This is a genomic window from Bacillus benzoevorans (assembly GCF_014207535.1).
Classification (GTDB): Bacteria; Bacillota; Bacilli; order Bacillales; family Cytobacillaceae; genus Bacillus_BD; species Bacillus_BD benzoevorans.
This window is the reverse complement of sequence record NZ_JACHGK010000002.1, coordinates 230,686-288,356: the sequence shown is the minus strand read 5'-3', so window position 1 is coordinate 288,356 and position 57,671 is coordinate 230,686. Positions and strand designations below refer to the sequence as shown.

At 39.8% G+C, this 57,671-nt stretch carries 60 protein-coding genes (2 of these 60 only partly in view); 38 read left to right on the top strand and 22 right to left on the bottom strand.

Going from position 1 to position 57,671, the window contains the following annotated elements; all coding sequences use genetic code 11:
* Nucleotides 1–160, top strand: the end of a protein-coding gene (locus HNR53_RS04700; RefSeq protein ID WP_184523342.1) for an NAD(P)H-dependent flavin oxidoreductase. It extends 803 nt beyond the left edge of the window; 160 of the gene's 963 nt are visible here — the last part of the coding sequence; the start codon falls outside the window, past its left edge; it ends in the stop codon at nt 158–160.
* A 128-nt stretch (nt 161–288) separates the two neighbouring features.
* Here HNR53_RS04700 and HNR53_RS04695 read toward each other — a convergent pair whose 3' ends face one another.
* The gene (locus HNR53_RS04695; RefSeq protein ID WP_184523340.1) at nt 289–450 is read right to left on the bottom strand and encodes a hypothetical protein; all 162 of its coding nucleotides are present in this window, start codon (nt 448–450) and stop codon (nt 289–291) included.
* 199 nt (nt 451–649) lie between these two features.
* Here HNR53_RS04695 and HNR53_RS04690 point away from each other — a divergent pair, with 199 nt between their 5' ends.
* The gene (locus tag HNR53_RS04690; protein ID WP_184523338.1) at nt 650–1,537 is read left to right on the top strand and encodes a fructose bisphosphate aldolase; all 888 of its coding nucleotides are present in this window, start codon (nt 650–652) and stop codon (nt 1,535–1,537) included.
* A gap of 57 nt (nt 1,538–1,594) precedes the next feature.
* Here the strand turns inward: HNR53_RS04690 and HNR53_RS04685 are convergent, their stop codons facing one another.
* Complete coding sequence (locus HNR53_RS04685) at nt 1,595–2,932, bottom strand: S-layer homology domain-containing protein (protein ID WP_184523336.1); 1,338 nt, start codon at nt 2,930–2,932, stop codon at nt 1,595–1,597.
* A 261-nt stretch (nt 2,933–3,193) separates the two neighbouring features.
* On the opposite strand from HNR53_RS04685, the gene HNR53_RS04680 reads away from it, so the two are divergent.
* The 9 genes from HNR53_RS04680 to HNR53_RS04640 all read left to right on the top strand — a co-directional run bounded on the left by HNR53_RS04680 (nt 3,194) and on the right by HNR53_RS04640 (nt 13,090).
* Complete coding sequence (locus HNR53_RS04680) at nt 3,194–3,598, top strand: thiol-disulfide oxidoreductase DCC family protein (RefSeq protein WP_184523334.1); 405 nt, start codon at nt 3,194–3,196, stop codon at nt 3,596–3,598.
* Nucleotides 3,599–4,060: 462 nt separating this feature from the next.
* Nucleotides 4,061–4,777: a HoxN/HupN/NixA family nickel/cobalt transporter gene (locus HNR53_RS04675; RefSeq protein WP_184523332.1), complete on the top strand. Its 717-nt coding sequence runs from the start codon at nt 4,061–4,063 to the stop codon at nt 4,775–4,777.
* Nucleotides 4,778–5,099: 322 nt separating this feature from the next.
* Entirely contained in the window at nt 5,100–5,447 is a 348-nt protein-coding gene (locus HNR53_RS04670) for a VOC family protein (protein ID WP_184523330.1), read from the top strand.
* A 366-nt stretch (nt 5,448–5,813) separates the two neighbouring features.
* Entirely contained in the window at nt 5,814–6,254 is a 441-nt protein-coding gene (locus HNR53_RS04665) for a DMT family transporter (protein WP_343065270.1), read from the top strand.
* Between the two features lie 48 nt (nt 6,255–6,302).
* On the top strand, nt 6,303–6,932 hold the full coding sequence (locus tag HNR53_RS04660; protein ID WP_184523326.1) for a YczE/YyaS/YitT family protein: 630 nt from the start codon (nt 6,303–6,305) through the stop codon (nt 6,930–6,932).
* A 212-nt stretch (nt 6,933–7,144) separates the two neighbouring features.
* The gene (locus HNR53_RS04655; protein WP_184523713.1) at nt 7,145–8,386 is read left to right on the top strand and encodes a CynX/NimT family MFS transporter; all 1,242 of its coding nucleotides are present in this window, start codon (nt 7,145–7,147) and stop codon (nt 8,384–8,386) included.
* A gap of 500 nt (nt 8,387–8,886) precedes the next feature.
* The gene (locus HNR53_RS04650; RefSeq protein WP_184523324.1) at nt 8,887–11,151 is read left to right on the top strand and encodes an ATP-dependent DNA helicase; all 2,265 of its coding nucleotides are present in this window, start codon (nt 8,887–8,889) and stop codon (nt 11,149–11,151) included.
* A 629-nt stretch (nt 11,152–11,780) separates the two neighbouring features.
* Nucleotides 11,781–12,065, top strand: coding sequence for a hypothetical protein (locus HNR53_RS04645; protein ID WP_184523322.1), 285 nt, complete (start codon nt 11,781–11,783; stop codon nt 12,063–12,065).
* Nucleotides 12,066–12,295: 230 nt separating this feature from the next.
* Entirely contained in the window at nt 12,296–13,090 is a 795-nt protein-coding gene (locus tag HNR53_RS04640; RefSeq protein ID WP_184523320.1) for a DUF2935 domain-containing protein, read from the top strand.
* Between the two features lie 75 nt (nt 13,091–13,165).
* Here the strand turns inward: HNR53_RS04640 and cobA are convergent, their stop codons facing one another.
* From cobA to nirB, 3 genes are all read right to left on the bottom strand, one after another.
* Entirely contained in the window at nt 13,166–14,617 is a 1,452-nt protein-coding gene (gene cobA, locus HNR53_RS04635; protein ID WP_184523318.1) for a uroporphyrinogen-III C-methyltransferase, read from the bottom strand.
* A gap of 104 nt (nt 14,618–14,721) precedes the next feature.
* Nucleotides 14,722–15,033 (bottom strand): nitrite reductase small subunit NirD, encoded by a 312-nt coding sequence (nirD, locus tag HNR53_RS04630; protein WP_184523316.1) that lies wholly within the window; start codon nt 15,031–15,033, stop codon nt 14,722–14,724.
* A gap of 72 nt (nt 15,034–15,105) precedes the next feature.
* Nucleotides 15,106–17,532 carry a nitrite reductase large subunit NirB gene (gene nirB / locus HNR53_RS04625; RefSeq protein ID WP_184523314.1) on the bottom strand — a complete coding sequence of 809 codons (2,427 nt, stop codon included), beginning with the start codon at nt 17,530–17,532 and terminating at the stop codon, nt 15,106–15,108.
* A 312-nt stretch (nt 17,533–17,844) separates the two neighbouring features.
* Here nirB and HNR53_RS04620 point away from each other — a divergent pair, with 312 nt between their 5' ends.
* Entirely contained in the window at nt 17,845–18,081 is a 237-nt protein-coding gene (locus tag HNR53_RS04620) for a DUF1450 domain-containing protein (RefSeq protein WP_184523312.1), read from the top strand.
* A gap of 83 nt (nt 18,082–18,164) precedes the next feature.
* On the opposite strand, the gene HNR53_RS04615 is transcribed toward HNR53_RS04620, so the two are convergent.
* A complete protein-coding gene (locus HNR53_RS04615; protein ID WP_184523310.1) occupies nt 18,165–20,054 on the bottom strand; it encodes a PTS fructose transporter subunit IIABC in 1,890 nt (629 codons plus the stop codon).
* 16 nt (nt 20,055–20,070) lie between these two features.
* Entirely contained in the window at nt 20,071–20,988 is a 918-nt protein-coding gene (pfkB, locus tag HNR53_RS04610; protein WP_184523308.1) for a 1-phosphofructokinase, read from the bottom strand.
* A 330-nt stretch (nt 20,989–21,318) separates the two neighbouring features.
* Between pfkB and HNR53_RS04605 the strand changes: the two genes are divergently transcribed.
* The 3 genes from HNR53_RS04605 (at nt 21,319) to HNR53_RS04595 (ending at nt 23,930) form a co-directional block, all read left to right on the top strand.
* A complete protein-coding gene (locus HNR53_RS04605) occupies nt 21,319–22,179 on the top strand; it encodes an SDR family oxidoreductase (protein WP_184523306.1) in 861 nt (286 codons plus the stop codon).
* Nucleotides 22,180–22,531: 352 nt separating this feature from the next.
* Entirely contained in the window at nt 22,532–23,164 is a 633-nt protein-coding gene (locus tag HNR53_RS04600) for an FMN-dependent NADH-azoreductase (protein WP_184523304.1), read from the top strand.
* Nucleotides 23,165–23,330: 166 nt separating this feature from the next.
* Entirely contained in the window at nt 23,331–23,930 is a 600-nt protein-coding gene (locus HNR53_RS04595) for a nitroreductase family protein (protein ID WP_184523711.1), read from the top strand.
* A gap of 158 nt (nt 23,931–24,088) precedes the next feature.
* On the opposite strand, the gene HNR53_RS04590 is transcribed toward HNR53_RS04595, so the two are convergent.
* Entirely contained in the window at nt 24,089–24,397 is a 309-nt protein-coding gene (locus tag HNR53_RS04590; RefSeq protein WP_184523302.1) for a hypothetical protein, read from the bottom strand.
* Nucleotides 24,398–24,834: 437 nt separating this feature from the next.
* On the opposite strand from HNR53_RS04590, the gene HNR53_RS04585 reads away from it, so the two are divergent.
* From HNR53_RS04585 to HNR53_RS04570, 4 genes are all read left to right on the top strand, one after another.
* Nucleotides 24,835–25,920: a type III polyketide synthase gene (locus HNR53_RS04585; protein WP_184523300.1), complete on the top strand. Its 1,086-nt coding sequence runs from the start codon at nt 24,835–24,837 to the stop codon at nt 25,918–25,920.
* Nucleotides 25,921–25,922: 2 nt separating this feature from the next.
* Nucleotides 25,923–26,462, top strand: coding sequence for an isoprenylcysteine carboxyl methyltransferase family protein (locus HNR53_RS04580; RefSeq protein WP_184523298.1), 540 nt, complete (start codon nt 25,923–25,925; stop codon nt 26,460–26,462).
* 211 nt (nt 26,463–26,673) lie between these two features.
* Nucleotides 26,674–26,994: a BC1872 family protein gene (locus HNR53_RS04575; RefSeq protein ID WP_184523295.1), complete on the top strand. Its 321-nt coding sequence runs from the start codon at nt 26,674–26,676 to the stop codon at nt 26,992–26,994.
* Nucleotides 26,995–27,206: 212 nt separating this feature from the next.
* Complete coding sequence (locus HNR53_RS04570; protein WP_184523293.1) at nt 27,207–27,833, top strand: DeoR family transcriptional regulator; 627 nt, start codon at nt 27,207–27,209, stop codon at nt 27,831–27,833.
* A 116-nt stretch (nt 27,834–27,949) separates the two neighbouring features.
* Here the strand turns inward: HNR53_RS04570 and HNR53_RS04565 are convergent, their stop codons facing one another.
* The 4 genes from HNR53_RS04565 to HNR53_RS04550 all read right to left on the bottom strand — a co-directional run bounded on the left by HNR53_RS04565 (nt 27,950) and on the right by HNR53_RS04550 (nt 32,014).
* Complete coding sequence (locus HNR53_RS04565; protein ID WP_184523291.1) at nt 27,950–28,564, bottom strand: superoxide dismutase; 615 nt, start codon at nt 28,562–28,564, stop codon at nt 27,950–27,952.
* Nucleotides 28,565–28,767: 203 nt separating this feature from the next.
* On the bottom strand, nt 28,768–29,379 hold the full coding sequence (locus tag HNR53_RS04560; RefSeq protein WP_184523289.1) for a superoxide dismutase: 612 nt from the start codon (nt 29,377–29,379) through the stop codon (nt 28,768–28,770).
* A gap of 205 nt (nt 29,380–29,584) precedes the next feature.
* Complete coding sequence (locus tag HNR53_RS04555) at nt 29,585–30,364, bottom strand: enoyl-CoA hydratase/isomerase family protein (protein ID WP_184523287.1); 780 nt, start codon at nt 30,362–30,364, stop codon at nt 29,585–29,587.
* Between the two features lie 291 nt (nt 30,365–30,655).
* Entirely contained in the window at nt 30,656–32,014 is a 1,359-nt protein-coding gene (locus tag HNR53_RS04550) for an MFS transporter (RefSeq protein ID WP_184523285.1), read from the bottom strand.
* Between the two features lie 449 nt (nt 32,015–32,463).
* On the opposite strand from HNR53_RS04550, the gene HNR53_RS04545 reads away from it, so the two are divergent.
* From HNR53_RS04545 to HNR53_RS04525, 5 genes are all read left to right on the top strand, one after another.
* On the top strand, nt 32,464–33,534 hold the full coding sequence (locus tag HNR53_RS04545; protein ID WP_184523283.1) for an LLM class flavin-dependent oxidoreductase: 1,071 nt from the start codon (nt 32,464–32,466) through the stop codon (nt 33,532–33,534).
* 71 nt (nt 33,535–33,605) lie between these two features.
* Nucleotides 33,606–33,896: a hypothetical protein gene (locus HNR53_RS04540; RefSeq protein WP_184523281.1), complete on the top strand. Its 291-nt coding sequence runs from the start codon at nt 33,606–33,608 to the stop codon at nt 33,894–33,896.
* A 220-nt stretch (nt 33,897–34,116) separates the two neighbouring features.
* A complete protein-coding gene (locus tag HNR53_RS04535; protein ID WP_184523279.1) occupies nt 34,117–34,887 on the top strand; it encodes an IclR family transcriptional regulator in 771 nt (256 codons plus the stop codon).
* A gap of 127 nt (nt 34,888–35,014) precedes the next feature.
* A complete protein-coding gene (locus HNR53_RS04530) occupies nt 35,015–35,578 on the top strand; it encodes an FAD-dependent oxidoreductase (RefSeq protein ID WP_184523277.1) in 564 nt (187 codons plus the stop codon).
* Nucleotides 35,579–35,711: 133 nt separating this feature from the next.
* The gene (locus HNR53_RS04525) at nt 35,712–36,272 is read left to right on the top strand and encodes a YkoP family protein (RefSeq protein WP_184523275.1); all 561 of its coding nucleotides are present in this window, start codon (nt 35,712–35,714) and stop codon (nt 36,270–36,272) included.
* Nucleotides 36,273–36,301: 29 nt separating this feature from the next.
* On the opposite strand, the gene HNR53_RS04520 is transcribed toward HNR53_RS04525, so the two are convergent.
* Nucleotides 36,302–37,153, bottom strand: coding sequence for a metallophosphoesterase (locus tag HNR53_RS04520; protein ID WP_184523273.1), 852 nt, complete (start codon nt 37,151–37,153; stop codon nt 36,302–36,304).
* Nucleotides 37,154–37,364: 211 nt separating this feature from the next.
* On the opposite strand from HNR53_RS04520, the gene HNR53_RS04515 reads away from it, so the two are divergent.
* The 3 genes from HNR53_RS04515 to HNR53_RS04505 all read left to right on the top strand — a co-directional run bounded on the left by HNR53_RS04515 (nt 37,365) and on the right by HNR53_RS04505 (nt 39,573).
* Nucleotides 37,365–38,369, top strand: a complete 1,005-nt coding sequence (locus tag HNR53_RS04515; protein ID WP_184523271.1) for a ketoacyl-ACP synthase III — start codon at nt 37,365–37,367, stop codon at nt 38,367–38,369.
* Between the two features lie 226 nt (nt 38,370–38,595).
* Nucleotides 38,596–38,889, top strand: coding sequence for a hypothetical protein (locus tag HNR53_RS04510; protein ID WP_184523269.1), 294 nt, complete (start codon nt 38,596–38,598; stop codon nt 38,887–38,889).
* Nucleotides 38,890–39,153: 264 nt separating this feature from the next.
* Complete coding sequence (locus HNR53_RS04505; RefSeq protein WP_184523268.1) at nt 39,154–39,573, top strand: hypothetical protein; 420 nt, start codon at nt 39,154–39,156, stop codon at nt 39,571–39,573.
* Between the two features lie 91 nt (nt 39,574–39,664).
* Here the strand turns inward: HNR53_RS04505 and HNR53_RS04500 are convergent, their stop codons facing one another.
* Nucleotides 39,665–40,042: a VOC family protein gene (locus tag HNR53_RS04500; RefSeq protein WP_184523266.1), complete on the bottom strand. Its 378-nt coding sequence runs from the start codon at nt 40,040–40,042 to the stop codon at nt 39,665–39,667.
* A 220-nt stretch (nt 40,043–40,262) separates the two neighbouring features.
* Here HNR53_RS04500 and HNR53_RS04495 point away from each other — a divergent pair, with 220 nt between their 5' ends.
* The 3 genes from HNR53_RS04495 (at nt 40,263) to HNR53_RS04485 (ending at nt 42,279) form a co-directional block, all read left to right on the top strand.
* Nucleotides 40,263–41,492, top strand: coding sequence for an MFS transporter (locus tag HNR53_RS04495; RefSeq protein ID WP_184523264.1), 1,230 nt, complete (start codon nt 40,263–40,265; stop codon nt 41,490–41,492).
* 98 nt (nt 41,493–41,590) lie between these two features.
* On the top strand, nt 41,591–41,953 hold the full coding sequence (locus HNR53_RS04490; RefSeq protein WP_184523262.1) for a hypothetical protein: 363 nt from the start codon (nt 41,591–41,593) through the stop codon (nt 41,951–41,953).
* A 119-nt stretch (nt 41,954–42,072) separates the two neighbouring features.
* Nucleotides 42,073–42,279 (top strand): hypothetical protein, encoded by a 207-nt coding sequence (locus HNR53_RS04485; protein ID WP_184523260.1) that lies wholly within the window; start codon nt 42,073–42,075, stop codon nt 42,277–42,279.
* Between the two features lie 123 nt (nt 42,280–42,402).
* Here the strand turns inward: HNR53_RS04485 and HNR53_RS04480 are convergent, their stop codons facing one another.
* Together HNR53_RS04480 and HNR53_RS04475 are read right to left on the bottom strand one after the other, a co-directional pair.
* Entirely contained in the window at nt 42,403–42,705 is a 303-nt protein-coding gene (locus tag HNR53_RS04480) for a DUF5634 family protein (protein WP_184523258.1), read from the bottom strand.
* Nucleotides 42,706–42,735: 30 nt separating this feature from the next.
* Nucleotides 42,736–42,876 carry a hypothetical protein gene (locus HNR53_RS04475; RefSeq protein ID WP_184523256.1) on the bottom strand — a complete coding sequence of 47 codons (141 nt, stop codon included), beginning with the start codon at nt 42,874–42,876 and terminating at the stop codon, nt 42,736–42,738.
* 239 nt (nt 42,877–43,115) lie between these two features.
* Between HNR53_RS04475 and HNR53_RS04470 the strand changes: the two genes are divergently transcribed.
* Both HNR53_RS04470 and HNR53_RS04465 read left to right on the top strand, forming a co-directional pair.
* The gene (locus tag HNR53_RS04470; protein WP_184523254.1) at nt 43,116–43,544 is read left to right on the top strand and encodes a universal stress protein; all 429 of its coding nucleotides are present in this window, start codon (nt 43,116–43,118) and stop codon (nt 43,542–43,544) included.
* Between the two features lie 118 nt (nt 43,545–43,662).
* Complete coding sequence (locus tag HNR53_RS04465; protein ID WP_184523252.1) at nt 43,663–44,586, top strand: AEC family transporter; 924 nt, start codon at nt 43,663–43,665, stop codon at nt 44,584–44,586.
* Between the two features lie 37 nt (nt 44,587–44,623).
* On the opposite strand, the gene HNR53_RS04460 is transcribed toward HNR53_RS04465, so the two are convergent.
* The gene (locus HNR53_RS04460) at nt 44,624–45,871 is read right to left on the bottom strand and encodes an ATP-binding protein (RefSeq protein WP_184523250.1); all 1,248 of its coding nucleotides are present in this window, start codon (nt 45,869–45,871) and stop codon (nt 44,624–44,626) included.
* Between the two features lie 207 nt (nt 45,872–46,078).
* Between HNR53_RS04460 and HNR53_RS04455 the strand changes: the two genes are divergently transcribed.
* Together HNR53_RS04455 and HNR53_RS04450 are read left to right on the top strand one after the other, a co-directional pair.
* Nucleotides 46,079–46,591, top strand: coding sequence for a DinB family protein (locus HNR53_RS04455; protein WP_184523248.1), 513 nt, complete (start codon nt 46,079–46,081; stop codon nt 46,589–46,591).
* 390 nt (nt 46,592–46,981) lie between these two features.
* A complete protein-coding gene (locus tag HNR53_RS04450; protein WP_184523246.1) occupies nt 46,982–48,487 on the top strand; it encodes an N-acetylmuramoyl-L-alanine amidase in 1,506 nt (501 codons plus the stop codon).
* A 167-nt stretch (nt 48,488–48,654) separates the two neighbouring features.
* Here the strand turns inward: HNR53_RS04450 and HNR53_RS04445 are convergent, their stop codons facing one another.
* The 5 genes from HNR53_RS04445 to HNR53_RS04425 form a co-directional block, all read right to left on the bottom strand.
* The gene (locus HNR53_RS04445) at nt 48,655–48,849 is read right to left on the bottom strand and encodes a YbxH family protein (RefSeq protein WP_184523244.1); all 195 of its coding nucleotides are present in this window, start codon (nt 48,847–48,849) and stop codon (nt 48,655–48,657) included.
* A 66-nt stretch (nt 48,850–48,915) separates the two neighbouring features.
* A complete protein-coding gene (locus tag HNR53_RS04440) occupies nt 48,916–50,016 on the bottom strand; it encodes a GerAB/ArcD/ProY family transporter (protein WP_184523242.1) in 1,101 nt (366 codons plus the stop codon).
* Between the two features lie 63 nt (nt 50,017–50,079).
* Nucleotides 50,080–50,298: a hypothetical protein gene (locus HNR53_RS04435; protein WP_184523240.1), complete on the bottom strand. Its 219-nt coding sequence runs from the start codon at nt 50,296–50,298 to the stop codon at nt 50,080–50,082.
* Nucleotides 50,295–51,509: a Ger(x)C family spore germination protein gene (locus tag HNR53_RS04430; RefSeq protein WP_184523238.1), complete on the bottom strand. Its 1,215-nt coding sequence runs from the start codon at nt 51,507–51,509 to the stop codon at nt 50,295–50,297. The genes HNR53_RS04435 and HNR53_RS04430 overlap by 4 nt, the downstream gene beginning before the upstream one ends.
* A 30-nt stretch (nt 51,510–51,539) precedes the next feature.
* A complete protein-coding gene (locus HNR53_RS04425) occupies nt 51,540–53,108 on the bottom strand; it encodes a spore germination protein (RefSeq protein ID WP_221452216.1) in 1,569 nt (522 codons plus the stop codon).
* Between the two features lie 129 nt (nt 53,109–53,237).
* Here HNR53_RS04425 and HNR53_RS04420 point away from each other — a divergent pair, with 129 nt between their 5' ends.
* The 4 genes from HNR53_RS04420 to HNR53_RS04405 form a co-directional block, all read left to right on the top strand.
* On the top strand, nt 53,238–54,680 hold the full coding sequence (locus tag HNR53_RS04420; protein WP_184523235.1) for an FMN-binding glutamate synthase family protein: 1,443 nt from the start codon (nt 53,238–53,240) through the stop codon (nt 54,678–54,680).
* Nucleotides 54,681–54,889: 209 nt separating this feature from the next.
* Nucleotides 54,890–56,074 (top strand): phosphopentomutase, encoded by a 1,185-nt coding sequence (deoB, locus tag HNR53_RS04415; RefSeq protein ID WP_184523233.1) that lies wholly within the window; start codon nt 54,890–54,892, stop codon nt 56,072–56,074.
* 57 nt (nt 56,075–56,131) lie between these two features.
* Nucleotides 56,132–57,433 (top strand): pyrimidine-nucleoside phosphorylase, encoded by a 1,302-nt coding sequence (locus HNR53_RS04410; RefSeq protein ID WP_184523231.1) that lies wholly within the window; start codon nt 56,132–56,134, stop codon nt 57,431–57,433.
* Between the two features lie 24 nt (nt 57,434–57,457).
* Nucleotides 57,458–57,671, top strand: the 5' portion of a protein-coding gene (locus tag HNR53_RS04405; protein WP_184523229.1) for a cytidine deaminase. It continues 182 nt past the right edge of the window; the window shows 214 of its 396 coding nt (coding positions 1–214); the start codon lies at nt 57,458–57,460; the stop codon falls past the right edge of the window.

The following is a 57,671-nucleotide window of genomic DNA, read 5'->3' as shown; positions in this document are numbered from 1 at the left end:
TTGCCGCTATATTTATGATGGCAATGAAGCAGAAGGCTTTGGCTGGGCTGGGCAGGTAATCGGATTGATCAACGATATTCCTACTGTTCAGGAACTGTTTGATGAAATGATTTCCACGGCACAAAAAGAACAGAGCCGTATCGGAAATATGTTGCATTAAGAAACGGTTCGTATCCTTCTATAACGTATTGCTAAGGCTGTGCGTAGAAAAAAGCTTGAAGTAAACGGACCATGTTTTCTTCAAGCCTTTTTCGAAGAGACAGCTTCTTAGAAATATCAGTTTATCACCTAGTTCCCCTTTGTTGAAACAGGTTGAATGACATAATAGAAACCTAAAACACTTTCAATATCCTCTATATCTAAACGTTCACCTGATGAATCATTCAGCACAATTTGTGCATCTTGAATATCTAATTTCTGTAATTTTCTAATAAGTTCAGCTACGGTCATGATTTAATTTCCTCCAAATTATATTTCTAAAATAATAATACCTTTAATTTTATATATAATAAATTCCTCAAAAAAGCAAAATTTTTGCACTTTCATCGACACTGGAGCCTTATTACCCAAAACATTCGTGCATGTGCTTCAGGTAGAAGTGATATAATAAAGCAGGTACATAATTCCATTGGGCAAAAGGAGGATTTTCATGAATGACAAGCAATTTGAACGTATCCAAACAGGGAAAGGCTTTATCGCAGCTTTAGACCAAAGCGGCGGCAGTACTCCCAAGGCATTGAAATTGTATGGCATTAGCGAGGACCGTTACTCCAATGATCAAGAAATGTTTACATTAGTTCACGAAATGAGAAAGCGTATTATCAAAAGTCCCGCTTTTGATTCCCGATATGTGCTGGGTGCGATCTTGTTTGAAAATACAATGGATCGAATCATTGATGGGCAATATACAGCTGATTATCTCTGGGAGAAGAAAGGCATTGTGCCATTTTTGAAAGTCGACAAAGGACTGGCGCCCCTTTCAGAAGGTGTTCAAGTGATGAAGCCGATGAATGATTTAGATTCACTGCTGAAAAGAGCAACTGAACGGAACATCTTTGGCACAAAAATGCGCTCTGTAATTAAGGAAGCTAAACCGTACGGGATCAAGAAAGTGGTGCAGCAGCAGTTTGACATCGCAAAGCAAATTGCAGCGGCAGGGCTGATTCCAATTATTGAACCGGAAGTCGATATTCATAGTGCCGATAAGGCTGTATCAGAAAGAATGTTAAAGGATGAGCTATTGCTTCAACTCGCTGTTCTTGACCAAAATGTAAAAGTCATGTTTAAGCTCTCTTTACCTACAGAAAATAATTTCTATCGTGAATTATTGGCTGATCCGCATGTTGTACGGGTTGTGGCGCTATCAGGCGGCTACAGTCGGACCGAAGCCAATGAAAAGCTGGCACGTAATCATGGCGTAATCGCTAGTTTCTCACGCGCTTTAACAGAAGGGTTAACGGCTGAGCAAACAGATGCAGAATTTAATACAAAGCTGTCTGAAGCCATTAAGGGAATTTATGAAGCGTCGATTAAATAATTGATAATACCAGAACAACTCCAAGCTAATGAAGCTTGGGGTTGTTCCCATTCAATATTATTTCTCCTTGCTTAATTTGAACTTTGTTTGATGTGTTTCATTTTGCAGTCTGACAATTAAATTAATATCGCCGTTGACAGGCTGCGCTGGAAAATATAACAGTTTCTTATCTTCCAAAGTTGCACCAGGTTTAAAGGTGAACTCGAAAACATCTGCCGGACATTGTACTGCAGCCTTCCACTGACTGCCTATTTTAGTTAGTCCTGTTTCAGTTTCAGCTGCTAGATATGCCGAAATTCCTGAACGTTCACATCCACCACCATATACCGTAATGGCTTTATTGCTTGTATTGGAGACTTTGAGCTTTGTATATACTCTTTTCTCTGTTTGATCTAGTATAATTTCATATTTTAAACCATCCTGCTCGCTTGTCATTGTGGTAAACTCAGGTTTCCTTGTATGAAATTTAATTTTAAAAGACTCTGTTAAAGGATTTCCTATCTTTGAGTTGACATCCTTATCGATCACTAAATAATAAGTCTCATCAAAATCAAATAAACCATATAAACGAACTTTAACTGTTTTAAAATCATTATTATCGACAGTTGGCCAGGCTTCTATTTTCTTATTATCACTTTCACGTACAATATAAATATTTTCCAAGTTTTTATAATGAAAGTCCACTTCATCATTAAATTTGATGTCCCAAGTATGGTCAATATCAACCTCCGCTGCCGAAGTTTCGGGATTCCATCCTGAGATCGATTCAATGGCAAAGGCTGGATTGCCTCTGAATGAAGGTTCTACGGAACGGGCTAAAAATGCGGAAAATTGCCCGCGGGTAACGATAACCTCCGGGCGATATGTACCATCTGAAAATCCAGTAGCAATTCCGGAAGCATAAGCATTTAAGATAGATTGATAGGATGCCATATTTGCTGAAATATCGATAAATGGGTTGGCCAGAGTGGTAGCCTCTAATCTAAATGCTTTGTTTAACAAAATCGCCATTTCGGCACGTGAAACACGATCATGAGGCCGATAGGTACCGTCAGAGTATCCGCTAATAATCCCTTTTTCAACAGCCGCAGCAATATACCCGGAACCTGTTACTTGTGCGGTTACATCACGAAACTTCGTATTCTTGGCTTCACCGTTTAACTCGAGAGCACGACCAATCATAATCGCTGCTTCGGCACGTGTAACGGGATCATACGGCTTGAACATTCCTTTTTCATATCCTGAAATAATCTGTTTGGAGGCGAGAAATTCAATTTCTTCATAGAATGTGTAACCCATAGATACATCGCCGAATTTTCCTGCTGCCAGACCTGTTATTGGTACAGCCAGGCAAAAGAGCAAAGAAAAAATAACTATTTTAAAAATTGCTCGCAAAACTTCCCCTCCTAAAATCTGGTATAGTTAAATTTTATTATATCATTACGTTATTGATAAGAGTTCAATATTAATAGAATAATCGCAGTTTATTTGCAGAAATCCTGTTATCTATAGAAAGATGTGTATGCAATATATATAACCAACTATGAGCAGGCGGAGATGGGGATGCATAATATTTTGCTCAGATAATTGTAGAGAGAATCATATGAATACAAAATAGGTATTTAAATGTGGTCGTAAAGAAAGGCGGTGTCGTGGATGAACCCTATTGTATTATTTGACGGAGACTGTCATTTTTGTCATTCAAGCGTACAGTTCATTATCAAAAGAGATTCCCAGGAATTATTTTATTTTGCTTCTCAGCAAAGTGAAGCAGGCCAGGAATTACTCAAGCAGTATGGTGTGCCGGAAGATATAGACAGCCTAGTGCTAATTGAAAACGGGAAGGCCTATATTAAATCTACTGCTGCATTAAGAATTTGCCGTCATTTGTGTAGTGGATGGAACTTCCTTTACTTCTTTCGCTGTATCCCAAATCCAATCCGAGATGCAGTATATGATTTTGCAGCTAAGAACCGATACAGATGGTTTAGCAAAAAGGACAGTTGTCCTATACCGCCTGATAGTATACGAACCCGCTTTTTAGAGGTGAACAGTATCTGATTATTGTTCGCCTATTAATATTCCCCAAACCATTCTTTTTTGGCGGAATTCACCATATACTTCGATATCAGATAAGAAATAGGAGTGAACACTTTTGATTAATAAGGAAAAAGAATCAAAAAATGGAAATGACAATAAGAATAAGGTAAATATATATAACAACTTTCGCCTATCCATTCATTTCGGCGATTCGCTAAACTTACTAGCTCTCATTACCGGATTATTTCTTATAAAAAATATGGCAAAACGGTGCAAAACAAAACAGTCCAAGCAATCAATAGACCGTAATTAAATGCAGTGCAATAGAATTATAGTTAGAAAAGAGTGTCAGTTTTAAATGAACTATTTCTTTAGAAAAAACCAGGAGATAAGACTGATAAAACGTGTTAAAATGTGGTAGAGAAAAATACACTTCAAAGTATAGTCATAAATGTATTTTAGGTTACTATGGGAGGTATTTTAATGGAAATAAGTTTTTTATCTGTTTTAGCTTTAGGATTTATACTTGGAATCAAACATGCAATTGAGCCAGACCATGTAATTGCTGTATCTACTATTGCCAGCCAAAGCAAAAAGTTATTACGTTCCTCGTTAGCTGGAGTGTTTTGGGGTATTGGTCATACTGCAACATTATTTATTGTCGGTATTATTCTTATATTTATGAAAGGTGAAATACCAGAGATATGGGCTATGTCCTTAGAATTTTTAGTGGGAATAATGCTTGTTTATCTTGGTATTACAACGATCCTTTCTCTCAAAAATATCCATTTACATCAGCATGAACATGATGGGGAAGAACATAAGCATGTTCATTCTCATGAACATGAAGGAAAACACAATCATCATCACCAACATAAAAACGTTTCATATTTAAAATCCATGTTGATTGGCTTCGTTCACGGCCTGGCAGGAAGTGGAGCTATGGTTCTATTAACTATGAGTACAGTAAATAGCGCTTGGGAAGGAGCTGTTTATATCCTTATATTTGGTGCGGGGACGGTCATTGGTATGCTTTTCTTTACTACAATTATTGGGATTCCATTTGTTTTTAGTGCTAAAAATCTCGGTTTGAATAAAACGCTTACACAAATTACTGGAGTAATTAGTACAGTGTTTGGAATTTATTATATGTACAACTTAGGAGTCACAGAGGGTTTATTTAAAATTTGGATACAGTAGTATTTATATAAAAGCGCCTGATTTTTCAGGCGTTTTTAAATGGAATTATTTTTATGTAAACACTTCCCGGCCTTTTTACATCGAACATTAGAAAAGGTGAATTAATGAACAACGACCATGTAAAAGCATGATCGTTGTTGTATCTTCTCGCCGAGGCAGTTAGTTGAACAAAGTGATTCATTATGAGAGGGGGATGACTATGCATAGAAGAAAAGAAATATATTATCCACTTTGGAGTTTAAATTAATAGAGGGGTAGAAATCATTATTGATGGGGCAAGATCGAAAAACAAAAAATTCATGAAAGACAGGTGTTAGTTACGATGATAAAAGGTTTCGGCGGGATATTTTGGAGAACGAAGAATCTTGATGTTATAAAAAAATGGTACGGTAAAGTGTTGAAGATTGAAATAGAAAATTGGAATGGGACTGTGATTAAACCCCAATCAGGAAATGAGACTATCTTTTCTTTCTTTACCGAGGATGATAGTTATTTTCCATTAGAACAACAAGTGATGTTAAATTTTCAAGTACATAATCTAGACGAGACTATTAGGCATCTTGAACAAATTGGCGTACCTCTTGTTAAGGAAAAAGAGGTTTGCGAATTTGGAAAGTTTATATGGATTGAAGATCCTGATGGCAGATTGGTTGAGCTTTGGGAGAAATAGTGAGTTGTGATGTCCATATTTTAGGACTTGAACCTCCTTTAAAATAGTCAATGTACTATTTTCTCTTGCCCATGTAAAAACGAGGAACACCATAAATTTCACCCCAATCATGACTCCTTATACAGTAGTTCGGTGTTAAAGAGAAGTGGTTTATTCAAAAATGCATAAATGTTTAATCTTGTGATGGCCATGATACTATCATCCAATTATTCTATCTGTGAATGTGGATGATATAAGGACAATCCAATTGGATGATTACAAGGCAGTTTTTTTGGTTTACGATAATAATTGGAAATTGACATATTGTGAAAGATAGAAAGTGCTAAGTGTCAAATTTTTAGATAGTAGGTAATGGAGGAAAATCAGGTGGTTCTTAAGTTTATTTTGCCATTATTAGCGCTGATCGGCGGGATGGGATTGGCAGCGCAAGGTCAAATCAATGGCGGTCTAGGGAGAAAGATTGGGGTTATTGAAAGTGCGTTTATGAATTTCGCTGTGGGAACATTGGTATTATTATTGATTTTAATATTTTTCGGTAATGGAAATATTTCAGCCGTTACAACTGTGCCAAAGTGGCAGATTATTGGCGGATTGCTCGGGTCATTTTTTGTCTTGATTCAGGTGCTTGTTGTTCCAAAAATCGGGGTCTCAACTACTTTTATTGCTGTGATCGTTGGACAAATTATCCTGTCAGTGATCATCGATCATTTCGGTCTATTTGGCGGCAATCGTTTTCCCATTGATAAGCAGAAAATGATCGCCATCCTTTTAATGTTAGCAGCACTGTTTTTGTATATAAAAAAGTAAACCGAGGCAGACCTCAACGAAATTAAGAGAAGTGAGGAAGGAGCAGCAATGGGGAAAAGAATTGGAATTTATCTTGTTGGACTGGCGTTAAACGCTTTAGGGATTGCACTCATTATTTTTTCAGCAGTGGGGGCCGGTGCCTGGGATACGGTCGCGATCGGACTGAATTATACTTTGGGGCTGACGATTGGCATCTGTACCGTTATGATCCAAGTGCTAGTCGTCTTGGTTACTGCCGTGATTGAGAGAAAAAGACCTCAATACGAGTCGATCATCGCGATTGTTATTCGCAGTATCTTTCTAGATGCCTGGATTTTTCTCGTATTTGATCAGATGACGCAGCCAACGGCTTGGGAAATACAATGGTTGTACTTTATCGCTGGAATTATTTCTATGGGTATTGGGATTGGCATCTATGTCGAAGCTCATTTTCCCAAGTCTCCCATCGACGGTCTCATGCTCGCGATTCATAACCGATTTAACTGGACGTTAAATACTTCGAGAATCATAGTGGAATTAAGCGGAGCCGTTATCGGATATTTGCTCGCAGGACCAGTCGGCTTAGGCACATTAATTATTGCTTTATTTGTAGGAAAAATTATCCAGGCGACGAATAGCAGGGTTAAAAAGGTAATAAATATTGAATGTGTGTCTGTAAGTCCTTCTTCAGTAAAATAAGAAACCTGTTTATCCACCCCTTTAGATTTAAAGGGGTATTTTTTTATGTATAAACATTGAATTCCACAGGGCAGGTTGTAAAAATTGGATTAACTCAGAGCATTCAATTGGATGAGTACAAATGCACTTTTCAATATTATTATAATAGTTATAATTTTATGATTTTAACCAACAAAAGCTTGTATTTCTCTTCAAAAAAAAGGGGGCACATGATGGATTCATTTAACCAAGTTGAAAAAGAGCAGCTAATAGAGCCCCATGCAAAAGTTCGCACACAGTCAGCGTCTTGGGTTATTCTATTCGGGATTATTTTTATTGCCGTGAATTTACGGGCTCCTTTTACTTCAGTGGGTCCTTTAGTAGAACTGATAAGGGATGATCTGCATATATCTAACACACTAGCTGGTATGATCACAACACTTCCTTTGCTGGCATTCGCCCTGTTCTCTCCTTTTGCCCCAAAGTTGGCAAAAAGGTATGGGGTTGAACGGATTCTTTTTATGTCGATCATCCTTCTAAGCTTCGGAATTATCTTACGCTCCATCTCTGGAATTGCTAACCTTTATCTAGGTACTGTAGTCCTTGGCATTGCTATTGCAGTTGGAAATGTGCTTCTGCCTAGTCTCATTAAACAAGAGTATCCTGAACGGATTGGTCTTATGACAGGTGTTTATTCCATTTCTATGAATCTATTCAGTGCCATAGCTTCCGGGATCAGTATTCCTGTTGCAGTTGGAATGGGGTACGGATGGCAGGGGGCATTAGGTATTTGGGGGATTTTGAGTCTCCTCTCCATTTTGGTCTGGTTTCCTCAAGTGAGACGCCGTTCTGTGAAGAAAACTGCGCTTCTTCATCAGACAGGAAATACTAAAGTAAATTTATGGCGCTCAAAGCTAGCATGGAAGGTTACCTTGTTTATGGGATTACAGTCTATGCTGTATTATGTTCTTGTCGCATGGCTTCCTAATATCATAATGGACAAAGGAGTCAGCATAGAGGAATCAGGCTGGTTTGTTTCCATTATGCAGCTAACCTGTCTGCCGGTTACCTTTCTCGCCCCGATTCTCGCTGGCCGCATGGCGAATCAACGTCTATTAGTTACAGTCACAGCTGTATGCTTTATGGTCGGAAATGTTGGTTTACTTTATGGCAATTTGCGTTTTATGGTTGTATGGGTCGTCCTGCTGGGGCTTGGGGCAGGATTGGCCTTTGGTTTGGCGATGATCTTTTTTTCCTTGCGTACAGCTAATGCCAAGCAAGCAGCAGAGTTATCCGGCATGGCCCAATCAGTCGGATATTTGCTAGCAGCTATGGGTCCCACGCTTTTCGGATATCTGAATGATCTGACCAATAGCTGGATGATTCCGCTTCTAATCTTGGTGGGTGCATCAGTTCTTCTATTCCTATTTGGTCTAGGTGCAGGAAGAAATCGGTATGTAAGTTCATCCAAATAATAAAAAAATGACTGTAGAAAAAGGTGGCGATTGCTGTACATTGGCAATCGTTTTTGTTTGTCAGTTAAGTATAAGAAGGAATAATCGCTGTTCATATCCAATTAAGTATAGTAAATAATTTCCATAGTGGATGAGAAGAAAGGAAAGATTATCGTGAAATCTTGTATATATTGTGGGAGTGAAAATCTGGAAAAGGGAATTAGAGCAAGTTCAGATGATTCTTACAAGCTTGGGCTCAGATATCGGAAAATGTTTATTTCAGTAGGTTTCGAGGAAATATATGCTGATTTATGTAAGGATTGCGGCAGCATATCCCGTTTTTATGTTCGTGATACAAACAGGGAATGGGAAAGGGAAAAAAGTAAAGAAGATTAAACGCTGTGTTTTTCTGAGCTTCTATATGATCAGATGAGGACTTCGATTGAAGTCCTTTTTATTTGTTTCTGTTATAATAAATATCGAATGTATATTCTTATCAATGAAGGTGAGTGGGTGAGTTAATGTCTAATGAAGTTCAAATATCCGTCCGGACCCTCGTCGAATATGTCCTGCGGGAAGGAAGCATCGATTCACGTTTTCTCTCCCAATCGACTCTATTAGATGGGACAAGGATTCATCAAAAGATACAAAAAAATTATCAAGATATGGACCAGAAAGAGGTTTTTCTGCAGACTAGAATTCCCTTTCAAGATCTTATCTTTGTCATTGAAGGCCGGTGTGATGGGCTTTTGTCTCGTAATGGCAAGGTCATTGTGGACGAAATCAAATCATTTAGACAGCCTCTCGATCAGCTTTCGGATGAGGGATACCCTGTTCACTGGGCACAAGCCAAAATGTATGCTTATATTTATTGCAAAGATCACGGGTTAGCGGAGATGACAGTCCAGTTGACCTATGTTCATGTTGAAACAGAGGAAAAAATATATTATCAAAAGAACTTCAGTTTTGCAGAATTAAAGAGCTTTGCCTTTGAAATGGCTGCAGGATATGCACCATTTGCGCTTCTTCGGGAAGTAAATATTAAATCTCGAAATGAAAGCAGCAAGGCGTTACCATTCCCTTTTGAAACATACCGCGCCGGACAGCGGAAATTGGCGGGGGCCGTGTATAAGACAGTCCTGGATAAGAAAAGTCTATTTGCCATGGCGCCTACAGGAATCGGAAAGACCATTTCCACCCTCTTTCCAGCCATTAAAGCAATAGGGGAGGGGCATTTAAATCGTATTTTTTATCTGACTGCGAAAACCATCACTCGGAAAACGGCAGAGGAAGCATTTATCAGGATGCGTTCAGAAGGTCTTTGTTTCAAAACCGTTACCATCACAGCGAAGGATAAAGTTTGTTTCAAGGATGAAACGAAATGTCAAAAGGATTATTGTGAGTATGCCCATGGCTATTATGACCGGATCAATGAAGCGGTAATAGATATTCTTAAAAATGAGAGCGGGATCACCCGTGAAGTGCTGGAAAGATACGCACGCAAGCATACTGTCTGTCCGTTTGAATATTCCATTGACCTTGCGTATGAGGTCGACGCGGTCATATGTGACTATAATTATATTTTTGATCCGAGCGTATCATTAAAGCGGCTGATCGAAGAGCAAAAGAAATCGGCTGTTTTACTGGTCGATGAAGCCCATAATCTTGTTGACCGCAGCAGGGAGATGTTTTCCGCTTCTTTACATAAGAACTCTTTTCTGCAAGTAAAAAAGGACTATAAGGGCACGGGTAAAGGCATTTATGAATGTGCTGATAAAGTGAATGCCTGGTTCATCGCTTTGAAAAAAACGAAAGCTGAACAAAATGAGTTTGTTCTTGATGAACTGGATAGCAAGTTGCCGGAGCTGCTCCTGTCATTTTTGCAAACGGCTGAAGAGGTCCTGCGTACAGACAACGCGCAAAATCTCTTAGATGTTTACTTCGAAGTGAAAAATTTTTTAAAAATCGTCGAGCTTTTAGATGATTCCTATATTATCTATGGTGAGAAAGAGCGAAATGACTTGCAGATAAAACTGTTTTGCATCAATCCGGCCAAACCACTGCAGCAAATGGGGAAGGGCTATCGGGCAAAAGTCTTCTTTTCCGCTACGCTTTTCCCTCTCCCGTATTATCAAGATATTCTTGGCGGTATGGAGGATGATTATTTTCTTTCTCTCTCGTCCCCATTTTCAAAAGAGCAGACAGAGGTCATCATCGAGCCTTTGTCTACCCGATATCGGGATCGGGAGCAGACAAAAGAAGGGATCGTTTTATTGATCCAATCCTTGCTTAAAAGCCGTCCTGGTAAGTATTTAATCTTTTTCCCGTCTTATCAGTACTTAAGTCATGTATATGAACTGTTTAAACAGAGGGATGCAGAGACAAAAACTTTAATTCAAGCGATAGGGATGACCGAAGAAGAAAGAGAAGCTTTTCTTGCTGAATTTCAGCCCGATCAAAGTGAAACTGTGCTGGGCTTTGCCATCCTCGGCGGTATTTTTTCAGAAGGAATCGATTTAATCGGTGATCGTCTCAATGGTGTTGTCGTTGTTGGTGTAGGCTTGCCACAGCTTTGTTTTGAGCGGAACTTGATCAAGGATTATTATAACAAACAGAGGAAAAATGGTTATAACTATGCCTATGTCTATCCAGGGATGAACAAGGTTCTACAGGCGGGCGGCCGCTTAATCCGCTCGGAAACAGACCGGGGGACGATCATCCTGATTGATGATCGTTTTTTACAAAAGCAATATAGGCAGCTTTTGCCGCTGGAATGGCGGCGGTAAAGAAAAAGAGGGGAGGGAGAGTATTGAACTACAAGCTCTCCCTCCTCTTTTTAATTGAGTTTTGTTAGGGTTCGTTAAGAAGTGTTGAGCGTATTATTGGAACTTTAGGAAGTTATGAACTATACTAAAATAGTAAATGATTTCAGCTTACATAATCAAGAAGTTCACAGAAATAATGAAAAACAGGTTTATTCCATTGTAAATGAACCTGTTTTTGTTTATTGTGAACTATATCTTCTTATTTGTTTGGCACTTCAAAAAAAACGAACAGTAGAGGAAAGCAAATGATTACGCGTTTGTTTTAACCGGTAAAACATATAAATGAGCATATTTTGATACACTATACATAGAAAAAATACTAGTATTTTACGTCTGTAGATACTTATGCTTAAAAATTCATAGAGAAAAAGGGAAAAAGGAAATAATCTTTCTCTTGCATTTCGTACTTCCATTTCAAACAAGAAATCAGAATAGGTTTATTCTTTTCTAATCAGGCAATTATAATAAGGGATTATTTTATAAAAATGAAAGCTGCTTAATGACAGGAAATTCTTTTAAGGAGGATAAACTGCCGTTTTTTCCTTAATAAAAAGGAATACATAGATTAAGACAACAGGAGTGAAGGAATAATGAATACGAAAGAATTTGAAACGATAGTAGAAAAGGCCATTAATGTGGCGCCGGATTGGCTGAAGGATGATATTAATTCTATCGTTCAAAAAGAAAAGGATATCAGGATTAGCAATGTGATCAGCAAGCTGTACAATCAATACTCATTCAATTTGACACATATTTTTGCCTCTATGCATCGGGATGTCGAATGGTCCAATATTTCCAGAGAACGATTAACGTTTATTGACAATAACCTTGATTTGATTGATTACATGGTGAAGGCACTGAAAAAGTCCAGTTAAGCTAGTTAATCAAGACCATTGCGATAATCCTGCAAGTATGAGTTGTATTTTTACTAAGCAAAAAGAACGATATCGGGTGGGTGAAGCCTGTTGTCTCTTATGGGATAACAGGCTTTTTTATTTTATAAAGGAGAGAGTTTGCCAATCCTTTTCATATAAATCCACATAAGTACAACGATGCTCGAATACAATCAGATGTGCTTATGAAAAGTTTAGAATGGAGGGGAGTCATGAGGGACGAGTTCGAGAATATATCTCAGTTTGAACATCGCTTTTGGCTGCAAATTTTAGGGGATCATGCCCGCTTCATCCATGAGGCTTTAGCGCCAGTTGAACGGCAGAACATCGAAACTGCCGCTCAATTCATTCACATATTTGATCAGCTTCTTAGCGCAACCGATTCGGAACAGCCCGCCCAATTGGCAGTTCGGGCCGAAGAGGAGACATTAAAACTACGTGAATTTAAACTAAGCCTCTTACGAAAACATTTGTTAGGAAAAATTAAAATCCATCTCTCACCGACATTCTTCAATCATATGGTGAACGAATTAGAAGAATATTTACGCTTATTAAAGCATTTAAAAGCTGGGAAAATCCCGCCTATTTATCATGAGGTTCATTACCATACTGTTTGGCTGTTGGACGCAGCAGGGCACGCAGATGCGATAACATCCAATTTGGATCAGGTTGAAAAGCCTATAAAGAAGAAAAGCAAGAAATATTTGAAGCGTTTTGAAGCTTTTTACCTGAAAGCGGTGGAAATGGAAGGCTATTTGCGAACGAAATTAACTGAGTTCCCAGCATTAGCAAAGATGAATACAGATGTTACGATGGAAATAAAATTATTCCAGCATTTTCTCAAAGAACTGGAGGAACTTGAACTTAGTGCTCAGGCCCTTGGAACCTTTGCTCCTTTAATGGCTGATCATATGTTTCGTGAAGAATGCTATTATTTATCGAAGCTGGCACAAGCAGCTAATCTGAAGAGGCCTGACTGTGATCCGGCTAAACCACGTGTTGAATAGGGCATATAAGTTTATATTTTTAGTAGAATGAGAACAAGGGAATGCCAAAAAGCAAGGGGGAATTTCCCCTTGCCTTTAAGATCGCGAACACGACAGTATTGCTTCAATTAATGCGGATCCCGTTGGGGTTTGGGCGGCAGCATCCGATTTCACCCCGTAGAATTTCAAGGAGTCCGTCGTTTTTGCTCCCATACTCACGACATTTATGTCTTTTAAATTTTGATATGAGTACAGTTCAGACATTTGTGCTTCTTCGAAAAATATTCTTACAGAAGCGGCACTAGGAAAAATGATGGTGTCCGGGTTTGCCTCGCTAATCATGCGCTGCAAAATCGGTAAATGATCGGTATCAATCATGTTTTTATTTGTGATAAAAGTATGGCATAGTTCATATTGATGCTCGCCAATTCTGCTGTCACCGATCACAAGCAGCTCGTCCCGCGGTTCGCGGTAGGCTGTCATTTCCGCCTGCAATCCTCTTTCATGCAAAGCAGTGATTGTTTTTTTCGATAAGCCAAAGAGGTTGGCAGAGATTGTACGAATGTCTATTTCTGTCTCTCTTAATATCTGAAAAAAGACTGACACACTTTCTGCTGACGTAAACAGAATCTCTTCATAGCCCGAAAGATTCTCCAGTACCTTCATATCCACGGCCACTTTCTCTGACTTCCATTTTGGAAACTCAATCACATCAGCGCCTTGTTCCGTCAATAGTTTTGCAAGGTTCCCCGGCTGGGTTCCGGTTCGTGCCAGCAGAATCTGCCGCCCGAATAGCGGTTTTTTCTCAAACCAATTGATCTTCCTGCGCAAGGAAACAATGTTCCCCACGAGTGTAATGGCCGGGTTACTGAAATTCTTTTCCGCAGCCAATCCAGCTATGGTGGATAGGGTCCCTTCCAATGTATTCTGTCTGCTGAATGTTCCCCATTGAATTAAAATGACAGGAGTTTCAGGAGCTTTTCCAGACTGGATTAAATTTTCGCAGATATAAGGTAAATTGGCAATTCCCATGTAAAACGCAATCGTATCGATCCCATTAGCTAGAGCCTGCCAATTGAGAACCGGCTTGCCGTCCGATGATTTATTGTGTGCCGTCACGATGGCAAAGGTTTCACCAAATTCTCTGTGTGTTACAGGAATTCCTGCATATAAAGGTGCCGCGATTCCTGATGTAATACCGGGTATGATTTCAAATTCAATTTCTGCAAGTGCGAGTGCTTCCGCCTCTTCACCAACCCGGCCAAATACCCCGGGATCCCCGCCCTTAAGCCGGACCACTCTTTTTCCAGCCGCAGCTTTTTCTACTAACAGATCGTTGATTTTATCTTGTCTTAATGTATGGCGGTCAGGCAGTTTTCCGCAATATATCTGCTCACAATCTGCTGGTGCATAGTCCAGCAGTTTTGGATTCGCTAAACGGTCAAATAAAATCACTTCCGCCTGCTTAATGGCGTCGAGTCCTTTTATGGTTATCAGTCCAATGTCACCGGGACCAGCCCCGACTAAAAATACTTTGCCTTTTTGCATAAGAACATCCTTCCGTGGCCAAAGTTTCTGTAATATGTAATAAGGGGTTCTGCGGTCTATTCACTTTATACACAGTGAAATCTGCATGAGGAACCTTCGTTATATCATAACATGAAATATACATGATCTTCAGAAACTTCTATCGGAAATACTTTTACCTGACCTTGATCGGGGGCTTGGACTTTACCATCCACAAGGGAAATTTTCCAGTCATATACCGGACAGAATACATATTCACCGCTGACAAGTCCCTCAGCAAGGGTACCGCCCTTTGGATGGGGACTGTGGTTTTCAATAGCCCGCACCTCGCCGTTTGTTAAGCGGAAAAGCACAATTTCCTCATTTCCGGCTTTAAAAACCTGACCGGCCCGAACCGGGAGAGAATGATACTCTGCAATCATTATTTTATTTACCATAACTGCCACATCCTTTATTCAAATTAGTAAAGGGGAAGCGAAGACGTTCCCCCCACTGTTTCAAAAGCATTTTTATTTCAATATAGGTTCTGCTTCCCGCACCGTATAATATTTTCTGCGAATATCTTGATTATTAATCGCTTCCTGCCAAGGTTCACTATAGCGTGTAAGGGTTTTATCCATCCGTTCATTTAAGGTCCTTCTTGTTTCTTCATCGGCTAAAACCTCTTGAATATGCTCAAGGTCCATACGCTCAAGCCATTTAGAAGTCCGTTCAAGATAGAAAGCAGTTTCGCGGTAATATTGCAGATAAGCACCTGTCCATTCCAGCGCTTCTTCATCTGTTGTTACCTTACAAAGTAAATCTCCCAACCTTAAATCGGTACCGCCATTACCGCCGACATAGACTTCATATCCATCGTCCACTCCGGTGAAGCCGATATCCTTAATGCCAGCTTCTGCACAGTTCCGCGGGCAGCCGGAAACACCCATTTTCACTTTATGCGGTGTATCAAGGCGCTCAAATTTCTGTTCCAGCTTAATGCCAAGACCCATGGAATCCTGTGTGCCGTAGCGGCAGTATTGTGCGCCGACGCAGGTCTTGACCGTTCTTAATGTTTTGCCGTAGGCATATCCAGAAGGCATATCAAGCTCTTCCCAAACAGCCGGAAGGTATTCTTTTTGGATGCCGAATAGTCCAATCCGCTGACCTCCCGTTAGTTTGACGAGGGGGACCTGGTATTTTTCAGCAACTTCGGCAATTTTCTTCAAGTCCTTGGCATTCGTCACACCGCCATACATTCTTGGCAGAACCGTATAGGTGCCGTCTTTTTGTATGTTGGCGTGCATTTTTTCATTCACCAACCGGGAGTCGCGGTCATCCTTGTACTGATCCATATGAATCATACCTAAGTAATAATTGAGGGCAGGACGGCATTTGCTGCAGCCTTCTTCATTTTTCCAGCCCAGGACGTTCATGACTTCCATCACAGTCGTTAAGCTTTTTGCTTTTATTTCTGCTGCGACTTCATCACGGCTCAATTGGGTACAGCCGCATATGGTCTCTTTTTCCGCAGACTGGTCATATTCGTCACCGAGCGTATAGGCCAAAAGATCCGAAATCATGGATTTACAGCGGCCGCAGGAGCGTCCGGCATTTGTGCAATTTCCAACCTCATCGATAGTGGTCAGGTTGTTTTCTTTAATGGCCGCGACTATGGTTCCTTTTGAAACCCCGTTACAGCCGCAAACAAGGTCATCATCGGACATGGTTGCGACATCGCTTCCAGCGTTGTGATCACAGCCTGATGAAAGAATGGAAATACTTGTCAATCTGCTGACATCTTCCTCTTTTTTCATCATTCCGAATAATCTGCCGCTTTCCTTTGTATCACCATAAAGGACGATACCGGAAATTTGGTTATTACGGATTAATACCTTTTTATACACGCCGTTGAATTCGTTATGAACTTTGATAGCCATCGTTGTATCGTCATCGTTAATGTCACCTGCAGAGTACATGTCAACACCGGATACCTTTAGCTGCGTTCCGGTCACAGACCCTTGATAAGGTTCAGGCATTTTTCCTGCTAAAAATGCCGCAAGGACCTTTCCTTGTTCATATAATGGAGCCACTAATCCATAGACCATATCCCGGTGCTCAGCACATTCTCCGACAGCATAGACATTTTCGATATTCGTTTCTAAAAAGTCATTGACGATGATGCCGCGCTTAACAGCAATACCGCTGACTTTCGCAAGTCCGACATTCGGTTTGATGCCAACGGCCATGACGATAAGATCAGCAGCAGTTTCTGACCCATCCTTAAAACGAAGGCCGGTTACTCTGTCGTCACCCAGAATCTCCACTGATTCTTTTTCCATGAGAAAATTCATTCCTTGTGCACTCAGCTCTTTTTGCAGCATCTTGGAAGCAGTTGGATCCAATTGTCTTTCCATTAAATAGGGTAGTAAATGAACGACATCAACCTCCATGCCAAGATTCAACAATCCCCGGGCGGCTTCAAGCCCTAACAGTCCGCCACCGATGACAACGGCTTTTTTATAACTCTTTGCAGCCTTGATCATTTCTTCACAATCATGGATGTCACGAAACCCGGTGACACCTTTTTTGTCAGAACCCGGGAGCGGTAAGATAAAGGAGCGGGAACCTGTGGCAATGATACATTCATCATAATCAATTACCCGTCCGTTGTCAGAAATGACTTGTTTTTTTTCCGTATCAATTTTTTCAATCGATTCATTCGTGTATAGCTTAATGCCATTTGATTGGTACCAGTCCCAATCATTCATAATAATATCCTCAATTGTCGTATCGCCTTGAAGGACCGTTGATAATTGAATCCGGTTATAGTTTGGATAAGGCTCGCTTCCGAAAACGGTTATATGATACATATCAGGTGCTAGTTTTAACAATTCTTCTAATGTGCGAATCCCAGCCATTCCATTCCCGATCATCAGCAATTTTTTTCTTTCCATAATAATTCCTCCTGCCTCATATGTAGTATGATTTAAAACGTTTTCATTTCTTATGATTATGATTTTAGAATGAAACTCTGCGATTCTGTGTGAAGATCTTCACAGCTGATAATGAATTCACTTTTATGTCAAAATTTGTTCATATAGATGACGAAAACTGTTGGTGTAAAAAGACAACCCGTTAACATCATATAGAGCATGTTATTCAGGCAATTTGCTCAACAAAAATGGTGAAAAAGTGTTATAATTATCTGACTTTTATCAATGGAAGCTTATAAATAGCCCAGAAAAACAGCAAGGAGATTTATAGATATGGAGAAAGCAATTGTTGAATTTTGTATGCTTAATATAGGGAACGGTTCTAGAAAGGCGAAAGAACTTTTAGAAAGGGATCCAAATATCGAAATCAAAACATTTGGATGCTTACATAAATGCAGTACCTGCTTTAGAGGCTGTTATGCATTTGTAAATGATGAGATTGTAACAGGAGATACACCGGAACAATTAGTTGAAAACATCTACCTAAGTTTGACAGGGATAGTTCTATAATAATATACACAAGGGAAATTATAAAAAAACTCCCTTAAAGGAGCAGGTTTTATCTGCTGAACACTTTAAAGGAGTATGGTTGTTCATGTTTCTTGCTGGACCGGTTTTTTGCTGAATCCTATTAATAGCGCGGACACAATCGCTCCAACAGCAATTGCCAGCAGGTATAATAGGGGGTTCCCGTCAACAAGCGGAATGACAAAGATGCCGCCATGTGGAATACGAAGTCCGATGCCGAACAGCATCGATAATGCAGCGGCAATCGCTGAACCCGTCATGATGGCAGGGATCATGCGGGTCGGATCGGCCGCTGCAAAAGATGCGGCGCCTTCTGTCATGAAAGATAATCCCTTCATATAATTTGTTTTCCCAGCTTTCTGGTCTGCTGTTGAGAATTTCTTTTTAAAAAGGGTAGTGGCTAAAGCGGTGGCTAATGGCGGTACCATGCCCGCAGCCATAATAGCAGCCATTGGTTCAAAGACACCGTTTATTAATAAGCCAATGCCAAAGACATAGGCTGTTTTATTAATAGGACCGCCCATATCAAAGGACATCATAAGACCCAAAATCATTCCGAGTAAGACGGCAGTTCCTGTATGAAGACCTGAAAACCATTCGGTCATCGTTGAATTAATGAATTCAATCGGTTGATTAAGCACGAAGATCATCATCAAACCGGTTAAAGCCATTCCTAATACCGGATAAAGTAAAATTGTTTTCATTCCTTCAATCGAAGAAGGCAGCCCCGCTAAAGCTTTTTTCCATCCAACGACAACATAACCAGCAAGAAATCCCGCAGCAAGTCCGCCTAAGAAACCTGCTCCTGCGCTAGCGGCCAGAATCCCACCGGCCATCCCCGGGGCAAGTCCAGGACGATCGGCAATACTCATGGCGATAAATCCTGCTAATACCGGGATTATCAGCCCGAAAGCCGAACCGCCGCCTATGGTCATCAATATCCCTGCTATTGGATGATAGGATGGATCAGCGGGGTCTGCAGCATGATAGCCAAACATGAGACTGACCGCGATAAGAATTCCTCCACCGATTGCAAACGGGAGCATGTTCGAGACACCATTCAATAAGTGTTTATAAATGGCTGCGCTCATTCCTCTTCTTGTTCCTTTTTTTCTTCCTTTCGTTTCCTTTATCACTTTGCGGTTTTCTTGATAAATGGGTGCATCCTGCTGCAATGCTCTTTCTAGTAATTCTTGCGGTTTCCGAATTCCGTCCGCTACCGATGTTTCAAGGACATGCTTTCCGTTAAAACGGTCCATTTCAATCGTTATATCGGCTGCAATAATGACGGCAGCAGCATTTTCGATATCTTCCGCAGTTAATACGTTTTGCGCTCCACTTGCTCCTCTTGTTTCAACCTTAATATCAATTCCCATTTCCGCTGCTTTTGCCTTGAGGGAATCGGCAGCCATATATGTATGGGCAATGCCGGTCGGACAGGCCGTAACCGCGGCAATCAATTTCTCTTTGCCCGTCAAAGACTGATCTACTTCGTTATCTTCTGTATCATGAGTGTTAATAATGGCTAATACCTCATCTTCTGACGCTGCTTCTAGGAGCCGCTGCCGGACGTCTTTATTCAACAATAATGTTGATAACCGTGACAGTACTTCTAAATGAGTGTTGTTGGCTCCTTCCGGGGCGGCAATCATAAAGAACAGAAAGACCGGCTGCCCATCAAGGGATTCAAAGCTGACTCCGCGTTTGGATCTGGCAAAGGCAATAGCCGACTGCTTCGCTGCTTTTGTTTTAGCATGGGGAATGGCGATGCCCTCGCCAATTCCTGTGGTACATTGTTCTTCTCTTGCTAATATAGCCTGTTTAAATTCCGCTTTGTCTGTTAATCTGCCTGCACAGTCCAGCATATGGACAAGCTGTTCAATGGCCTCAGATTTTTGCGTGCCATTTAACGAAAGGGCGATGGTGTCCTTCGTTAGTAATTCTATTATTTTCATGTTTAATTCTTCTCTCCTATATAGCTTTCTTATCCAATGTTACCTGCTCCAGAATGCTTTCTATTTTTTCTTTTGTGCATAAACCAATTGAAAAGGCGGTGGCACTTCCTGCGGCGACACTATAGCGAAAGGCCTCTTCACAGCTCTTTCCTTTTTCCAAAGCAGCTAAAAATCCGGCTGCCATTGAATCTCCGGCACCAACGGAGCTTTTCACAATCCCTTTGGGAACAGATGCGATGATCACCATCTCTTTATTAATGAAGACAGCGCCTTTATCGGCAAGGGAGACAATCACATTTTCTGCTCCTCTGTTAACCAGTTCTTTTCCATACAGAATGACTTCATCACAAGTCGAAATTTGGGTATGGAATAACTGTCCAAGTTCATGGTGATTTGGCTTAATGAGAAATGGTTTATAGGGAAGAAGATTGCCTAATATTTCTCCTTCAGCATCGACAACCATTCTTGTTCCGTTTTTTCTGCCAATTTTCACCAAAGATTCGTATGTGTTTTGCGGCATGGAAGAGGGGATACTGCCAGCTAATACAAGGGTATCTTCGCCCGTAAGCCTCTTTACCCTTTGCCGTAATGATTCAAAGTTTTCTTTCGAAATACTTGGACCTTTAGCATTGATTTCAGTTTCCTGTCCTGATTTTAACTTGATGTTGATTCTTGTGTCTTCATTTACTTTTACAAAATCCGTTTTTATGTTTAAATCTGTTAAAAAGCTTTCAATATAATCTCCTGTAAATCCTCCGGCAAACCCAAGAGCCATGCTGTCCACGTCTAATCTTTTTAAAACCTGTGAAACATTAATGCCTTTTCCGCCGGGAAATTTCGCTTCCGTTTGAGTGCGGTTTAAAGAACCTAAAATGACTTCTTCTAGTTCGACGATGTAATCAAGTGAGGGGTTTAACGTTAATGTATAAATCATCTGGTCACGACCTTTATTTTTTATCGAAACATAAATCCGACGAGGCGAAATTGATTATTTCTGATTTTGGCACATGTAGTTTACGTCTAAACTCAGTAAGATTCAATGAAAAACAGTCAAATGTAAGGGAAAACTCTGATTGCTCTGACAAATGGATGGGATGGTAAACAATGACACTTCCTATTGACAGCAATAGTACAATCCATTATATTAATCACCGGAATGATGTATACTAGTATAAAAAAGGTTATATTATTTATATTTTTTGCCTGTTTATAATGGCAAAAATAAAGAAATGAATGATTGATCAAAGTAAGGGGAGAAATTAAGATGACAAAATTACCGTTTCAAATTGATTTAACGGGGAAAGTTGCCGTTGTTACAGGGGGTACAGGTGTCCTTGCCGAGCAGTTCGTCGATGCACTAGCCGGCTGTGGCGCTAGTGTTGCTATATTGGCGAGAAGAATTGAAATGGCAGAAGAAAAGGCAGCTGCAGTAATAAAAAATGGCGGTATGGCGATTGGTGTTCAAGGGGATGTAGTGAATAAGGAAAGCTTAAAAGCTGCACATGAAATCATCCGTGAAAAGCTCGGTCCTGTTGATATTTTAATCAATGCAGCAGGGGGCAATCATCCGAAAGGCCAGACAACAAAAGAATATTTATTTCCTGAAGATGTTCAAGAAAACCTTGATGACACGATTACATTTTTTGATTTAGATCCGGAAGGCGTTCAATTTGTCTTTAATTTAAACTTCTTAGGGACTTTGCTGCCTTCACAGGAATTCGCTTCTGATATGATGAATCGTCCGGGTGCCACCATTATTAATATTTCATCGATGAGTGCCTATTCATCTTTAACCAAAGTGCTGGCGTACAGCGGTGCAAAAGCTGCGGTGAACAATTTCACGCAATGGCTTGCTGTTCATATGTCAAAGGTAGGTATTCGCGTAAATGCGATTGCGCCCGGTTTCTTCCTGACAGGACAAAATGAAAAATTATTAAAAAATGAAGACGGCTCCTACAGTGAACGCTCTGAAAAAATTATCAAGCATACACCAATGGGCCGCTTCGGCGAACCGGCGGATTTAGTAGGAACATTATTATATTTAGTCAGCCCTGAAGCATCCGGCTTCGTAAATGGGGTTGTTATTCCAGTTGATGGAGCATTCAGTGCTTATTCTGGTGTGTAATAACTAGACCCCATTTATTAAATGGATACGAAAATCAAACAAACAGAAGCCTCTTCTTTTCAAATGAAGAGGCTTTTTCATGCAATGGTAAAAGTCGCTAAATAAATAATAAGCATTTGCTGAAATTTAATGGTTTCAATCTATTGACTTTAGTGAAGAATCGTATTATATTTATCTTGCATTCGAGATAAGTTAAATAAAAATAACAGAAATAAAAATACGTTGTTTCAAATTAATTTGTCACAATTATAAAAAAATAACATCAAAAGTAAATCACAACAGGCGGTGTATGAAAATGGGTTTTCTATCCAAATTATTTGGAAAATCATCTATAAAGGAGAACGAACAGAAAATGAATGTATTAGTAGTGAAAGCAAATAATCGTCCAGCAACTGAAGCTGTATCAAGTAAAATGTATGAAACATTTATCGAAAATCTACAAGGTGTAAATGTAACAACTTATGATGTTTTTGCAGAAGATACACCATATTTTGGTCAAGAGCTATTTGATGCTTTTGCTAAATTACAATCAGGTGAAGAATTAACCGATGTAGAGCAACGTCTTTTAGCGGCAAAACAAAAAGCGAAAGATGCTTTAGCAGCGGCAGATGTAGTCGTATTTGCTTTCCCATTATGGAACTTAACGATTCCGGCTAAATTACACACATTTATCGACTATGTATACGAAGCAGGGTTCGCTTTCAAATATGATGAAAATGGGCAGATGGTTCAATTAATGACTGATAAAAAAGCAATCATCTTAAATGCACGCGGCGGCAATTATTCCTCACCGGAAGCAGCACCGATGGAAATGGCTGCAAATTATATGAAAAATGTTATTGGCGGAGTATTCGGAATGAATATTATCGATGAAGTGATTATCGAAGGTCATGCTGCCGCGCCGGATCAAGCTGAATCCATTATTGCACAAGGCTTAGAAAGAGTAGCAGAAGCAGCAAAAAACTTATCAGCAGTAGCCGTTTAATAATAGATAATAAAAAGCTCTGTTAACGTTAGTTGCTGATATTCAAATGCATTCATGATTCATAACCGATTTGTAAAAACTAAAGCAGATCATTCTAGGGCTTGAAAGAATGATCTCTTTAGAATTTGATACGGAAATTGGAGGAATGATCCTGATGACTGCGACTTTGACAAAAGATTTATATACAGCATTTAAAGAGAGACGTACTTACTATGGAATCAATAAAGAAATAACGATATCTGAAGCAAGAATAAAAGAGATAATCGAATTTGCTGTTACATATACTCCATCTGCTTTCAATTCACAAACGGCGCGTCTAGTTGTTTTAACAGGAGCAGCCCATGACAAATTATGGGACATAACAACGGAAACGTTAAGAAAAGTAGTGGGGAATGGTGATTTTACCGGAACACAGCAAAAAATGGATTCCTTTAAAGCGGGATATGGAACGGTTTTATTTTTCGAAGATGAAGCCATTGTGAAATCTCTTCAGGAACAATTCCCATTATATGCGGACAATTTCCCTGTTTGGTCACAACAAGGATCCGGCATGCACCAAATCTTAGTATGGACAGCATTTGAGGCGGAAGGATTAGGCGCATCCCTGCAGCACTATAATCCACTGATTGATGATGAAGTGAAACAAGAATGGAATATCCCAGGAAACTGGAAACTAATTGCCCAAATGCCATTCGGCAACCCCACTTCAACTCCTGGTGAAAAAGAATACAAACCGGTCGAGGACCGTGTTAAATTTTTCAAATAATCCTTGAAGTTACAGTGACACTTTAGGAGTTGGCCAACGATTATTCCTGCCCAAATAGGGTTAATGGTTATTTTATGATGAAACGAATCACAATAAGCTATTTTATACAAGTTTGGATGCTCTTCTTGTATAAAATGGCTTATTTATGTAGGATGATGTCATTCCATTTCATCATTGTGTCTTTTAAGAAAATCCATAAATTCATAGTCTTTTATCGTGGAAAAGGATGTCAGAAAGTATTGCATATGGGATAGTGTCGGGAAAGATTTAGCAGTTAATTCATTGGTGACATGGTATTCAAAAGTATGGTTTAATTTCATCTGGAAGATATGAAGGGTGAAGGTGTCATCTTTGCTGCTCATGACCAGCATTCCTGTTTGCGGTTCTAGTGTGTGAATCAATACACCTTCAAAATCAAAATGCTCAAGCAGTTCGTCTTCTATAATAACCCGTCTTCTTCGACTCATCACCATTCCACCATTCCATTTTTTTATTTTGCCAACGTAATATTCTGAACTATAAATCATATTTTAGCGCGAAAATCAGAATTATCCAAAAATAATGAAGCGTAACAGGGATGGAGCAATATTTATTGAAGGAAAGTTATTGACAGATAGATAAGTATAATTTTACCAATTATGACGAAGGCTAATGGCAAATGTTAACTTCATTCAGCAATGTTTTTTGCGACGAGTAATCGCAGGAGCAGAAGTCTTACACTTCTAAAGTTAAGGGATGAATGCAGAAAAGAGTTCCAATTCAGTGGGGGTTCAAACCCCGGCTGAATGAAGTTAAGCCTCCGGCGGATGCCTCGATTTTTCAAAGGAAATTTTTCGAGCGAAGCTCGAAAAAAATCGGGGCGCAAATTCGCCGATGCGAATTTGATTTTTGGGGAGATGTAGTGATGCCTGTCATTTTATCGGTTGGTGAAGCGGTTCCGCTAAATATATTAGAGCAGGGGGAAGTGATGAATTTTTCGCGGGAGCTTTTCTCTGAATCATTTCAAGATATTGAGCGCCTGTTAAAAGCTTTTCCGAATGGTTATGTAGAAAAGCGGCATTTCGTGAAAGACCTGCCATGGTACAAACAATCCCATACCTTTGAGGAGAAAAATGATGCCTTCATTGAGGCGGCGGTTGAATTTGGGGAATCAGCGATTAAGAACTGTCTTCACAATTTAATTTTATTAAACAGGCAAGTGTCCTATGAGGAAATAGAAGCGATTTTTTTCATCACAACGACAGGAATGGCGACACCTAGTATTGAAGCACGGATTATGAATGTGCTGCCTTTTTCAGAACGAACGAAAAGAATTCCAATCTGGGGTTTAGGCTGTGCCGGCGGTGCTTCCGGCTTATCCCGTGCCTATGAGTACTGTCTGGCTTATCCAAAAGCAAAAGTCCTCGTTTTGAGTATCGAACTGTGCAGTTTAACTTTCCAGTACAATGACCGTTCGAAAAGCAACCTTATTGGGACCTCACTGTTTGCAGACGGGGTGGCATGTGTACTTCTTGCCGGGGACGAGGCAGAGGCTGCTCAGATGAGCGCTCTGCCATCGATCCCTAGAATTCTTGCCACTCAATCCACAACGATGCGAAATTCTCTCGATGTCATGGGCTGGGAAATCAAAAATGACGGGTTATTTGTTATTTTCTCCAAAGACATTCCCTGTATTGTGGAAAAATGGCTCAAGCCCAATGTCTCAGACTTTTTGCAGAAGCAGATGGTAGATATGAAGGAAATCAAGCACTTTATTGCCCATCCCGGCGGCAAAAAGGTTTTGGAGGCCTATGTGAAATCACTAGAACTTCACCCTTCCATGGTTCATTTGCCTCTTAAAGTTCTCAAATTATACGGTAATATGTCATCAGCAACAGTATTTTTTGTCTTAAGACGTTTTTTGCCAAAAGGAACTCAAGGCGATTATGGGATTTGTACAGCACTTGGACCGGGCTTTAGCTCAGAACTTTTATTATTGAGGTGGGAATAAAGATGTCCATATTTTATACTTTCATCCTTCTGCTCGCCGTTCAGCGGATTTGCGAACTTGTAATTGCCAAGCGGAACGAACAATGGATGAAAAAAAGAGGTGCAAGGGAATATGGTCAAAGGCATTACCATTTTATCGTTTTGATTCATGTGTTGTTTTTTGTTGTTTATTTTCTTGAGGTTACGGCAGGGGACAAGGAACTGACTCCAGTTTGGCCGTTCCTGCTAAGCCTTTTTGCCCTGACTCAGCTGGTCCGTATCTGGGCTATCACTTCTCTGGGAAAGTATTGGAACACGAGAATCATTGTCCTGCCCGGTGCGACACTGGTCAAAAAAGGACCCTACCGTTTCATGCGACATCCTAACTACCTGGTTGTATCACTTGAATTTCTCATTATCCCCTTGCTCTTTGAAGCCTATATGACAGCTATTATTTTTACATTAATGAACTTTCTGATCCTTTCCATCCGCATTCCGGCAGAGGAAAAAGCATTAAAGGCAGTAACGGATTATGATAGTACTTTTATTCAAAGTAAATCATAGCCTATAAGGCAGGCACTTTCTTTTAAAAGGGAAAGTGCTTATTATTTAGGTTTTGTATCATTCTTTGAAATGGATGTAATAAAATGCTTAAAAAACAGTAGCAATAAAAATGATACTGTTATATAATATGAATAATATTCTAATATAATGTTACATAACAATATAAGCGCCAACATGAGCACGAATACCCAGAGAAGAGAGGTCATTGAAAATGAACAAAACAAATTCAATTGCACGCGAAATTTTAGGGTGGAAAGAAGTCAGCAAGGGTAGTTGGTATGATTCAGATAATCAACTTTTTATTAATGAAGCTTATTTTAAACCTGAGAAATTCATCGAACATGCCATGGTTATTGTGAAGAAACTGGAAAAATCTGGTTATTCATATCAAACAGATGGCTGTTCAGAGGTGTCTTTTAATAACATAAATGGGACAGGAAATACATTGCCAGAGGCGATTGTAAACGGAGCCTATTCACTCGTAGAAAACTATTCTATTAGAGAATGGACGAATCAAACTAGAATCCTATAATTATAAAGCGAACAGTTAACTGCTGTTCGCTTTTTTTTTCGGTTTATGACCACTATCGCCAGAAAACATATAATCTGCACGGCAAACACCTTTCTATTTTTTATACTTTATAATATAATAAGTATCATAATAATAAAAATTTAGAAGTGCTATCCTCCATAGTATTGCTTTCTTTAAATAAATCATTCCCTTCAAAGAATAGAGGTGAGCTAGTGGAACAAAAAATAAATTCAACCAAGGATAAGATCCTGGAATTATTAAAAAAGTCAGGGTTCATGTCAGTCAATGACTTGACAGAACAATTAAATATTACTCATATGGCGATTCGGAAGCATTTGACTCAGCTGGAAAAAGATGCACTGATCCAAACGAGCGAACTGAAACAACCAATGGGGAGACCGCTGCAGCTCTATTCCTTAACCGAAAAGGGGGAGAGGCTTTTTCCAAAAAATTATGAAGGAATTACGCTGGAATTTCTTCATGATTTAGAAAAAATCTATGGCAAAGAGTCCATAGAGAAGCTGTTTAAGAAAAGAGAGGAAAGGTTAACGAAAGAGATCTCTGCCAGATTAACCAATCTTCCTGATGGTGAAAAAGTGCAAGAGTTGGTCCATATTCAAAATGAAAAAGGATATATGGCCGACTTCTCACAGCCTGAAGAGAACGTCTTTGAATTAGTGGAGCATAACTGTCCGATTCTTGCGGTGGCAATGGAATATACTGTCGCCTGTAACTGCGAAACAAAAATGCTTCAAGACGTCTTAAAAACAGCAAAGGTAACCCGCACCTCCTGCAAATCAGAAGGCGACCATGCCTGTAAATTCTCCATCAAGTATTAGTGCATTTATGCCCTGGAATACATCGAACGAACGTTCTCGATGAGTGCCGGGGCGTTTGTGTTGTGCAAAATAAAAACACCTTCTAAAGACTTAGAAGGTGTTTGCTGTTTACGCCATTAAGCTTTAGCAGTGCTGTATAATCTGTTTACTTCATCCCAGTTAATCATATTGAAAAATGAGTTGATGTATTCTGGGCGTTTGTTTTGATATTTTAAGTAGTAGGCATGTTCCCAAACATCCATTGTCAGAATAGGCGTTTTGCCTTCAGAAAGCGGACTGTCCTGGTTTGGTGTGCTTGTAATAGCTAACTTTCCGTCATCGACAACAAGCCATGCCCAGCCGGAACCGAAGCGGCCTGCACCTGCTTTAGCAAATTCATCTTTGAAGTTTTCGTAGCTGCCAAAAGCGGCGTTGATAGCCTCAGCCACTTCACCCGTTGGAGCGCCGCCAGCGTTTGGAGCAAGCACTTGCCAGAATAAGTTGTGATTGGCAGTGCCGCCTCCGTTGTTGCGTACAGCAGTGCGGATGTTTTCAGGCACAGCATCAAGGTTAGAGAGTAATTCTTCTACTGTTTTGCTTGTAAGTTCGTCATGTCCCTCAAGGGCTGCATTTAAATTATTAACGTATGTAGCATGGTGCCGATCATGGTGGATCATCACCGTTTGTTCATCCATATATGGTTCAAGTGCGTTATATGCATAGGGTAATGCCGGTAATTCATATTTAGCCATTTTAAAATTCCTCCCAAAATTCAAAATTTTACTATATTAAAATTATAAATCTCGGATTATACTTTTTCAACTAATAAGTATAAATTGTGGCAACTTTTCTTATGCTATTTAAATTTAGCAGAAAATGGTTGATCCAAAATGTTAAGCAAAAGAAACGCCCTCTTTTGAGGGCGTTTCTTTTGTGTTTACTAAGTATTTATGAATTATTTAGCAGCGCTATATAATCTGTTTACTTCGTCCCAGTTGACAACGTTAAAGAATGCGTTGATGTAATCAGGGCGTTTGTTTTGGTATTTTAAGTAGTAAGCGTGCTCCCAAACGTCTAATGCAAGGATTGGTGCTTTGCCTTCTGAAAGCGGGCTGTCTTGGTTAGGTGTACTTGTGATAGCCAATTGTCCATTATCGACAACAAGCCATGCCCAGCCAGAACCGAAACGAGTGGTAGCTGCTTTAGCGAACTCATCTTTGAAATTTTCATAGCTTCCGAATGCAGCGTTGATGGCTTCAGCCACTTCGCCAGTTGGAGCGCCGCCGGCATTTGCAGCAAGCAGGTTCCAGAATAAAGTGTGGTTCGCATGACCGCCGCCGTTGTTACGCACAGCAGTACGGATGTTTTCAGGAACGGCATCAAGGTTTGCGATTAATTCTTCCACTGATTTGCTTGATAGTTCATCATGACCTTCAAGTGCTGCATTTAAATTATTAACATATGTTGCATGGTGACGGTCATGGTGAATGATCATTGTTTGCTCATCGATATATGGTTCAAGTGCGTTATATGCGTATGGTAATGCTGGTAATTCATATTTAGCCATTTTAAAAATTCCTCCTAGAAATTAGTTATTAATATTTTTACTATGTTTAGATTATAAAACTTAATTTATACTTTTTCAACTAAAAAGTATAAATTTATGTAAATTTTTCTATAAAAAATTGAACACAGTAGATTCTCTGTAAACAAAAATCGAGGCGTCACTAGTGTGATACCTCGATTTTTGTTGAATGAAAGGGTTGAAATCTTTATTTGCCTGTGTAATTCGGTTTTCTATTTTCAAGTCGTGCAGACATACCCTCGCGGCGGTCCTGTGTGGCGAAGGCACCATCATAGGCTGTAGCTTCAATCGTTAGTGCTGTTTCAAGGTCGACATTTGATCCTGTATTAACAGCTAGCTTCATTTGTCTCATGGCGACTGGCGCTTTTTGTGCCAGTTTTTCAGCCCATTCTTTTGCAGTTGCGAGAAGTTTGTCCTGAGATACCACTTTGTTCACGATGTTTAATTGATAAGCTCTTTCTGCACTAATGGGCTCACCAAAATACAACAATTCTTTCGCCGCACCAAGACCGACTAATTTTTGAATACGTTGTGTTCCGCCGCCTCCAGGAATAACGCCTAAGTTAATTTCAGGGAATGAAAATTGGGCATTATCTGAAGCAATGCGTAAATCAGCGCATAAAGCAAGCTCCAATCCGCCTCCGCGTGCTTCGCCATTCACCGCAGCAATCACCGGTTTATTAATGTTTTCAATTCTTGAAAAAGAAACCCTTGTGATTTGGGTTAAATTCATCATCCCGACTGTATCTAAATCAACCATTTCTTCGATTTCCGCCCCAGCGACAAATGCTTCTCTGCCAGCTCCGGTAATGACGATGGCACGGACATTTTCATTTGCTTCCAGTTCATTCATTAAGCGGGTTAATTCCAAATACACCTGTGTATTTAATTTATTACCAGGGTCATGATTAATCGTCACAAGTGCTACCTTATTTTCGATTTCTGTTACTAAATATTGATAATCCATGATCTTTTCCTCCATTGAATGCTTGATATCCCTTAGTTAAGGGGAATTGATTGAGTTTTCAGATAATCATAAGAAATGTCGTAGAAATAATTACGAGACTCTTGAAGCTATTCACAGCATGTGAAACATAATTACTGATTGTTATTCTGTTTTCCATGTTATCAACATTGTCTAAAATTTGCAAATATATTTTCTATTAGAGTTTTCTTGAATTAACCCGAACAAATTGCCCTGTATCAAGCAAATAATGGGAAGAAGAACCATGGATAATAGCTGGCTAAATCAGTCTGACTAAGGAAGTAAAGCCTCGTTTTCTTCGCTCGCTTCGCGCTGATAACTCTGGTTTACAAAACTATTAGAATATTTTTCTTGAACAAAGAATAACGAAATGGCCCCTAAAATACCCGGGATAGCAAATACAAGGAAGTTTTGATAGAAGGGGAGATTCATAGTCAGGACAAGCCCGCCGATAATCGGACCCGAAATGGCTCCCAGCCGGCCGAAGCCTAATGCCCAGCCAAGCCCGCTCGAGCGCATTTCAGTAGGATAATATTGTGAGATGTATGCGTTGCAAATAATTTGTGTTCCGATTGTTGAAGCGCCGGCAATGGCTACTAAAAGATACAAAAGAAAGATATTTTTTACCAAGCCAAGCAGAGTTAAAGAAACACCAGCTGCAACGAAGAAGATAATGAGCACGGATTTTGGATTCCATTTATCTGCCCATTTCCCGCCAAAAACAGCTCCAAAGATCGCTCCGAGATTAAGGGTCAATAAAAAGACCAAACCCGATACCGCAATTCCTGCACCATTCATTAGCTTTGGCAGCCAGGTATTCAACCCGTAAATCATCAGCAGGCACATAAAAAACGAAAGCCAAAAGAGAAAGGTACTAAGCGCGCGTCCGTTTTTAAATAGTTTAACAACGGGTGCACCAGCTCCTTCTTTCACATGTTCAGTAAAAATAACATTCTTCTGATATGAAAATGCCGGGTTTACCTTCGATAAGATAGAACCAATTTTTTGCTGCTGATTTTTTATCAATAAAAAGCTGGGAGATTCAGGCAGTGTTTTATACATAAACGGCAGTGCCAAAAGAGGCAGTGCTCCAATAAAGAATAAAGATCTCCAGCCAAGTGACTGAATCAGCAAAATGGCAAGACCGGCAGCCAGCACCCCGCCGACAGAATATCCGCTGAACATAATCGATACCAGTGTACTTTTCAGTTTCTTTGGTGAATACTCCGTCATAAGGGCGATGGCATTCGGCATAACTCCGCCAAGCCCAAGTCCGGAAATAAAGCGGTAGATCCCGAATTCAAATGGATTATCGGTTACACCAATCAGACCGGTAAACAGGCTAAAGAGGGCCAAACAAAATAAAATCACATTTTTACGTCCCCATTTATCTGCCATTGGTCCGAAGACTAATGCCCCAATCATCATCCCAATTAATGCGACGCTGCCCAAAGTTCCAGCTTGTGCCGGCGATAGTGACCATTCATTCATGAGCAGCGGAAGGACGGAACCATAAATCACCAGGTCGTAGCCATCAAAAACGATGACAAAAGCACACCAAAACAGCACCAGACCATGGAAACGGTTAAATTTAGATTCATCAATCATCTTTGTAACATTAACAGGACTCATAGATTACCTCCATATTCTTTTTTATATTTAGAAATACGTGATGTATTTCCAGATACCTAATCGCATTACCCATTGTAAGCCCATAGGGAAAACGCCTTCATTGTTTGGGGAAATTTCCTGAGATCATCATCATCTGTAAGGAAAAAATAAATAAATTGAATTTTCAGAAAAATAAACACGAACTAACGCCAAGATATCATCAAAACTAAAATATCCACCAAAATAGCAGCCGAATATTCACAATTAGTAAACTATATTTATTGTTGGTGTTTTCTAACCTAATATAATCAAAAGTTTACCCTATGTAAATAGAAAAAATGAAAAATAAAAATATTCAGAAAATTACTTTACAACTCAAGATCATTTCTGTTATGCTACGTTACAAGGTAAAACGATTGGTGAATATAATTTACTTATCGTGAACAAATGAAGATGAGGTGGAGAATAATATGAAAATTGGTTACTTTACTCTTACAGACAATCCGGTTGAATATGGGGATACTAGAAAAAATCCCAATCAAATGGTAGTAGATTTAGCGGAACAATGTATTTATGCAGAGGATTTAGGCTTTAACTCCGTTTGGGTACCAGAGCATCACTTCAGTGCTCTTGGCATTTTACCCCACCCTGCGAGCCTATTAACTTATGTTGCCGCTAAAACAACTCGGATTAAATTAGCTCCTGCCACTGTTTTACTTCCAGCCAGCCACCCAATCCGAGTTGCAGAAGAATATGCCTTACTAGATGTATTAAGTAATGGAAGAGCCATTTTCTCAGCAGGTCGTGGGTATGACCAGCGCGAATATGAAATTTTTGATATTGACTATAATAAGAGCCGTGAAATATTCTTTGAAGGTTTAGATATTGTGCAAAAAGCATGGAAATATGGGAAGCTGTCATACGAAGGCGAGTTCTACTCATTCCCTGAAGTTGAATTAACACCAAAGCCGGTCCAAGAAAATTTACCGATATATGTTGCCGCTTTCAGTCGACCAACGATTGAAAAAGCCGCTGAAATGGGGGAACATGTCATCTTTGCACCGTTTGCAGCCAATATGGTTTTTGGCACAATGGAAAATGCGATCCGTACATTTAACGATATCTCTAAACAACACGGATTTACCGGTAAAAAAGCAAGCTGTTCCTACTTTGTCAGCGTCGTTGATACAGAAGACGAAGCTGAAAAAGCAAAACAAAGAATGTTAAAATACTTCACAGGATTAGTTCCGGCATTCCCAGGGGATCCAAGTAAGGCTCCAAAAAATATCCAATATTTTGTTCAAATCATTGAGCAGCTAAAATCGATTACAACTGCTGATTTAGGTGAAAAGAGCATTATTGTGGGCAACGCAGAATATGTAACACAAAAACTAAAAGAAGTGGAAGCTTCTGGTGTCGATGAATGTATTCTTTACTTGGATTTCGGCGGTCTGTCGCATGCTGAAACAATGAAACAAATGGAACGCCTTGCTAAGGATGTTATTCCGCATTTCAACCAGGAAGAAGCCGTCATCGGTTAAGTCTATGAGAAGAACGCATCCAATGGCGTTCTTCTCTCTTTTTCAAAATCAAGTGGAAATGGGGGATAGCGATGGTAAAACGACTGGCTGAGGAGATACTGCATATGCCCGATTTACAATTTACCAAATATTGCGAGGAGCAATTTGCAATCAATAAGGGCGTCTACAATACAATCGATCTCTGGTTTTATCAACAGGGAATATCAAGTATCATTAATAGGAGAGGGACGATCCTTTTATTTTGCCAAAGTATGGCTGAAGCTGGTAATAAAAAGGTAAAGTTTGGTCATGGAGGCCTGACAGCAAAACTGCTTCTATTTTGGCAGCAATATAGGCAATCATTTGAGCATAAAGCCATTTAAAAGCTGTTCATGATCAACATGCTTATTAGAAGAGAAGCATAGCTTTTATTCTATAGTCATCCCGAAAATGATTTTCTCTCATTCATGCGTGTCTGGAACATTTACCTTCTCTACAAACTACCCTTTAGTATATACTGTGTGTTAAGAGGAAGAGCTTGATTCGTATATTGACAACTTTACTCTAACTCCACAGAAAAAAGAAAGAGAGAGGGGGAGACGAATGATAATGGAGGAAGAAACAAAAAGTCAAGGAATTCAATCAATTGAAGTAGGGATGAGTATTTTAAAAAAAATCGCTGAAGCAGGAAAGCCTCTTTCTATTTCGGAAATTGCTATTATCTGCGAAACATCAAAAAGCAAGCTCCATCGCTACTTAACCAGTTTTGTCAGAACCGGTATGCTGGATAAAAATCAGGATGCGAAATATACACTCGGTACGGAATTATTAAGATTGGGTCTAAAGGCGTCTCATAAATTGAATATTCCGGAAATTGCCGCTCCGTATCTAAGAGAAATAAAAGAAATCCTGAATGAAACCGCTGCGTTGGCGATTTGGGGACAAAATGGACCATTCTTTGTCAGCTGGGAAGAAAGCAATGGTCCTGTGAATATTGGGATTAAAGTCGGCTCACAAATCAGCTTAACGAAAAGTGCAGCAGGTCAGGTGTTTGCTGCCTATATGTCTCATGAGGCAACGGAAAAAATTGCCGAACAGGAAATAGGGGGCTCTGAAGTTGAACGGGAGGAACTGCAGCATACCATTGAATTTATCAGAGCAAACCGCTACTCCTACGTAAACAGTACTGTTCTTCCTGGAATCAATGCAATTGCTTCACCAATTTTTGATCGTTCCAATAAGCTGGCAGGTTCGCTGACCATCATCGGTTTGGAAAGTTCATTGGATACTTCAGCAGGTTCCGAAGCCGTTCTACTATTAAAACAAAAAGCAAAACTGATCTCTTCCATTTTAGGATGGGCAGACGCAACATAAAGAAAAAAGATTCCTGTTCCGTAAGTGAGACCAGGAATTTATTATTGCATATGATTTTGAAAATGAATTTCAAACTGATACAATTAGTTATGTTGAAATATTAAATATAAACTAGGAGTGGATATAAATGTATGAAATCGCCGTTATTGGTGCAGGTCCTGCAGGGGGCAGTGCCGCATTATTTACAGCAAAGGCCGGTAAGAAAACGGTTATTTTAGATAGCAATAAAAGTGTGACAAAAAAAGCTTGGATGGAAAACCATTATGGCGTAGCTGAAATTTCTGGTCCTGATATGGTGGCAACTGGAATTGCCTCAGCAAAGAAATTTGGTGCTGAGCTTAACGAAACAAACGTTACGGCTATTGCTAAAACGAATGAAGGCTTTAAAATTGAAACAGAAAATGGCCCTGTGGAAGCGAAATATGTTATTATTGCAACTGGTATGATGACAGACTTAGCAGATGCTTCAGGTCTGAAAACAAAACCAGGCACCGAGCCAAGAGTGAAAACGATTTTTGACGTTGATGCTGCGGGTAAAACAAATATTGATGGAATTTGGGCAGCAGGTACTTGTGCGGGTGTAAGTATGCATACGATTATTACAGCTGGTGACGGTGCAAAGGTGGCCATCAATGTCATCAGTGAAATCAACGGTGAACGCTATGTTGACCATGACATATTAAAAGCATAATCAATTAGCCCGATGATCTATTTTTTTGCTGTCAGGAAACCCTGGCAGCATTTTTTGTTCTCATGTGACAAATAAAATCCTCCAGCATAATGCAAAATAAAGGTGTCAGGATAAGAAAAGGAGAGCTGGAAGCATGAGAGATTATTTGATCTCTATTTGGGATTTCTTTGACCCTTTATATTACCGCTGTTCCCGCCTTACATTCCCGCAAAGTAAAGAAGGAAGAAATATTTTTCGGGTTCGATTAACAAAATATAAAGGAAAGAATATTGTTCTTTCTGACGGGACACGGATCAACAAAAACGATACCTTAGTAAAGGTTCACCTTCATAACGTCAGATTGCTGAAAGAATTAAAGAACATCAATAGTGAAATTAGAAAAGCAAAACTGATTTATCAATACGTGCAAAAATCACTGCCCGGGCTTAACTCCTATATTAAAAATCATAAACATTCGCAAATGATTAAAGGAATTGTCGGGATCACCTCTTTAAATAAGGGCTGCGAACGGCTTGGATTTGAGGTGTTTGAGATTTCGCATCCGATTTATAGATGGTTTAAACAGTTCGCCTTTTTACCCATTGAAATGCTATCTTGTAAAAATTCTACTTTTTTACAAGTGCTCAAAATATATACGCCGCGTTACATATTAATGTCAGCCGAGAAGTTATCGAATTTATACAATAATCAGTAGAAAAATGAAAAAGCCATAATGTAGCTTTTTTAGATGGCTTTTATGGCTTTTCTTTTATTTTTTGCAAGAGTTAATTCATGAATGGTTATTTCCGGCCGGCTTCCGACACGGATATTTACCCCCGTTTGCCCAAGACCTTCACTAATATAGAAAGGTTTTCCTTCTTGCATATGCAAGCCTTTGATAACATTCATACGGGCTAATTTTCCCATTTTGATTAAATGAAACGCTTTTGGATAGCAAATTTGACCGCCGTGAAAATGACCAGCAAGTAAATAATCAAAATGATATTTTTTCATCTGCAGGATAATATTCGGATCATGAGTTAAAACCAGATTCGTCCCCGTTTTAATTCCTTGATAAGAAGCTTCAAGATTGCTCCGTTTTGTTTTAAAATCATCAATCCCAATAATATTCACCCAAGTACCCTCGACAATGATGCTTTCACTTTCATTTTGCAGGACACGGCAGTTATGTTCTTCAAGAAGTCTTATTAAACTAGCGAGATTATTCTTGCGCAGCACGTAATCATGGTTTCCTAATACTGCATATATCCCGTATCGGGCATTTAGGTCATTGAGCACTTTTAGATAGGGAGCAAGTCTCGGGATGGTCCATTTACGATCGAGAAAATCTCCAGTCAAGGCAATGATATCAATAGGCTCGTCTTTAAGTTTTTCGAATAATTCTTTTGGCGAAATTGAAATATTTTCAAGATGCAGATCGGAAAGCTGTAATATGGTTAACTTAGGGTGATGTTGATTTGTTAATTTATCATTAATTTTTACTTTATTGATGACAATATCTTTCGTATTCCGATAAGCTTTTTTCATGATGTAATACAGTAAAACCATTAAAATAGCAACAAATAAGATATTCAATCTACATGCCCCCTCCTAGCTGATTATACAGGAAAGGCGATGTTACTTTTACAGGAAATAGATGACATTCATCCGTATTCCTTCCATAATATTTTACTCATATAATATCTTTAGTGGGATACTGGTATTATGACAACATATAGGATACAATTAGCACTAGGTAATAGTAATAGATAATACAACTAGAGATAATTAAGAAGGGGGCTCGTATATGTTCCAATCGAAGGCGCGGATAACGGCAATCGGTTCATATGTTCCAGAACGAAGACTGACCAATGATGAACTGGAAAAACGTGTTGATACGAGTGATGAATGGATCGTGCAGCGTACAGGAATTAAAGAACGGAGGATAGCTGCTAAAGCTGAGTTTACGAGCGATGTAGCCTATAAAGCTGTCATCAACTTAACAGAAAGCTATCATAAATCGGTCGAAGACGTTGATATGATTATTGTTTGTACCTTTTCACCGGATTTTCAAACACCTAGTACTGCTTCCTTGGTTCAGGCTAAGCTTGGGATTAAAAATACAGGTGCACTAGATTTGAACGCGGCATGTGCCGGTTTCGCTTACGGACTGCATGTTGCCAACAGCCTAATCACCTCTGGATTACATAAAAAGATTCTCGTGATTGGAGCAGAAACCCTTTCTAAAATTTTAGATTATGAAGACAGAACGACCTGCATTCTTTTCGGCGATGGCGCCGGCGCAGTACTTGTGGAATACGATGAGGAAACACCAAGTTTTATTTCTTATCATATGGGTTCACTTGGTGAAAAAGCGAAGAACCTATATTGCTCTAATACTGCCAATGCCATGTTTGAGGAGAGTATTACGCATAATGGAAAAATTGTCCAAAATGGACGAGAAGTATATAAGTGGGCGGTTACCACCGTGCCAAAGGGCATGAAAAAGGTGATGGAACAGGCATCCATGCCATTAAATGCAGTCGATTGGTTTGTCCCGCACAGTGCCAACTTGAAGATGATTGAATCGATTTGCGAAAAAAGCGGTTTTCCAATCGAGAAAACGTTATATAGCCTTGTGGAGTATGGGAATACATCTGCAGCTTCAATTCCGTTATCGTTTGCTATCGGCGTAAAAGAAAAGAAACTGAAAACGGGAGATACGCTTTTACTATATGGATTCGGCGGCGGCCTGACACATGCCGGTATGCTGATAAAATGGTCAGTGCCAGAGCTTGCTATTGAAAACTAAAAATCTCCAAAGCGAACAGTATTTGCTGCTGTTCGCTAAATTTATTGCATGAAATTCGAAAAATTGAATATTATTTTAATAAAAATGTTCATTATATTACCCTATTATTGGAATTTAATGATAAAATTATATTTATAAAAGACTGAAAAAACAGAAAATATTTAAACTCTTGTTTTGTCTGCTGTAACAAATTTCTATTGATAATGAAGGGAGGTTTATCAATCAAATGATACGATCGATTTTCATTTTGATGTATTGCTTGTTTTGGCTTTGGGTGGCACTTGGTTTATTTTTTCAAGGTGAACTATTTAGCAGTATTTTAATTTTACTGCTGGGGGTTGTTTTGTATTTTGTGATCTTTACAGGGCTATGGAAAAAGAAAAAGAAGGCAGCCGCTCACTCCCCTTATTCATCCAATTCCAATTCATTCTGGGATTTGTTTATTTCAGATTCTGCAAGCGACAGCAGCAGTTCCGATGGAGGCGGAGGAGATGGCGGGGGTGGCGGTGGAGGAGATTAAAGCCTCCTATTAACGCAAGCAAGTATTATTTATTAATAATCATGAGCAGAAAGGGAGCCAGCGATTCGGTTCCTTTTTTTGCTTGATTTGCCACTTTTTTGCGGAATTTACTTGTGCCAGATGTAGCGTTGTGTTTATATAGTGTAATGTAGTCTTTTTCTTGGTCGGAAATTTTTATTTTGGTCAAAGGGAAGGGATGACCATTTAAACGCAAAACTTGGCATAATAAATATAGATGCTAATCATTGAGGAGTGTATGCAAAATTGTTTTCTTTATTTGACTTTTCCCAATTAGAACAAAAAATTATCGAAGAGGATATCGTGTTAAAACAGACACCAACTGTTGACGAACCATCATTGATGCTGGAGAGAGAAGTGCGTTTGACACCTGAGTTCAATTTTAAGCAATTGCGCGTCCTTGCCCATATGCTTTCTGTTGAGGAATGGCAGGATGCTAATGCCTTTAAAATCAACTGGATTAATTCGAATCCAAACCTGCCGCTGAAACGTTTTGTTCTATATTATCATCAAAAGAAAAATATTTTGAAAAAGAAATATGTATACAAAGGTCGCCAGGCATTGATTGAACAAAAGAATAATGTTTCCAAACGTGCTCTTATAGGGGCTGCTGAAAGAAGAGACGCTGGCGTTCTCGGTGAAGGCTTCAAGGAAATTACAAAGTAACATTTGTGTTCACAATCATAACCACTTTTTCAAATCATGAAAAAAGCCTTCTTTTCTAACTTTTGAAAAGAAGGCTTTTTTTCTGTATTTTCTATTTATCCTCACGCAAAATATATTCATTTCCATCCTGGTCTTTAAAAGTAAACATGGAACCATATGGCATTTTCATCATATCCTCTACTTCCACGCCGTTTTGTTTCATTTTTGCATATGCCGCTTCAATATCGGTTGTACTGAACAGAATGGATGGATGTGCCACAGCAGAAGGTTTGTGTTTCTCCATCGCTGCTTTGGAATAAAGAACCAGCGTAGTAAACTCAGCTTCACTTGGCCCCACTTCAAGCCAAGTCATATTTGGTCCCATTTGCTGTTCAAATTTTACGACAAACCCGACTTTATTCACCCAAAAATCCTTTGCTTGCTCCTGGTCTTGTACATACACGGTAATTTTCCCAATTTTATTAATCAACGTCAGTACTCCTTTGTTGTTATTTTCAATAATAATTTTAACGATTGATGGCAGCAAATGCAATTTTTCAGATTTGTTAATGGGATATATTAACAACCCGCCTCAGGGAAAATAATTGAAAATATATGGAGTGGCAGCGTGCCTCACCATATTTATTTTTTCTTTGTATTCTAGTATACTTGATTAATAGCCAGATTTAAAAGGAAAGAGGATCTGAACTTTGCAGACACAAACGATTAGGCAAGAAAAATTATGGACTGCCCATTTTATGCTTATTTTTATCTATTCCTTATTCACATCCATAGCAAACGGGATGTTGATGACAGGTCTCCCCCTATATGCGATCCATCTTGGGGGAGATAACTCTGTTGCGGGTATGCTTTGGGGTCTTTTTATGCTGTTTGCGATACTATTCCGTCCGTTTTTCGGTAAATTAATTGATGAGAAAAGCCGCCGGCTCGTGTTGATTATTGGCGGTGTCATATCCGCCTTTATCAGTCTCTCCTATGTACTTGCTTTTTCTTCGCTTGGAATATTACTGTTATTAAGAAGCTTGCATGGAATCGGGTTCAGCGCGACGACAAATGCATCCGGAACGATTGTTTCCGATATTGTTCCGAAGAGCAGATTAGCAGAAGGAGTGGGATATTTTGGCCTCTCCAATACCATTGCCACGGCTATTGGTCCTGCATTCTGTTTATACCTGATTCATCAATATAGCTATAACCTTGTGTTTATCGTAACTTCTTTCATCGGTTTTATTGCGCTAGGATGCAGCTTTTTCATTCGCTACGAGAAAAAGTCTGCTGAACATATTAATAGAACAAAGCCTAAAGGAAAAAGAAGCCTGGCCGATTTAATGGTTGAAAAAACAGCATTGCCGTCGGCTCTTGTGACAACTTTTGTCTTTGTTGCCGTCGGCTCTGCTATCTCTTTTATTCCCATTTACGCGCAGTCTCTTGAAATCGAAGATATTGGTTTATATTTTACCGTTTCTTCCATTGCTTTACTGATTACAAGACTTTTTGCCGGGAAAATAGCTGATAACTATGGTCCGGCATTTGTGATCATTCCCGGCTTGATTTTATTAGTCTTATCTTTTGTCCTGTTAGCCTATGCAACATCTTTAACGGGAATGCTCATTTCTGGAGTCCTGTACGGCTTGGGCTTGGGCTCATCTGACCCAACGATAAATGCCGTTATGATTCGGGTTTGTCCTGTTGATAGAAGGGGAGCCGGCAATTCAACTTTATTTTTGGCCAAGGATATTGGCGGCGGCATCGGTGCTGTCGCTTTGGGATTTGTTTCGCTCCATACAGGATTTCGCTTTGTTTTTCTCATCTGCTCCCTGAGTATTGTCCTTTCGTTCATTGCCTATCAGTTTGTCCTGCGCAAACAAATTAATAGCATCAGGAAACTGGAAGAGGCAGCGAACAAAATTGCCTTGTAAAAATTTTAAGCGGACAGCCTTGTGCTTCCGCTTTTTGTCTTATTAGAGAATATCATAGAATATAGTTCATACATTTTACTATATAGGATAATAAAGAGGTGAATGATGCATTGGACTTCGATCAGATGAAAGCAAATTTACTGGCTGAAAATATAAGAGGGTTTTTCGAATATGTGCAAAAGAGCTACAGGGAAAATAATACAAATCTTTCACACCCGGATCAATTATATCGGTTGAAGAATCTTGTAGAAGAATTTAAATTAAACATTATCGCGGATGAGCTGCTGAGGATTAATCGATTTCTTTTTGATGAAAAGTATACGACCGAACTGGTGAATGACTTCCGCAGGGCGATTGCGATCATTGGGGAATATATTGATATAAATAAGGATGAGCTGTTCATTTTCACCCCCAGGCTGCATACCTTGAGGTCCATGTGTGACTCATTTACCAATATATAAGGTTCAAAATATTTACACATTTGGTAATTGTACCAAGGATCCTCGCCGCATATAATTGAAGTAAAGAAGGGGATAGAAAATTAATAAAATCCCCCTCGAAAAGAATGGAGGTGGAGATCATGTCATTCGCCCATTTTGACGAAATTTATGAAATCATTTTAGATTTAATGGAGGTGGAAGAGGTAGTAAATGTAGTGCCGCCAAAAGAATGGATCGAACCGGTAAAACATCCTGTAAAACACCCTGTTATAAATGAGCACTACTGGTGGGAAGAAGCTTTTAACGAAACAATAATCGAAAAGGAAAAAGAGGAAGTATATGTTTGAACAGAATGTAAACCAACCATAATCCTCCATTGTTCAGAATTGGGAATAATGGAGGATTATTTTTTGTTGATCGATGCTTTTTACTTTATCGGACATTTGCAGTTACTGGTTCAAAAATCGGCCTTATATTTCGTGTAACACACTGTCTAAATCAGGAAATCCCTTTAGATCCTCTTTTTGCGGTTCATCAGATTCGACTGTCCATTCATGTTGCACAGGGGTCAATCCTCCGCTGTTGTTTTTCGCATAGGGACTGTGTATATGGTACGTTTTCCCGCGCTTTTTAACGGTATAGCCCATATAGTACCGATTACCCTGACCTTCTTCCTCAAATATTCCGATGTCATCTATATGGTACTGACTCATAATCCCTTGAAAAGATTCTTGTAATTCATGAATGATCTGCTCTCGAGATAGAAACTCCATGAAGCTCACCCCTTTCCATATTGGCTGGACTTACTGTCCGTCCGCTCCGTTCGGGGTTACTCGACGCGTATGATCGTCTTCAAAGCCATTTGCTCTTGCAGCTTTAACTTTATCATCTAATAGCTTCTTTTGATCCACATCAGGTGATGGCTGCATTCTCTTCTTGGACATAGCTGTCCCTCCTTAAATGAATACTAAATGTGACAGTTATAGTATGTCTCATTTCCAGCATTTCTTATTTTTTTCTAAAGAAATCTTAATGGAGGATACTGGACATATTGGAAAAAAGAAATACTTGAAATTTTTATCATGCAATCAGAAAAAAACCTTACTTTTTTACATATTCCAGTTTTAAATTTATAATGATCATATAAACACAATATTTTGATAAAAATTAGGAGTTGTATAAAATGTTATTTTCAAATATTCTTGTCCCTTATGATGGTTCAACGTTAGCCTCCGCGTCATTAGATAAGGCGATACAATTTGCGAAGTTAGACCCTGCAGTGAAAATCACCGTCATTCATGTTGCACCGGTATCACCAAAGCCTGCACATACGCCGAATGATTTGTATATTCGCTATAAAGCAGCTGTGGAAGAAGATGCGTTCAAAGTTGTGGAAACGGTAAAAACAAAGTTAGAGGAAATTCCGAATTCCACTGAAGTGATGGTAAAATTAGGTTCTCCTGCATACGTGATATTACAGTACGCAAAAGAATTGGAATGTGACTGCATTATCATGGGCAGCCGCGGTTTGAGCGGGTTTAAAGAATATCTAGGCAGTGTCAGTCACACCATTACACAGCAATCTCCTGTGCCAGTGCTGCTGATGAAATAAACATGGGTACATAAATAATAGTTAAAGTAGTATAGCGAAGCCGGCTCCCATCGTGTGAACCGGCTTCATTCAATAAAACAATTCTTATTTGTTCATGAGATAGAGAGGATTTCGCAGCATGATTGAAAGTATTTTTTCCACACTTTTTGAAGTAATCGTACCGCTCTCTTTGCCCGTTATTGCCGGTGCACTGCTCAGCCGGTTTAAACAGCTTGAGATTAAACCGCTATTAACGATGGTCTTATACTATTTAACCCCGGTTTTAATATTTGAGACGCTAATGAAAGCAGAGGTCAGCTATCAGGATGTCTACTTCATTTTAGCCTACTCCTTATTAAATCTGGTGCTGCTTTGGGGCTTGGCGAACGGACTAGGGAAGCTGCTGAGATTACCGGCCAATAATATCGCCGCATTGACACTTATCTCGGCCTTTACCAACAGTGTCAATTACGGGATTCCGCTGGTGCTGCTTGCTTTCGGGCAGCTTGGTCTTGATAAGGCGTCTGTCTTTATCGTTTTGCAAATGGTGATCATCAATACAATTGGCATTTATTTTGCCGCTCGCTCGCATTTTAATATGAAAAATGCCGTTAAATCAGTGTTTTCTCTGCCAGCGATTTATGCGGCGATACTGGCGCTGGGGTTCCGCCTACTTCAGCTTTCGGTGCCAAGCGGGCTGGAAAGCGGTCTTTCGATGATTGCCGAAGCCTATTCTCCGGTGGTTCTGGCCATTCTTGGAGTACAGATGATGAATGTAAAAACGGAAAAGCTGAACCATACCACCGAAACGACGTTTTGGGCTGGAATGGGAATCCGCTTATTACTTGCCCCGTTAATCGCATTATTCTGTTTATCTTTATTAAATATTGAGGGCATTCTTTTTTCCGTATTATTTGTTTTGGCTTGTATGCCGACGGCTGTAAATGCCGGGATATTAGCGCAAAAGTTTGATGCCTCTCCAACAATCGTTACAAAAACGATTCTTTGGACGACGTTATTATCCTTTTTTATCCTGCCATTTTTAATCGTATTGGTAAAATAAAGGAAGCAACCTAGAGTCTGCTTCCTTTATGAGGGTTTTATTGGTTTTGCCGGGTTTGGGTAGAAGGTGGGCAAACAGGTAAAATCACTTCTACCGTAGTACCCTCATTCACCTTGCTGGAAATCTTTAGTTCCCCTTCATGTCTGTCAATAATCGTATAGCTGGTCATTAAGCCTAAACCGGTACCTTTTTCTTTTGTTGTATAAAAAGGTTCGCCCAATGTCGGGATTCGATTTTCCGGGATGCCGACTCCCTGATCCATAATACGTATGGATACCTTATCATTTTCCTTTAATTTGATCTTTACATCAATAATGCCCCCATTAGGCATAGCTTCAATTGAATTTTTCAAAATGTTGATAAACACCTGTTTTAACTGATTTTCTTCACATATAATAGGCGGAATGTAAGATTCCGATTCCACAAAAATTTGAATATTACTCATAATCGCCTGTGTATTGGTTAACGTCACCACATCTTGAATTAATTTATTAATTGCTTTTTCTTTAAAAATAACGGCAGTTGGTTTTGCTAATACTAAAAATTCACCAACAATTAAATTGATGCGTTCTAATTCAGATAGGACAAGGGTAAAATGTTCTGCGTCACTAGGATATTTTGATTTAAATAACTGAATAAATCCTTGGATAGATGTGAGAGGATTTCGGATTTCATGGGCAATTCCTGCAGCCATTTGTCCAACAAGAGCAAGTTTTTCAGACTTCTGCAAAAGACCTTCTGTTTCAACTTTTTTATCCGTTATGTCCTTAAAGACTGATAAGATAGCCTCTTTCCCTTCATAAATGATGGAACGGCTGGAGATTTCGATATAAATGGTCTTTTTGTCCAGGCGAATTAATTTTTGTTCTACATTATTAGTGGTTTTATGATCTCTACGAAGATCGTCCATCCGTTTCTTGGCTATCTCCTTATAATTGAGATTAATAAAATCGTAGATGCACATCCCAACAACCTCTTCCTTTTTCTGGGCACCTAACATATTTTTTCCTGATTCATTGACATAAATGATGATATCTTGATAATGAATGACAATAGCATCAGGAATCGTTTCGATTAATTGTTTATAATATTTTTCACTTTCATTCATTCTTTGGATATAGAATTTCATTTTGTCAAACAGATAACCTAACATCCAAGCTATTATTAGCAAAATAAGAACATGAATGATTGTATCAGTTTTAGTAAAATCACTTAAAAAAAGAAATTGTATGATTTCAACTATAATGGCGATACCTAGACATGTAATCCGACCTGTTTTTTTCATAACAAACCTCAAATACTATGATGTAATAATAAAATTATACTATACTATCTTTCTGCTAACATCCACTAAAAATATCATTTTGCTTCATATTCTATTCATCATTTCCTACAGAGGAGAAAAATTGTGTTCCATTGAATATTTTCTTTAATTATGAATATAACAGAATAGGGATAACTAGCTTTATTTTCCAGTGAAAGGGGAAACCGTATGGGAGAAGAAATAATGGTTCACTTAGCAGAGTCACGAAATAAACTAGTAAAAGAAATGATTGTATTAAGCTCTGAGACATTTAACTATCGCAGGGAACCACTTGAATGGAGCATAGCTCAAATTTGCCACCATCTGTTTCTTGTAGAAAGAGCTTCAACTAAGGCGATAGAGATTGGTCTGCGGACAAACGATGAAAGAAAAGCAGAACACAAAAGTCTTCAGTTTATTCTGGATCGATCAAAGAAGCGGAAAGCACCGGACATTGTTGAACCGGGAGATGGTCCCTATGAAGTACAGCAAATGTTAAAATGGCTGCAGGATTCAAGAAATAGACTCACGGATTTATTAAACTCGATAGAGGACAAGTCTATTTTAGCAGAAAAATCATTCCAGCATCCTGTTTATGGCCATCTCTCCCTAGATCAGTGGGTAGAACTGCTTGATTTACATGAACAGCGTCATATCGAGCAAATAAAAGAGATAAAACGGGTAATCGGGATTCGAAATTAAAGAAACGGGGGAGAAGCAGTTACGTTCGCCCCCGTTCCTAAAAATAGAAAAGCCAAACCATTCAAAGAGGTTTGGCTTTTATTCATTATTCATAAATTGATTTCATACCCTCATTCTGCTTTCCCTGCCTGAAGGAAAGGACTCTGTATTTAGCTCCGCCTTCGCTCAAATACAATGATAGCCACGCGCGCTATCCAACCTAACTATATTATAACACGTTCATGAAAATATGTAAATGTACTATAACAGGGAAATATTTTTAAAAAATGGCACAAATATGTGAAATTCAATGCAAGTTTCCTATCTTGATATGAAAATAATATTAAAAAATTAAGTGATTCAACCGATATAGAAGTGTATGAACAAAGAAAAGTGAGGGATAAAATACATATGTTAAAACGAACTTTACTTTTATTTTTTCTTTCTTTTAGTCTATTCTCCTTCACTGCTGCACCATCACATACTGCTGCTGAAACCTTTGTCGATGTAACTGCTTCTTATCGGGCCTATGATGAAATTATGTACTTGGCACAAGGACAAATCGTATCCGGAAATAATGGCAATTTTTATCCGGGAAAGGCTGTGACAAGAGCAGAGGCAGCTGCTATGCTGGGACGAGCACTGGGATTAAACGGCAGCAAAACGACAACTTCTTTTAAAGATGTAAGCGGCAGTTCATTTGCCTCGGGGTATATTCAATCAGCTGCCAACAAGGGGATTATTGCTGGATACTCCAATGGCACTTTCCAGCCTGAAAAGGTCGTAACAAGAGGTGAAATGGCGTTATTTATCAGCCGTGCTTTTGGATATGGCAGCAAGCTGACAATGGCTGGAGCGTCTTCTCAGCTTATGGATAGAGGGATCGCCCAAGGATTGGCAAATGGTGATTTCGCTGTTAATAAGCAAATCACTCGGGCAGATTATGCGGTCTTTCTGGCAAGGGCGATCAATTATAAGCTTCGTATCACTCCGAAGGTCACGACAACGGGATTATTAAGCGTTGCAGCAAATGGGGGACTTAATGTCCGTACAGGTCCTTCAACAGCCTATAGTGTTAAAGGATCTCTTATGTCTGGGGCAAAAGTAAATGAAGCATACAGGGTCGGCAGCTGGGTTTATGTAAAAACATCCACGGTGGAAGGTTTTGTAAGCGGAAGTTACGTTGTTGAGGCACAGCAGGAAAATCCTGCAAGCCAACCAAATGAGGAAAAGGAACCATCAGGAGAAACTCCAAAGCCAAATGGGGATAAGGATACTTCTGCAGGAACTCCAACAAAACCAAACGAGGGGCCAATACCAGCAGAAAACTCTAAGTCTTTAAGTTCCCAAGTTGTGGTGATTGATGCCGGACATGGCGGCAGCGACAACGGGGCTGACGGTTTTGGATTACTTGAGAAAAACGTCAATTTAGATACGGCTCTAAAAGTAAAAGCTTTATTGGTTAAAACTCCATTTAAAATTGTCATGACACGAGAAGGGGACACCTATCCTACTCTTTCTGAACGTGTTACAATCGCTAAAAAAGCAAAAGGAAATGCGTTTATCAGTATTCATTCCAATGCCTTTAATGGCAGCGGCAACGGAATCGAAACTTATTTTTACAGTGCTGCATATAACCCGTATGTTTCTGACAGTAAAATGCTCGCAACAGCGATTCAAAATCGTCTATTAGCGATCGGAGAAACAAAAGATCGTGGGGTAAAAGCTGGCAACCTGCATGTTTTAAGGGAGAATAATATGCCGGCAACTCTAGTAGAACTAGGATTCATCGATAATGCTGCTGATAATGCGAAGCTTAAATCAGATGTGTGGAGACAGTCTGCTGCACAGGCCATTTATTGGGGCATCTTAGATTACTATAAGCAAAAGGGCTTCAATGTATCAGGATTATACTAAAATAAAAAACAGTCCATTCGGGCTGTTTTTTCTAATAACAAAAAATCCGGCTATTTAGCCGGATAGAAAAAGGTATTTAAAAGGGGGTTTTGAAGCTTACTGCACTTCTTTATATTATCTTTAATTCATGAACAAATCATGAACAAACTATTAACATAATCATAAAGTCAGATCCCTTTTTCCTCACAATACTCAGCAACAATCTGTTCAAGCTGATCAATTTCAGGATAATTTCCTGAAAAAGAAAACTTCACTTCTTCTATAAACTTTCCCTTGTTGTCATAGACATGAATAGCGCCATTCTGTTCAATCACACTATACTCAGGCTCAAAACGATAGCCGTTTCGTTCAATCGCACCCATGAAAATCATCTCCTAAAATAAATGTAGTCAGTTTTTTTCGTAATCGGAAGGAACTGTTATCATTAGCTAGCTTGATTTCGTCTGCTTTTGCCTTTTTTTCCTGACAACGGCCAGCAATAATAGAAACAACGGCAAAATCGTTTGCGCAAAGGGTCCGTAAAAAGGCAGAACAGTCATTAAATAGGAGGTATATTCCGCTGAATTTGGTACGGACCAGTAGGCAAGTTCAACAAAGAAAATCGTATACGGCCAAATGAGAACTCGATAGTCAGAAAGTTTCAGCCATTGTGCTGTACCTAATACTGACACATAAAAAAAGACGGAGATTTTTATAAAGGCCCCCACAATCCAAACAGCCATGGCGATTGATTCTACATTCTCAAAAAATCCGCCAAGACTAACGTAACGGGATGCCACCATTAATGGAAAAACCTTAGAAGAGGTAGTGATACCAAGGACAAAGAGAACCGTTAAATTGACCACTACTAAAGTGAGCATCACGCTAACTACAGTCAGCATGCCAAACTTTCTCCCTTTTTTTCCATCCGACAAATAAGGTAGAAGAAAAGCCATAAGAAATATTTCCGAATACCATCCCCCTGGTACGATTGAGCCTTTTATGACAGGTAAGATCCCATTCCCGAAAATAGGGAAAATATTTTTCATTTCATAATCCGGGCTTAAAAAAATGACAAAAGAGAGAAGGGGGAGAATAAATAAAGGCGAAAATAATAAAGCCAGTCTCCCAAGTACTTCTAAACCGCCCTGTACAGCAAAAGCGCAAAGCAGAATCATGGAGGCAATGATGACAATTAGCGGAGTACTTTCTAAAAAAGAACTAATGATAAATTCACTGTATCCTCTAACAATATGTCCTACCGCAAAAATGTAAAATACAAGAATATACAAGCCAATGATTTTACCTACAATTCGACCCGCAATTTGTTCACTGAACTCAATGACTGTTTGCTTTGGATAAAGCTTATGTAATTCATAGGCAATATAGACGGTCAAAAATCCGATGGCAGATGCCATCATCGGAGGGATCCAAAGATCATTTTTTGCAAATTTCGCCACAATACTGGGAACAGAGATAATACTGGTGGCGATAATGGAAGGATATAATAGAACCGCCATCTGCAGGGAAGAAATTTTTCCTTTTTCCAATTATTTTCCTCCTTCCATTTACACAAAATGAAGCCGCAGAAAAAAGGTCTTTTATTCACCCATCTATTCCATCAATGGAGCAAAGGGCTTAAAAAAGAATCTCATCCATGTCATCGGACCTGCGATGTTTGGAAGATCGAATAGGGATAGCCCCCAGCCAAACAAAAGGATCATCATAAACGCTATTTTATCTTTTAGAGGTTTCTGTTTTAATATTGGCCAGAGAACAAGCAGGATAAACGCGACCAGTAAGGCAGTTCCAAAAAAAGTTCCCCATTTCACTTATTTTTCACCTCTTCTTTAGGCATAGCCCCAGGTTTATTAATAGATCCTTCTCTGCGGATATGTGCTTCAACATTTATATCAACCCTCACATTTGCAAATGCTTCATCCCAATGGTTTTTCACCTGTTTCCATTCTTTTGGATATTTGTTATAGAAAACCTTTGAAAAACCAATAATATCAGCATGATAATCTTCCTGTAAACGAACTAGAACCTCACGGATACGAGTTTCGATCGCCTTCCCAAATTTTCTCTCCAATCTCTTCAGCTGCTTTGGGTCTGTAAATTCAATTTTTGTTTCATTTTCCACGATTGAACTTTCTGTTATAACTTCTACGATCATGATCCAGGTACCTTTTTCAATTTTTGGTTTCAAACTGATATGTGCTGATACCGGATTGAGAGATACCAGGCCTCTCTCACCTGCAAGCTCTACACTTACTGTATAACCTTTAATTTCATCTCTTAACCATAATATCCCCCTGGTTTCTGATTCGTTAATGGTCCCAATCATTTTATCCCGATGAAAAATAGCTGTTCCATCAATATGGGGAAACATTGTTTCTTTTCCTTCAAGCGGCTTTTCCGATTTTATTTTTACATAAGGAATCGCTACTGATCCCGTTATATCGGTAAGCATTTCATCTACATCCTGTATCGTTACCTGCATCCCGATCAGTTTATTCGATACTTCCCGAAGGACTTCTGATGAATACCGTTCTAAACGGGGTACTACCTCCAAAATATCTTTTGCTTTTCCTTCGCTTATATAAACAAACGCTCTTTCCCTTGGCTCTGGATGACGGAGTATAAAGTCCATTTGATCTTGAATCCCATCTTTTGCTAAGTCTTTACTAAAAATAAATATCTTGCATTGACCCCAAAAAACCTGGCGGGACAATTTCCCTTGCAGCTTTGAAAGTGCATCTGCAAGATTTACACCCGTTTGCGAGGTGGTCACCGTAATGTTTTCGCCTCCACCACTGCCGGATTGATCACCTGAAGTGCTTGCTGCCTTAGGGATGAAAATTTGGATCGAAAGTTCGATTTCCTCCCCTTTTTTATCAATGGCGGTTCCTGTCACAATCGCTAGATCATTGACTTCCACCCGATCCCAGCATCCGGTCAAACACAGGAGAGACATAGCAGCAGAAAATAATAACATAATCCTTCTTTTCATTAGGTATGATTCTTTTTCATTTGCGAACAAGATTTCTTCACCGCCCTCAACTAACGTTTTTTACTGGTTCTTCTTAGGTGGACCTGGCATTTGTCTGGAAGCTTGGCGGTATACATTTGAAGCCATACGATTATGCGGGCGGGTATCAAGCATCCACAAAGGGGCACGCCATAGAACATCCTTCAATTCACGTGTTTTTAACGGCGCTAATGGTTCTAAGTAAGGCATGCCAAATGAACGCAATGTGCATAAATGGATGGCTATCGCGATGACACACAGCATAACGCCCAGTAAACCTAAAGTAGAGGCCAGCAGCATAATCGGAAACCTGAGCATGCGAATCGCAATACCTGCCACATAACGAGGTACCATAAAGGAAGAAATCCCTGTAATGGCGACAATGATGACCATTGGTGCCGAGACCAAACCCGCTTGAACGGCTGCTTGCCCGATAACAAGGGCGCCCACAATGCTGACAGCAGAACCCATTTGTTTCGGCATACGAATCCCAGCTTCGCGCAGTGCTTCAAATGAAATTTCCATCAATAGTGCTTCCACAATAGCAGGAAATGGGACTGCTTCTCGGGAGGCAGCAATACTGAGCAGCAGGGGTGCCGGGACCATTTCTTGATGGAAGGTCATAAGCGCTACGTATAAAGATGGCAGTAAAAGAGAGATAGCTAGAAATAAATAGCGAAGCCATCGTATTAAGGTGCCGACCATGTAACGCTGGTAGTAATCCTCGTGTGATTGAATCAGTGAAAAAAAAGAAATGGGAGCAATTAAACAAAAGGGCGTTCCTTCTACAAGAATCACGGCACGTCCTTCTAATAAATTTGCACACGCGATATCGGGCCGTTCTGTCGACATGATTTGCGGGAATGGAGAGTAAGGATTATCCTCTATCATTTCCTCGATATATTGACTTTCCAAAACCCCGTCTATCTCAATTCGATTCAGCCTTGCTGTCATTTCATCAATTAAACTTTGTTCTGCAATCCCTTCAATATAGGCAAGGATGACATTTGTCTTTGTATATCTCCCGATTTTCAATGACTTCATTTTCAATGCGGGACTTTTAATAATTCTGCGTAAAAGCGAGGCGGCGGTATCAAGCGATTCAGTAAATCCCTCCCGTGAACCCCTGATACTGCCTTCGGCAACGGGTTCATCAATGGCCCGCTTTTCCCATTTCGCAAAGCCTAAAGAGTATCCAAAAGTTTCTCCATCGCAAAGAAGCAAAGGATTCCCATTTGCGATGGATTCAATGCAATCAGCTATCAGCGTGACTTTTCCCATTTGAGAAATCGGTAGTTGATTTTCAAGAATATCAAAAGAAGCATCTTCAGGTTTTTCCTGCATTAAAGGAGTAAGGACAAAATTCTCTACGGCTTCAATATCCGAAAGGCCTTTAATATAGATAATGACTGCTTTTTTTTGCCCAAAAAGTATAAATGAACGAAAGAACACATCTGAACAATTTTGATAGATGGTACGAAAAAAGGTAACGTTTTGGGTGAAATTATCATTTAGTACATCTTGAAACGCTTGCGAATCCTTCTGATTGATAGGAACAGGAGGCTTCTTTGCTGACGGCTTTTTTAATAATTTATCAATATTGCGAATCAAGCGGAGCCCTCCTTCAAAGAACAAAATAGTCTTGGTTTAGTTTAATATTTCCATGGGTAACATATTTATCCATTATTTTGCCATAATAAAACCATCATATTTAATGGACGGATTGGTGATAAAGTGACTATGATGAACATTTTGCTCTATTTATCGTTTGCTATAATTTCCATTATTTTTATTTCTATCCTATTTTTCCTATCCCGTTGGCGACTCATTGCCCAAAAAGTAGTAAAACAAACAGGTGAAATTCTGTTAACGGACAGATACTCAGAAAATATTCTGGAAATCATTCCTGGTTTTCGGCATATGGGGATACAAAATGTTCTAGAAAACAGCCTGCGTGCTCATTCAGGTGAGATTCTTCACCGCCCGCTGGGTTCCAGCAAAAAATGGCCGCATTTAGAGCCGATTACGTTTATCCCGGTGCAGACGGCATCCTTTCCCATTCAGTCTGATAAGGATGTCGATATTAAAGTCATTATTGGACCCAAAGCGAAAAAACCGATGGAAATTCACATTCCGATCATGATTAGCGGCATGGCTTACGGAGTTTCTCTTAGTGAACAGGTGCGGCTTTCATTAGCAGAAGCGGCAAAAAATACAGGGACGTCAATCAATTCAGGGGAAGGAGCCGTTTTACCTGAAGAGTTAGCGACAGCAGGGAAATATGTCCTTCAATTTTCCAAGGCAGAATGGTCAAAGGAAGAAGAACTCCTTACCCAGGTAGATATGATTGAATTAAAATTGGGGCAGGGAGCTTTGTTAGGGACGGGAGCGAAGATTCCGCCTGGTGATTTGATCGGACGTCCACGTGAAATAATGGGGCTGAAAGAAAATGAAGATGCCGTTATTTTTGATAATTTTTTTGCCGACCAAACGTTAGAGGACTTAAAGCAATTAATTTCGAGGCTGCGTGAGCTCACGGATGGTATTCCCATTGGGGTAAAAATGGGAGCAGGAGGAAGGCTTGAAGAGGATCTCGATCATGTTGTTGCATTAGGAGTAGACTTTATTACAATCGATGGAGGACAGGGCGGCTCATATGCTGCACCGCCCATATTAGCGGATGATATGGGGATCCCGACCCTGCATGCTGTCGTACGTGCAGCCAATTATTTAGAAAAAAGAAAATTAAAGGGGCAAATCAGTTTAATCGTATCAGGAGGACTTTTTGTACCGGGGCAGTTTTTTAAAATACTCGCATTAGGGGCTGACGCCGTTTGCATTGCCTCTGCAATGTTATTTGCTGTAACCCATACGCAAACGTTAAATGCACTGCCATTTGAACCGCCAACACAGGCTGTCTGGAATCAAGGGAAATTTCGGGATGAATATAATCGTGAGGAAGGTGTAACGTCTGCTGAGAAATTCTTAACTTCATGTGCAGAAGAAATAAAAATCGGGTTAAGAGCAATGGGGAAACGGTCGCTCAAAGAGATGTCAAAAGATGATTTAGTTTCGTATGACGAACTAGTGTCTAAAAAATTGGGAATTCCCTTTTCATTTAATGCAAGGGAAGTAGGAAACCAGGCAGGAAAGGATTTCAAGAAAAATCCATCTAACTTCTGAATTCAGCAGATGGATGATGGGTTTCATTATAAAGGAGAGATGTGTAGCATGGGCAAAGAGTATGTAAATTAATGTTAAGAAATAAACTGAACTGTATAGTCCTTATTGTTTGGGCTTATGAATCATTTGCGATTATAATTGGGATATCATTCCAAGGCTGATTTGCTTAAATATATTCTTAACTTGGTAGAAACTTGGAGGCGTATAGTATGACACAACGATTTAAACGTATTCATGTACTAGTAATGGATTCCGTTGGGATTGGCGAGGCTCCTGATGCGGCGCAATTTGATGATATTGGTGCGGATACATTAGGCCATATTGCCCGCGAGAAAGGCGGATTAAACCTGCCAAACCTAGCGAAACTCGGATTAGCAAATATCAAGCCGATTACAGGGGTTCAGCCTGCTTTGCAGCCGCTGGCAAGCTTCGGAACCATGCAGGAAAAATCGGCTGGAAAAGACACAATGACAGGCCACTGGGAAATCATGGGCTTGTATATCGATACGCCATTCCGCGTATTTCCAGACGGGTTTCCACAGGAATTAATCGATAAAATTGAAGCTTTCTCCGGAAGAAAAGTCATCGGAAATAAGCCTGCAAGCGGCACGGAAATCATAAAAGAGTTAGGGGAAGAACAACTGAAAACAGGTGCGTTAATTGTTTATACTTCAGCGGATTCTGTGCTTCAGATTGCAGCACATGAAGGTGCCATTCCGCTTGTTGAACTATATAAAATCTGTGCTTACTGCAGGGAGATTACCCGCGATGATCCCTATATGATTGGCCGGATTATAGCACGACCGTATATTGGTACGAATGCCGAGGATTTTCAACGTACATCCAATCGCCACGATTATGCCCTGAAGCCTTTTGGCGAGACCGTAATGAATCATCTTAAAGTTGAAGGATTAGATTGTATTGCCCTTGGGAAAATTTCTGATATTTATGATGGGGAAGGGGTTACGGAAGCAATTCGCACCACTTCGAATATGGACGGAATGGATCAATTTATTGCCATGCTTGACCGTGATTTTCATGGTTTGAGCTTTATCAACCTGGTAGATTTTGACGCCGCGTACGGGCACCGCCGGGATCCAATTGGATATGGCGATGCATTAGAAGCCTTTGATGCCCGCCTGCCGGAGGTGTTTGAAAAAATGCAACAAGACGATCTGCTAATCATTACCGCTGATCACGGCAACGATCCGACCTATAAAGGCACGGATCATACTCGGGAATATGTACCGCTGCTTGTCTATTCCAAAAAACTTTCTGGAGGTAAAAATCTTGGCGTTCGCAAAACCTTTGCCGATCTTGGGGCCACCGTGGCCGATAATTTCAGCGTAAAAATGCCCCAGCACGGAACCTCTTTTCTAAGCGAGCTGCTGTAACGAATCGCGCAGCCAACAAGGGAGGGATCGAATAAGTGAAGAAGGACTGTGATAACTATGAGAATGATCGATATCATTGAAAAGAAACGCGACGGTCATGAATTAACAACGGAAGAAATTCAATTTTTTATTCATGGGTATACATCTGGCGCCATTCCTGACTATCAGGCAAGTGCACTGGCAATGGCGATCTTTTTTCAGGATATGACGGAAAAGGAACGAGCTGACTTAACGATGGCTATGGTTCATTCAGGAGCTACGATCGACCTTTCGGGGATTGAAGGGATTAAAGTAGATAAGCATTCAACAGGGGGAGTAGGCGATACGACTACCCTAATCCTTGCTCCTTTAGTAGCAGCTGTCGGTGTTCCAGTGGCAAAAATGTCCGGCCGCGGACTCGGACATACAGGCGGCACGATTGATAAACTGGAATCCATAGCAGGCTTTCATGTTGAAATGACGAATGGGCAATTTATCGAACTCGTGAACAAAAATAAGGTAGCGGTTATCGGCCAGTCCGAAAATTTAACTCCGGCCGATAAAAAACTGTACGGATTGCGAGACGTAACAGGAACCGTCAATTCTATCCCGTTAATTGCCAGCTCAATTATGTGCAAGAAAATAGCAGCCGGCGCAGATGCCATCGTCCTTGATGTCAAAACAGGTGCCGGAGCATTTATGAAAACGGAGGAGTCAGCGATCGAATTAGCCCATGCTATGGTGAAGATTGGGAATAATGTCGGCCGCCAAACGATCGCCGTTATTTCGGATATGTCACAGCCTTTAGGTTTTGCCATCGGCAACGCATTGGAGGTAAAAGAAGCGATTGATACGTTAAGAGGGCAGGGTCCGAAAGATTTAACGGAATTGGTTCTCACATTAGGCAGTCAGATGGTGGTTTTAGCGAAAAAGGCTGATTCTATGGAAGAAGCCCGCAAGATGCTGACTGTAGTAATAAAGAATGGTCAGGCCATTGAGAAATTTAAAGAGTTTGTATCCTCTCAAGGCGGAGATGCCTCGGTAGTGGACCATCCGGAATATTTGCCGCAGGCCTCTTATCAAATTGATGTCCCTGCTAAGGTGGACGGCACGGTTTCTGAAATTATCGCTGATGAAATCGGGAAGGCAGCCACGATGCTTGGTGCCGGCCGTGCGACGAAAGAGGATGTAATTGATTTAGCGGTTGGGCTTGTGTTACATAAAAAGATCGGTGATGCAGTGAAAAAAGGTGAATCTTTAATCACGATTCATTCCAATCGCGAAGATGTTCACGATGTAATGGAAAAAATCTATGAAAATATTCGAATATCCAACCATGCCGATGTTCCAAAATTAATTCATACAATTATGACAGTATAAACGCCGCAGGAAAGGAAGAGCAGGATGACGGACAAACAATTAATCGAAGAAGCGAAAAAGGCGAGAAAAATGGCTTATGCACCATACTCCCAATTTGAGGTAGGTGCGGCTCTTCTCACAAGTGACGGCAAGGTGTACCATGGCTGTAACATTGAAAATGCAGCCTACAGTATGTGTAACTGTGCCGAGCGTACGGCATTATTTAAAGCCTATTCAGAAGGGGAGCGGGATTTTAAAA

Excerpts from the sequence above, each read along its gene's own strand:
- HNR53_RS04575 (WP_184523295.1), top strand. The coding sequence starts at position 26,674 with ATGAACAAAACAAATTCAATTGCACGCGAAATTTTAGGGTGGAAAGAA.
- HNR53_RS04475 (WP_184523256.1), bottom strand. The coding sequence starts at position 42,876 with ATGTCCAAGAAGAGAATGCAGCCATCACCTGATGTGGATCAAAAGAAG.
- HNR53_RS04600 (WP_184523304.1), top strand. The coding sequence starts at position 22,532 with ATGAATGTATTAGTAGTGAAAGCAAATAATCGTCCAGCAACTGAAGCT.
- HNR53_RS04680 (WP_184523334.1), top strand. The coding sequence starts at position 3,194 with ATGAACCCTATTGTATTATTTGACGGAGACTGTCATTTTTGTCATTCA.
- HNR53_RS04480 (WP_184523258.1), bottom strand. The coding sequence starts at position 42,705 with ATGGAGTTTCTATCTCGAGAGCAGATCATTCATGAATTACAAGAATCT.
- HNR53_RS04645 (WP_184523322.1), top strand. The coding sequence starts at position 11,781 with ATGAATACGAAAGAATTTGAAACGATAGTAGAAAAGGCCATTAATGTG.
- HNR53_RS04540 (WP_184523281.1), top strand. The coding sequence starts at position 33,606 with ATGGTAAAACGACTGGCTGAGGAGATACTGCATATGCCCGATTTACAA.
- HNR53_RS04465 (WP_184523252.1), top strand. The coding sequence starts at position 43,663 with ATGATTGAAAGTATTTTTTCCACACTTTTTGAAGTAATCGTACCGCTC.
- HNR53_RS04445 (WP_184523244.1), bottom strand. The coding sequence starts at position 48,849 with ATGGGTGCGATTGAACGAAACGGCTATCGTTTTGAGCCTGAGTATAGT.
- HNR53_RS04515 (WP_184523271.1), top strand. The coding sequence starts at position 37,365 with ATGTTCCAATCGAAGGCGCGGATAACGGCAATCGGTTCATATGTTCCA.
- HNR53_RS04565 (WP_184523291.1), bottom strand. The coding sequence starts at position 28,564 with ATGGCTAAATATGAATTACCGGCATTACCCTATGCATATAACGCACTT.
- HNR53_RS04420 (WP_184523235.1), top strand. The coding sequence starts at position 53,238 with ATGATGAACATTTTGCTCTATTTATCGTTTGCTATAATTTCCATTATT.
- HNR53_RS04455 (WP_184523248.1), top strand. The coding sequence starts at position 46,079 with ATGGGAGAAGAAATAATGGTTCACTTAGCAGAGTCACGAAATAAACTA.
- HNR53_RS04615 (WP_184523310.1), bottom strand. The coding sequence starts at position 20,054 with ATGAAAATAATAGAATTACTAACGAAGGACACCATCGCCCTTTCGTTA.
- HNR53_RS04525 (WP_184523275.1), top strand. The coding sequence starts at position 35,712 with ATGAGAGATTATTTGATCTCTATTTGGGATTTCTTTGACCCTTTATAT.
- HNR53_RS04655 (WP_184523713.1), top strand. The coding sequence starts at position 7,145 with ATGGATTCATTTAACCAAGTTGAAAAAGAGCAGCTAATAGAGCCCCAT.
- HNR53_RS04530 (WP_184523277.1), top strand. The coding sequence starts at position 35,015 with ATGTATGAAATCGCCGTTATTGGTGCAGGTCCTGCAGGGGGCAGTGCC.
- deoB (WP_184523233.1), top strand. The coding sequence starts at position 54,890 with ATGACACAACGATTTAAACGTATTCATGTACTAGTAATGGATTCCGTT.
- HNR53_RS04560 (WP_184523289.1), bottom strand. The coding sequence starts at position 29,379 with ATGGCTAAATATGAATTACCAGCATTACCATACGCATATAACGCACTT.
- nirB (WP_184523314.1), bottom strand. The coding sequence starts at position 17,532 with ATGGAAAGAAAAAAATTGCTGATGATCGGGAATGGAATGGCTGGGATT.
- HNR53_RS04695 (WP_184523340.1), bottom strand. The coding sequence starts at position 450 with ATGACCGTAGCTGAACTTATTAGAAAATTACAGAAATTAGATATTCAA.
- HNR53_RS04675 (WP_184523332.1), top strand. The coding sequence starts at position 4,061 with ATGGAAATAAGTTTTTTATCTGTTTTAGCTTTAGGATTTATACTTGGA.
- HNR53_RS04585 (WP_184523300.1), top strand. The coding sequence starts at position 24,835 with ATGCCTGTCATTTTATCGGTTGGTGAAGCGGTTCCGCTAAATATATTA.
- HNR53_RS04670 (WP_184523330.1), top strand. The coding sequence starts at position 5,100 with ATGATAAAAGGTTTCGGCGGGATATTTTGGAGAACGAAGAATCTTGAT.
- HNR53_RS04510 (WP_184523269.1), top strand. The coding sequence starts at position 38,596 with ATGATACGATCGATTTTCATTTTGATGTATTGCTTGTTTTGGCTTTGG.
- HNR53_RS04590 (WP_184523302.1), bottom strand. The coding sequence starts at position 24,397 with ATGAGTCGAAGAAGACGGGTTATTATAGAAGACGAACTGCTTGAGCAT.
- HNR53_RS04580 (WP_184523298.1), top strand. The coding sequence starts at position 25,923 with ATGTCCATATTTTATACTTTCATCCTTCTGCTCGCCGTTCAGCGGATT.
- HNR53_RS04555 (WP_184523287.1), bottom strand. The coding sequence starts at position 30,364 with ATGGATTATCAATATTTAGTAACAGAAATCGAAAATAAGGTAGCACTT.
- HNR53_RS04660 (WP_184523326.1), top strand. The coding sequence starts at position 6,303 with ATGGGGAAAAGAATTGGAATTTATCTTGTTGGACTGGCGTTAAACGCT.
- HNR53_RS04550 (WP_184523285.1), bottom strand. The coding sequence starts at position 32,014 with ATGAGTCCTGTTAATGTTACAAAGATGATTGATGAATCTAAATTTAAC.
- HNR53_RS04535 (WP_184523279.1), top strand. The coding sequence starts at position 34,117 with ATGATAATGGAGGAAGAAACAAAAAGTCAAGGAATTCAATCAATTGAA.
- pfkB (WP_184523308.1), bottom strand. The coding sequence starts at position 20,988 with ATGATTTATACATTAACGTTAAACCCCTCACTTGATTACATCGTCGAA.
- HNR53_RS04485 (WP_184523260.1), top strand. The coding sequence starts at position 42,073 with ATGTCATTCGCCCATTTTGACGAAATTTATGAAATCATTTTAGATTTA.
- HNR53_RS04605 (WP_184523306.1), top strand. The coding sequence starts at position 21,319 with ATGACAAAATTACCGTTTCAAATTGATTTAACGGGGAAAGTTGCCGTT.
- HNR53_RS04640 (WP_184523320.1), top strand. The coding sequence starts at position 12,296 with ATGAGGGACGAGTTCGAGAATATATCTCAGTTTGAACATCGCTTTTGG.
- HNR53_RS04690 (WP_184523338.1), top strand. The coding sequence starts at position 650 with ATGAATGACAAGCAATTTGAACGTATCCAAACAGGGAAAGGCTTTATC.
- HNR53_RS04620 (WP_184523312.1), top strand. The coding sequence starts at position 17,845 with ATGGAGAAAGCAATTGTTGAATTTTGTATGCTTAATATAGGGAACGGT.
- nirD (WP_184523316.1), bottom strand. The coding sequence starts at position 15,033 with ATGGTAAATAAAATAATGATTGCAGAGTATCATTCTCTCCCGGTTCGG.
- HNR53_RS04650 (WP_184523324.1), top strand. The coding sequence starts at position 8,887 with ATGTCTAATGAAGTTCAAATATCCGTCCGGACCCTCGTCGAATATGTC.
- HNR53_RS04460 (WP_184523250.1), bottom strand. The coding sequence starts at position 45,871 with ATGAAAAAAACAGGTCGGATTACATGTCTAGGTATCGCCATTATAGTT.
- HNR53_RS04450 (WP_184523246.1), top strand. The coding sequence starts at position 46,982 with ATGTTAAAACGAACTTTACTTTTATTTTTTCTTTCTTTTAGTCTATTC.
- HNR53_RS04410 (WP_184523231.1), top strand. The coding sequence starts at position 56,132 with ATGAGAATGATCGATATCATTGAAAAGAAACGCGACGGTCATGAATTA.
- HNR53_RS04470 (WP_184523254.1), top strand. The coding sequence starts at position 43,116 with ATGTTATTTTCAAATATTCTTGTCCCTTATGATGGTTCAACGTTAGCC.
- HNR53_RS04545 (WP_184523283.1), top strand. The coding sequence starts at position 32,464 with ATGAAAATTGGTTACTTTACTCTTACAGACAATCCGGTTGAATATGGG.
- cobA (WP_184523318.1), bottom strand. The coding sequence starts at position 14,617 with ATGCAAAAAGGCAAAGTATTTTTAGTCGGGGCTGGTCCCGGTGACATT.